Source organism: Paenibacillus xylanivorans, assembly GCF_001280595.1.
Taxonomy (GTDB): Bacteria; Bacillota; Bacilli; order Paenibacillales; family Paenibacillaceae; genus Paenibacillus; species Paenibacillus xylanivorans.
In genome coordinates, this window is the sequence record NZ_LITU01000045.1 from 1 (window position 1) to 57,671 (window position 57,671).

Here is a 57,671-nt window from a genome sequence, read left to right on the forward strand (position 1 = left end):
GGTGTCGCACTTCATATTACAATCCGTCTAAAAAAAAAGGCTAACCAGTATTTATTGGCTAACCTCATAATACGAACCGCATCCTATACTTCGATATTTTTACTATCTATTGCATTAACTTAATAGAAGAACCTTTCCCTCGATGCTCGATTCAGCGGTTGCAATGGCCTGTTTCACATTTGCAAGCTCATATGTTGCCCCAATGTTTGCCATCAATAGTCGGCCTTCCCGAACTAGCTCAATCACTTCATTGAATACCTGTTCCCATCGTTCTTGCGAACATCGCTCTACCCAATGCTTTAGCCAAAAGAGTTTAACGTTAACTTGCGTTCCGTGGGTCATCTCATGCCATAACGGTGAGATACCCGAGAGCAGTCCGACGCTTATTACCGTGCCATGCGGCCTTAAACAACTCACGAGCTGCTCTCCATCTGCCCCTCCGATGCAGTCGACGGCCGCATTAGCGCCACGCCCCTCCGTTAATTCTGCAACTCTCTCCTGTAGCAACTCTTCCATCGTATTCACGACAGAAACTGCCCCAAGGCGATATAACTCAGCAGTATGGCTATCATTTCTTGTGAGCGCAATCATACGAAATCCCAGAATCTTCGATAATTGTGCGAAGATTCGCCCAATTGCGGAACCACCGGCATTGACAATCAAGGTATCGCCGTACGTTAGATGAAGTATATCCGTACAAATCAGCCAAGCTGTTATCGGGTTAATGTAGATCTGACTTGCCGATTGATCATTAATATCATCAGGCACAATGATCGCATTTCGATCCAAAGTTCTCACCATCTCTTGCCACGTGTTCTCGCCTTTCAGCGGCAGGACGCGCCGACCCAACATTTGATTAGATACTCCCGGCCCTACTGCCTCCACTACACCCACTCCCTCGAACCCCGGAACAGCTGGCAGAAGGGTCCGATGCGGATATGCACCTCGAACAGGAATGACATCTGAGGGATTAATAGGCCGAGCGCACATCCTCACCGCTAATTCGCCAGGGCCAGGGGGTACTAACTCCTTCTCTTCTATGCACATCACTTCGTTCGGCTCGCCGAAACGATAATAACGTATAACCTTAGCCTTCATTATTGCATCTCCTAAAATCAATTTTCTTAGATAAAAATATAAATATAGTATGTAATAAAATAGACAATAAACAACGTTGTTTATCCAAATACAGGCATTGAGTCTTAAAAGGGAAATCCTTTTCAGTAGAATTAATAGCTACCCTAACACAACTTCAAAAGGAGATCTCTCAAGAAAAAGATTACCCCATTTACGAACTTAGTGTACATGTTATTACTGAAAAAGAAGTGAAGTAAGTTTTGCAAATGATCGTATATCACAATACAATTGAGTACTTTGTAAAAATATATCACTAGTGTCCCCAATGTTGCGATAGATCAAAGAACCCGACGGGAAAATCCCCGCCAGGCTCTGGTGATCTTGCGATGTATTATAAGGAGTAAATGAGCGCCTCATAAGGACGCAAACGAACGGTGCCGTTTCTAACCTCATCCGAGGTTGAACGATCCAGATTGCCAATAACCAAGCGGGCATTCGTGGTTCGATCTGCGAAAGAAGCAGGCAGACGATAGGACTGCTCCCGGTCCGAATGATTGAGAATGACAAGCCATGTCTCTCCCTCCAGACTGCGGCTATATGCATATACATGCTCTTCCCCTGTCGATTGGTCACGATAATCTCCATAGACCATAACCGCGTGCGTTTTACGCAGGGCAATCAGCTGCTGGTAATATGCAAATATGGAGTCCTGCGCGGCCAAATCCCGCTCCACATTAATCTCTTCATAGTTGGGATTCACCTGCATCCACGGCTGCCCTTCGGTAAACCCGGCATGCTTGCTGCTGTCCCACTGCATTGGTGTGCGGGAATTATCCCGGCTCAGCGGCTGAAGACTGTGGAGGACTTCATCTGGCGCACGGCCTTTACCGATTTCTTCCTTATATTTGTTCTTCATTGCAATATCGTGATATTCATCAATGGAAGAGAACCGGACACCCGTCATGCCGATCTCCTCTCCCTGGAATACATACGGTGTTCCCGGAAGGGTATGAATCATGGTCGCCAGTTGTTTGGCCGATTCCACACGGTATTGTCCATCATTGCCATACCTTGAAACCTGTCGGGTGTGATCGTGATTGTTCAGGAACTGGGAGTTCCAACCTTCATGGCGGAACGCTTCATACCAGCTCTCCTGAATTTCCTTGTACCGTGTCAGATCCCATGTAGGCATGTCATCCGCCACCTGGAAATGGAATAACGTATGCAGCTCTTTCCGATTGTCGCCCACATACAGAAGGCCATCCTCAGGTGTGACAAACGGAATTTCTCCTACGGTCATGATGTCATAATGCTGGAGAACCTCCCGATTCATTTCCTGCAAATATTCATGAATGCCCGGATTATTGCCCAGATAATCAATGTTCTCCGGGTGCTCCGCATCCGGGAAACCTTCCAGCTTGGCGAGCAGATTAATAACATCCATGCGGAAGCCATCAATGCCCTGATCCAGCCAGAAACGCATCATCCGATAAATCTCCTCACGCAGCTCGGGATTTTCCCAATTCAGATCAGGCTGCTCCTTGGCAAAGGAGTGGAAATAATACTCTCCCGTCCGCTCGTCATATGTCCAGGTCGACGGTTCAAAATAGGAGCGCCAGTTGTTCGGCGGGCCATCCGGCTTCCCCGGCTTCCATATATACCAGTCGCGTTTCGGATTATCGACAGATGAACGTGATTCTTCAAACCATGCATGCTGCTCTGATGTATGATTGACCACCAGATCCATAATGAGCTTCATGCCCAGTTCATGGACCTTGTCCAGCAATTGCTTGAACTGCTCCATCGTTCCGGCTTTCGCCATGATGCGATAATAATCCGCTATGTCATATCCGTTATCTTTATCCGGCGATTCATAGATGGGATTAAGCCAGATGACATCAATACCCAGACTTTTGATATAGTCGAGCTTGAGCATCAAGCCCTCCAAATCCCCGATGCCGTCTCCATTCGCATCCAGGAAGCTCCGCCAGTAGACCTGATATACAACGGCTTCTTTCCACCATGTCCGGTTCATGCTGCATCTCCCCTTTTCTGCTTAATGGCTATGCTCCTGCAACGTACGCTCCAGGAATGACAGTGTGAGCTGTTTCGTATCTTTCAGCACTACGTCCGCTCCGGAACCTTTGAGCACAGCTTCTTCACCAATACCCACGGCGATCATGCCTGCGGATTTGATGGCCTCAATACCTGCCTGCGCATCCTCGATGCCGATGCAGGCTTTAACGTCAGCACCTACTTCTTCTGCTCCACGCAGGAACAGATCTGGTGCAGGTTTGCCGTGCGGTACGGAATCTGGATGTACCACATAGCGGAACAGCGAGTCCAACTCCAGCGCCTTCAGAATTTGAGGGGCATTTTTGCTGGCCGAGGCGATAACCGCAGGAATGCCGGAAGCTTGCAGCTCAAGCAGCAATTCCCGAATTCCAGGGTAGGTGTGCTCGGGTGTCAGCGAGTCCAGCAACGAAACATAATGTTCGTTTTTACGCTGTGCGAATTCTTCCTTTTCCTCTGCCGAATACGTATTTTCTTTACCGCCCAGATGCAAAATGCGCTCCAGCGATTCTCCGCGGCTAATTCCCTTTAACTGCTCGTTGAACTCGCGGTCAAACGGGATGTCCAGCTCTTCGCCAAGCTGCTTCCATGCAACATAATGGTACTCTGCCGTATCGGTGATGACACCATCCAAATCAAAAATAACGGCTTGAAGTGCTCCGTTCCCTTTCATTACCCGTTCCTCCCCATGTCATTGCTCTAGTTGAGTTCAACTAAAAGATATTTACACTGGCCACTACGATGACAGAACAACCTTCCGATCGCTGTTATCCCCAGATTTTTTTGATATCCTTTTCAGAAGGGAAAATCTGGGGGTAAAGGCGAGGCTGATGCTTCCGATGCAGCTTTCTTTCAGAAAGCTTTTAACTTCGCTTCTTCAGATTATTTCTGCCCTCTCCGTTATCGTGTAAATTTTTAGTTAAACATTATAGTTGCCATTCAATTCGTTTCTCGTTGCTTTCCCGTCTTTCGCTCTTCCAGTCCAGAACGACCGTCCAGCCCGATTCGTTGGAAATGCTCGCATATCGAATGCCCTTGCGGGATTCAAAATGAATATCGAACGCTGCATCCCCTATCATGAGCTGCTCCAGACTGCACTTTTTGTCAGCCCACGCCTGTGGCAATACAGGTGATATCGTCACCTGACGCTTGTGTGCTTCCGGCTGAACGCCGAAGAAATGTCGTACTATAGGTACAGCCAGTGCATAGATCGTCCACGCCTGGACTACACAGCCGTAGTCCGGGGACATCTCCGAGAATGAACCTGGCACTACACGTGAGAAGCTTTTCCCCATTCGACGCAGTAAATCGAGTGCGTGATCCGGATGCCCGTACGCCGCTTCTGCAACCGCATGTGCTCCAGTAGAGATTGTCATCGTGCCCTGTTGATACATGGCAGCAAGATAAGTACCGTATTCACCGATGAAGTCGCGGTTTCGCATCGCTTCGAGCGCACGCTGTGCTTTGTCCTGATCGGCAATTCCCGCTTCCATCGGCGTGACAATGACCCAGTTTTTGTTCAGCAGCCAGCCACGATCTTTCTGATCGCCTCCCGCATCCGCAAGCAATCCTTCCACGTACTCCCGGTAGTCTGTAATTCCTTGCTTTTCAGCGAGAGAAACCATGTAATCCACCTTGGGCACAATATCGGAAATAGGTGCAACGGCATCCGCATAGAGACTGTCTTTTTCAGACCAATACACATCATTCACCGCGCGTACCGCTTGTTCCGCCAGTTTTTGATAGTCCTGATGCCGCTTCGTTTCACCCAAATAGAGACTCATGTGCTCCAGCGCCTGAAGAGCCTTCGCTGTATATACGGCACTATCAATCAGTTCCATATTCAATCCGGCAATCTCGATGATGCCGTAACCGGAAGGGAACAGGTCTCCGTCCGGGTCCATCTCACCCAGCAGCCAGTCGATTCCCTGAACACAATAGTCATAATGCTCGCGCAGAAGTGCATCATCTCCGGTCCACAGGAACATTTCCCATACAAAGGCGATATAGTGTGCCGTCTCCTGCGTGTTACCACGATTAGACACGGCTCCTATCGTGGTTACTTCATGCACAAAACGTCCATTGCCGTTCGCTTCCTTGGATTTCTCCAGCAACAAATTCAACGTATCCCGCACCAGTTGATGATCTCCCGTAGCAAGCACACCCTGAAGCGCATACGTACTGTCACAGCCGAACCACCACGGATACGTGGGTCCACCTGCCGTCAATCCACGACCAATTCCGTCTACTTGCTGCACCAGCCACTGATTATTGCGCTTCACCCAAGCAAATTGCTCGTTCAGCTCATCTTCGCCTTCAATGCTCAGCACTGCGCGCTGATCCAACTTGTCGTAGAGTTGCCGCTTCTGCTCTTTCAAGCTGACGTGGTCACGTTCGATGACTGAATAAGTCTGCTCACAGGCTTCACGGGAAGACTCCGACCCGGCAACAAATAACCGGAAGCGGAACACATCCTTCTCCTCCAGCGTGCATTCAGTTACAAAAGAAATGCCTGTGCCCTTCCCTGCCGTCAGTTCCGGTCCGTAAATCTCAGGACCAACTGTCATTTCCGTTCCAGGCAGGTCACTTCCAATCATGGCGTACCAGTCTTGGGCATCATCTTTGACGATGACTTTGCGCGGCGAAATGGCTTCTGCCGTTTCACCCGCTCCTGGGATAATTCCGATCTCATCGGAATACCACACTGGACGGAGATCGGTACGTGACAGCAGCTCCAGCTTGAGCCGGGTTGTTCCTTTGCCGTAAGCGCTAATCTCATATTCTGCGACCATACCTTTTTCATAATCGGGGGCAAACTGGCTGCGTTCAATGGATACCGGAATGTGACTCAAACCGTGATCATAATCGAACCGGCTTCCGCCCCAGGATTCGCTTGTGAATCCGTCTGCCCTTGCCCATACCGCAATGTTGCGATCCAGATCCGTTACTTTCAGCCAGAATCCGTCCAGCAGCTTGATCGGATGAAGCCATACACCGCCCATTTCGTTAGCCATATGGTGCCCAAAATCTGGGAAGTATCCGTCCTGGGTACCGCAAATTTTTACGTATTCACCTGCGTTATAATACAAATTAAATGGATGTCTGCTTGTTAATGTGGCCATGGTTGTCCTCCTCTGCGGTTTGGCTCACCGCTCATCTCTTCTATTAATACGGACTATTAGCCCTTGATTGCAGAAGAGATGGAAATGCCTTCAATAAAGTATTTTTGTGCAACAAAGAATACAAGGAGTGGCGGAAGCATAATCAGCATCGTCGCAGCCATCAGCATGTTCCATTCCACGTTATAAAGCCCTTTGAACATAGACAACCCGAGGGCCAACGTGTACTTCTCACTCGAGTTCAAATAAATGAGCGGTCCCTGGAAGTCGTTCCATACACCCATAAAGGTAAAGATAGACACAGCAATCAGTGGCGGCATGGACAGCGGCAGCATGATTTTGGTGAAAATCTGCATTTTGTTGGCTCCGTCCACGAATGCGGACTCATCCAGATCACGCGGAATGCCGCGCATGAATTGGCGCATCAGGAAGATGTTAAATGCTCCGCCCCCGAAGAATGCAGGGATAATGAGTGGTAAAAATGTATCAACCCAGCCGATTTCCTTGAACATGATGAACATCGGGATCATCGTTACCTGCGAAGGCAGCATCATCGTCGCCAGTAGCACCAGGAACAGCGTGCGTTTGCCGCGGAAATTAAACCGGGCGAAACCATACGCACAAAGGGCAGACGAGAGTACGGTACCGACTAATACCGGAATCAGAATAATCAGCGTATTTTTCAAAAATGTAAAAAACGGGATGGCTAAAACGGCATTTTTATAGTTGGACCACATCCATACCGCCGGGAAAAAATCATCTTTGAACACCTCGGCGGGCGTTTTAAGAGACGTTGCAAACGTCCATAATAGCGGGATCAGCACGACGGCTGCACCAGCGAGAAGCATAATCATAGAGAATAATTTCGAGTAGACCGGTTTCCGTGTCGTTGCTTGATTCATCATTTGTCCTCCTCTCAATCCTTTTCGTTATCGCCCTGGTAATAGACCCACATCGAAGAACTGCGGATGACCAGCAACGTAAACGCCAGAATGATGATGAACAATACCCAGGACAATGCCGAAGCATAACCCATTTCAAAATCGGTAAAAGCTTTATTGTACAGATACAAGTTATAGAACAAGGTCGAGTTAAGTGGTCCCCCGTTGGTCATAACAAATGCTTGTGTAAAATACTGGAATCCACCGATGATACCCATAATAACGTTGAAGAACACCGTTGGGGAAATCATAGGTAATGTAATGTTGAAAAACCGTTGAAACGGTCCCGCTCCATCCAGATTGGCAGCTTCATATAGCTCTTCGGGAACTCCCTGCAAGCCGGACAAATAAATGATGATCGTGTTGCCGACGCCCCACAACCCCATGACAATCAGTGCGCCCAGCGCATAGCTCGGATCTTGAAGCCAAGCTGGCCCCTGTACGCCGAAAAAGGCAAGTGCCCGATTCAGAATGCCGTATTCCGGATTGAAAATCATAATCCACATCATCGATGCCGCTACAGCAGGAATGACGGATGGCATGAAATAGATCAATCGGAAAAATTTCATTCCTCTGTTCCGCATATTCAGCAGCAAGGCGATAAGCAGTGACGCCACTTGATATAGCGGTACGGATACCAGCGCGAAAATGAAGGTAACTTTCAACGATTGATAGAAGAGCTCATCATGAAACATCGTTTTGAAGTTATCCAGACCGACCCATTCGATCGATTGAACGCCGGTAATAATATCCCATTTGCTAAAAGCCAGCAGCAGGGAAAATAACATTGGACCAATGGTAAAGAGTAACAAGCCTATAAGCCAGGGTAAAATGAACCAATACCCGGCACGCTCGGATTTAGAATTACGCATAGCTGCCTCCTTGATGAAGAGGGTGAATCGGCATGGCCGCCGACTCACCCGCATGGTTTTTACTTGATTTTGCTGTCAACGTTCTTCGCAGCTTCATCCAGAGCGCCTTTGACATCCTGTTTGCCAAGCAGCACTTTTTCCAGCGCCTTGGTGAATTCTTCAACAAACACAGGTCCGTTTGTAGAACGCATGGTTACCGGTTTTTTAGCATAATCCATCATTTCGATGACCGGTTTGTCTGCTACTTCTTTGGCTTTGACTTCATCCAGTTCTTTCACAGTCGCTGGCAATACTTTGCCGTTCGCAGAGCGAAGCTTCTGTGCATCTGTACCCGAGAGCCATTTTACCAGTTCGTATGCAGCTTCTTTATTTTTACCAGCTGCGTTAATCGCCCAACCTGCACTTGCGATGATGCTTGAACGAGTACCGTCCGTATTTTGCGGAATCAGTGCAGAACCATATTGAACATCGGATTTGTCGAGGTCACCCTTGATCCAACGACCTGTAATCATCATGGCGAGCTTGTCTGTCATGAACATCGATGAATCTCCGCCAAGTGTTTCGGAATCCAATGGCGTCGGGGATACACGGCTGTCTCCTTGAGACCAGGAAACGTATTGATCCATCGCCGCAATCGTTTTGTCACTGTTCATGTAACCTTCGGCAGCCGTTCCATCCTCATTCGCTATATCTGTACCGTAATCCCACAGGTACGTATAGATTGGATATTCCCATTTGCCTGCGTTGAATCCAAATTGCGTATATTTTTTACCATCTTTTTTGGTCAGTTTTTGTGCAGTTGCAATCATGTCATCCCATGTCCACTCATCTGTTGGATAAGGGATTCCCGCTTCGTCAAACATGCGTTTGTTGTACCACAGAGCAAGTGGGTTGAAATCTTTAGGCAAATAATATTGTTTGCCTTCGATTTTCATATTTTCAATGAGATCCTTTTGGAAAATATCCAGATTAAACGCAGTGTCTTTGCTCAAATAATCGTCAAGTGGCTCAATTACACCTTTATCAACGTATTTGTAGTAGTCACCTTCACCAACCAGGAATACGTCTGGTGCTTGACCGGCTGCCAGAGATGTTGTGAGCTTCGTTCCATAACCTTCACTCGGAATTGGCTCAAACTTCACTTCGATATCCGGATGTGCCGCATTAAACTCTTCAGCAAGCTTCACTTCATCCGCACCGGAGTTGACATCTCCCCAAACCGAGAAGGTAAGCTTCACCTTTTCTGCTTTACCTCCTTCTGCACTGTTGCTTCCACCTGAAGAGCAGGCAGACAGTACCAAAACCAAAACAAGCATCATGACCAAACTTGCGGACCCTTTTTTCATTTGAATGACCTCCCACATGAATTTATATTAAACCAAGGTTTGAAACCGTTTGCTGAAAGTAACTTGCTGACCAGACAGAAGGAGAGAAATTTCTTCCTCTGCATCACTCTCGATTAGAATACCCTCCGCCGTGATTGTGATATGCAACAACTGGTTTTGCCAGTAGAGCGGGAATTTCAGACTGCTCCAGGACTCAGGTAGCTTTGGATCGAGATGAAGCTGGCCATCCAACATACGAACTCCGGCAAATCCCATCACAACACATTCCCATATTCCGCCCAGTGAAGCTGAGTGGATGCCTGCATCCGAAGAGTGCATATGCGGTCCCAGATCAATCTCGGACGCTCGACGGAACAGATCGTAAGCGAGCGGACGATTACCGAAGTCACTGGCAAGAATACTGTGCGTCGACAGGGACAATGAGGAATCATGCAACGTTTTTTCCTCGTAGTAATCGTAGTTGGCACGTTTGATATCAGGTTCGAATTTATTCTCAAGCAGGAAGAATAGCATCATGATGTCAGCCTGCTTCGAAATTTGCATTTCACCAACCTGATCCAGGTTGTAGTCATTGAAGATGCTGGCGACTTTCGTCTGATTTTTGTAAGGGGTAAGATCAATGACTTTCTTCTGCAAGTAGGTATCATCTTGTGGAATAAGTCCTTGTTCATTCGGCCCTGGCAGATACATTTGATCCAGCTTGTTCCATGCTTCCCGAGCGGATGTCAGGTCAAGCTTCGCAGACAATGCCTTGAGCAATTCAGGTTTTTCCTGCTGAAGCTTTTCATAATATTGAATGGCCAGTTCCATATTGAAGTGAGCCATATGATTGGTGAATGCATTGTTGTCCACATGCTCCTTATACTCATCCGGTCCAACAACCTCATTGATGTGATAGCGGCCTTTGTTCTCATCCCACTCCAGACGGCTGGCCCAGAATGTGGCTGTATCAAAAATGATCTCGTAGCCATATTGATCCATGAACGCCTCATCGCCTGTAGACTGGACGTAATGCCAAACGGCATAAGCGATGTCAGAGGTAATATGCTGTTCAATGAAGCCGGACCAGATCTTCGTCTGCTCTCCGGTTACGATATCTACATCTCCCCATACCGGTGTAACTTCGCCATCTTCGATCCAGGCTGCTTCCCACGGATACATGGCTCCTTCGAATCCGTTCTCCTTGGCTTTGCTTCTAGCTCCATCCAACCCCTGATATCGATATTCCAGCAAGGATCTTGCGATTTTGGGATTACTGTAGATGAAGAATGGAAGGATGAAGATTTCCGTATCCCAAAAGGAATGTCCCTTGTACCCTTCACCGCTTAATCCTTTCGCCCCGATTCCCATACGATTATCATGAGCAGGTGTCATAATGACGAGGTGATAGATGGCGAAACGGATGGCAAGCTGGTCATATCCACTTGTGCTGTCCACTTCAATGTTGTACGTGGACCAAGTATCCGCCCAGGCGTTAGCGCTTTCACGAAACAGCTGATCATACCCTTTTTGCGACTCTTGCTTCAGCTCCGTCAGCGCCGATTCACGCATTTGCTCCAGTGAATATCCACCGTTGTTGTAAACCAGATCGCGGCTAGTATGCACATTCGAGATTTTTTCCAATGTTACCGATTGTCCGGCTTCCACGGTTACTGTGCCTTCGATCCCTACCTTGCGGCGTCCCATCGTTTGACGCAATTCTGGCTCAACCTTTGCACCATTCAGTTGCCAGTGGTGCACCGTATTGGTTACAAAATCAACAACCGATTGTGTCGTCGTTGACGTCATTTGAATATAAGTCTTTTCAAATATCCGTTTTTCGCCTTCCGTGAAATGCTGCGCACCCGAGTTCGTCCATTGTCCATTAATACCGGATGCAATGTGAACACGCGCTTGACCATCCAGCGGCTTGATGCTTACAGATGAACCAACCAGATGACGGTTACTCAAGGAAACAAAGCGACGGAATTGAAGTTCAAAGCTTTCTCCTGTCGGGCTCTGCCATACCACGTTACGGGTTAGCTCACCGTTCTTGAGATTCAGTTGACGACTGTAGCTGATCGTTCTTCCTTTTTCCAAGCTGAAGGTTTCCCCATTGAGGGTGATTGAAAGTTCTGTAACATCCGCTGCATTAGGGAGTTCTGTTACCTCATGCTCATCAAATTTATTGAAGGTTCCGGCTACGAACCAGTTCCGAACCTGTCCAACATAATTTTCGTCCGTTGCCGAGCGAAGTCCCATGTAGCCGTTTCCAATTGAGAGCACAGCTTCGCCTTTCCCTTGATGAGCCGGATCAAACCCGGTTTCAGTTACCAGCCAGTTACTCCATTCTCCTTGTCCTGCATCATAATTCAGCAATGTGTATTCCCCCTATGTCTATCTTATGTTGTATCCGAAACGTTTTGGATTTGATTGAAAATAATACCGAAACGTTTCGGATTTAATAAAACATTTCGGTTCTCTCTTCATCTCGTTCATTTTGCAATCCCTCGCGAACAATATTCTCAGCTAAACTCAGCGACCTGGTTTGGCTGTCGAGGATCTCAAAACCAATTCATTTTGCAAAATATTAAATTTGGGGCTGTCTTCCGATCTCAGCATGCCCATCAGCAGGTTTGCAGCTTCATGTCCCAACTGATACATGTTCTGTCCGATGGTGGTGAGCGGTGGTTGAAAATAGGCGGCTGTTGGAATGTCGTCAAATCCCACTACAGACAATTCATCTGGTATAGAGATGCCTAGTTCATTCGCAGCCTTCATTACACCCAGAGCCATCATGTCGCTTGCACAGAAGATTGCGGTAATTTCCGGATAAGCCTTCAACAACTCTGAAGCTTGCTGCTGTGCTTCTTCTTCCGTGAAATTCCCATTTACGATCCATTCAGGCTTCAAGCTCAATCCTGCATTTCGCATTGCATCGGAATATCCTTCATAGCGCTCCTTGGATACAAATGCCTCGGGGTACCCGTTCACCATGGCAATCTGCCGATGACCCAAACCAATAAGGTGCTCTACAGCAGTCTGTGCACTTTGTTTGTGATTCGTTGATACAAAACCAACATACTCACTGTGAATGGGTATATCAATCAATACACAAGGGATGTCACTATCCAATACTTCCTGCAAATACGGATCATCCGTCTTCACACCCTGAAGAATGACACCATCCACTTTTCGTTCCCTACACAGCTGTGTGTACGTTTTCATCTTTTGCTTCGCTGTATTTGTGCTGAACAAAATCAGATCATAATCCGAATTGGCAGCGCTATCATTAATACCGCAAAGCACTTCGAATACAAAGTTGTTATCGATGTTTTTGTACGTCATGCCAGATACGAGCAACCCCAGCGTTTTGGTTTCCTTCATGACCAGGCCTCTCGCTAGACCATTTGGACTATAGTTCAGGGTTTCGGCGGCTTCTTTAATCAGTTTGCGCGTACTATCGCTGACGTCCGAGTACCCATTCAGAGCTCTGGATACGGTCGTAATCGAAAATCCCGTCATTTGTGATATGTCTTTGATTGTAGCCAATTGCTTTCCTCCAAAACGTTTCGGATTACTTATAGTTCTGAGTATACGGATTCGAGAGAAAAAATCAAGAACTTTTTTCGACATTATTTTCGCCTTTTTGTATCTCATGCGTCCCTTCCCTTATTCTGCCCGCATTCAGGATGAAAAAAGGGTAAAAAAAAGATCTCCCGACTTTTAAATAAAGTCGGGAGATCCCTACCTATTGCATAAAACTTAATGTGCAACTGTATTGTTCAACATGATCCAGATGGAACCAATAACGATGGTCAACATGATCAACAGACCAAAGATCAAAGCCATTACATTCCAACGTGGCTTCTCCGATTCACGGATATGCATGAAGAAGAAGAGTTGAACTACAAACTGAAGTCCTGCTGTTACCAGAACGACACTCAGCGTTGCTGTTCTGCCCATCATGTCATTCAGAACCACTACCAAAGGGACAATGGTCAGAACAACGGACAGAATGAAGCCGATGACATAGGACTTAAGTGAACCATGCTGTTCGTGGCCATGGGATTCATGTGAGTTATGCTCTGCCATCTACATCACCCCCATCAGATAGACGATCGACAGGAGGAAAATCCAGACGACGTCCAAGAAGTGCCAGTACAAGCTGATTACGTTGATTTTACCGCGAGTGACATCGGTAATTCCACGTTTTTTCAGTTGCAGCATCAATCCAATCATCCAGATCAGACCGAGCGATACGTGAAGTCCGTGAGTACCCACAAGGGTGAAGAATGCACCAGAAGATGCACTCGTTGTATAACTGAACCCTTCATGAATCAACTCAATAAACTCCGTTACTTCCAAGGCGATAAAGCTCGCACCCAGAACAGCTGTAACTGCCAGCCAGCTGATTAATTGCTTCACCTTGCCCTGATTCATGGCAAGGACCGCAAGTCCACTTGTAAATGAACTTGTGAGCAAGATAAATGTCTCGGCAATAACGCCAGGCATTTTGATCAATTCAGACAACACGGGTCCGCCCGCCGAATTGTCACGCAACACAATAAAGGTTGCGAACAATACGGAGAACAGGATAACGTCGGAAATCAGGAAGAACCAGAATCCGAGTATTTTTAATTCTTGCGGGTCATGGTGACCATGGTCATGATCATGTGCATGGTCATGACCGTGCTTCGCGGCTGCTTGAGCCATTTATACCGACCCCCTTAACGACGCTTCGGTACGCTTAATTTCGTCAACCGGAATATAATAATCCGTATCGTATGAGAATGAACGAGCAATCATGCAGATCCCTACGCCAGCGAGTCCAAGAATTGCCATCCACAGCCATCCGAATACAAAGCCGAAACCGGCGATGAACCAGAATATAGACATGATGAACGGAATCGCGGAATTTTTAGGCATATGAATCGGCTCAAGCGGCTGTTCAGGTGGATAGATTCCTTTGGCACGACGTTCTTTCTCTTCCCACCACTCATCAATATCATCTCCGCGCGGTGTAATGGCGAAGTTATATTCAGGAGCAGGTGAAGGAATCGACCACTCGAGCGTACGACCACCCCAAGGATCGCCGGATGCTTTGAGTGATTTGTATTTCCGGACACCGTCTGCGATTTGTGCAACCTGGAACAAGAATCCGACACCCATCAGGAATGCCCCGATTGTGGATACAAAGTTCAGTTCCCACCAGCCGGTATCCCAGCCATAGGTGCTCAGACGACGTGTCATACCCATCAAACCGACAGCGTACTGCGGCATGAAGCAGACATAGAAACCGATATTCCAAGTCCAGAAAGCCCATTTGCCCAGTTTTTCTGGGAGTTGGAATCCGAACATTTTAGGCCACCAGTAGTACAGACCTGCAAAGTATCCGAATACTACGCCACCAATCAATACTTGGTGGAAGTGGGCAATCAGGAAGTAACTGTTGTGGAACTGGAAGTCAGCAGGTGCGACGGACAACATGACTCCCGTCATACCACCGACGATGAAGCATGGTATAAATGCCAATGTCCATAGCATCGGGGTATCCATGCGTATCCTACCCCTGAACATCGTAAACAGCCAGTTAAATATCTTAACCCCTGTTGGTATGGCAATCAACATCGTTGTTATGGCGAAGAATGCATTAACGTCCGCTCCCGAACCCATCGTGAAGAAGTGATGCGCCCATGTAAAGAAGGACAGGAAGCTAATGATCAGCATCGCAAATACCATCGATTTGTAACCAAACAATTTTTTCTTCGAGAATGTACTTACAATCTCGGAGAACACACCGAATGCCGGCAAGACAACGATATATACCTCAGGGTGACCCCACATCCAGATCAAGTTGATATACATCATCGGATTACCGCCCAAATCAAGTGTGAAGAAATGCGCCCCGGCAAACCTGTCGAGGAAGAGCAATGCAAGTGTCACGGTCAAGATTGGGAATGCAAACAGAATGATAATACAAGTGGAGAATACCGACCATGTAAACATCGGCATTTTCATCCATTTCATGCCTGGCGCACGCATTTTAATGATGGTAACCAGGAAGTTGATACCGGTAGCCAGGGAACCGATACCCGAAATCTGAATACCCCATATATAGAAGTTCTGTCCCACCCCCGGGCTATGCGATAGCTCCGATAAAGGCGGATAACTGAGCCAGCCTGCGTCCGGTGAACCACCGATAACGAAGGACAGGTTGAACAGCATTGCTCCCAGGAAGAATAACCAGAAGCTCAATGCATTCAGGAACGGGAACGCAACGTCCCTTGCCCCGATTTGAAGCGGTACAATAACATTAAATAAACCGAACATAAACGGCATCGCCATGAACAGGATCATGATCGTACCATGAGTCGTAAAGACCTGATTATAATGCTCGGGATGTAAGAAATCCATGTTAGGCATAGCTAGCTGAAGACGCATCATCAGTGCATCCACCCCACCACGGAAAAGCATGATGATGGAAGCAATAATATACATAATACCGATCTTTTTGTGATCGACGGTAGTTAACCAGTTACGCCAGAGCCAGCCCCATTTTTTGAAATAAGTCAGCACCGCTACGATGGTAATCATCGTAATTCCGATCGCCACGTCCGCACCATAAATCAGCGGATCACCGGTAACGAAAAACTCCGATGCAAACTCCTTAAGTCTCTCTAACATTGGGGGCCTCCTTTCGAATCTTTAGTTAGCACTCTTGTCCACGTCGTTCGTAGTAATTTCTTTGGTACCTGAAGCTTCATCCGAACTTCCACCGTGCTTGCTGTGAGCACTTTGACCGTCAATAACATACTTGGTCACGATGTCCTGGAACAGCCCTTCAGGGAAGGAAGAATAATAAGCTACATTGCTTGTTCCCGGTTCAGCCAGAGTTTTATATGTCTCTTGCGTCAGCGGTTGGGATTGTTGTTTCACTTCATTCACCCATTTGTCGAAGTCTTCTTCCGAAGTAGCATTGACATCAAAGCGCATTTGGGCGAAGTGTTCCCCGGTAAAGTTGGCACCTGAACCCCAATATTGACCTTCATGATCAGCTTGCAAGTACAAGGTCATCGCCATACCCGACATTGTATAAATTTGTCCACCAAGCTGCGGAATCCAGAACGAGTTCATCGGTGAATCCGCGGTGAGCTCAAATTTTACGGGCCGGTCTGCCGGGATATTCAACGTGTTGACCGTTGCAATACCTTGCTCCGGATACATAAACAACCATTTCCAGTCCAGTGAAGAAACTTGAATGGTAACCGGTGCTTTCTCGGAAGCCAATGGCTTCGAAGGTTCCAGATCATAGGTGTAGCGAATCGTTACAACCGCCAGCAACCCAATAATAATAATCGGAACGGTCCACCAGATAGCCTCCGCTTTTGTGCTATGAGACCAATTAGGCTCATATGCAGATTTATTGTCCGGTTTGTCGCGGTAACGCCATACAATTACAGCAGACAAAATCAATACAGGCACAATAACGACTGCACACAGAATTGTCGAAATGACAATCAAATCTCTCTGCGAAGCGCCAACAGGCCCTTTCGGATCCAGAACAACGTACTGCCCGCCTGCCAGCATTGGCCAGACAATCAATGCAATTGTAACCAACGTCAGGACAACCGGAATGATTATCCGAATTAGCGACCTAGGTTTCTTGTTCATCTTGATCCCCTCTCCTTAAATTCGCTCATACTGAAAAAACAGTATACTACTCTCTTCCTTCTAAAGATATCAGAAATGAGCAACTTTTTTGTTCATGTTAACAAATTTGTCGATTTTACACCTTAAATGTGTGAATTTTTTCTCACAAATCACTTGCACACTTGATATTTCCTCATTGTAATCTTTACACTTCAAGTCACAAAATAAAACCCTTTGCAGTCCCGTTGAACATCATCAACGAATCCGCAAAGGGCTTTATTGACTGGGATTCCGGGTGCTCATCCAGTCTTATTATGAACGAATTAACGCAAGATTATTTAATCGGCGCCTTCGTCTTCCCGGCGTGTATGAACAAGTCCAATCGATTTGGCAATTACATAAATAAATACGCTGCCAACCAAGAAACCGATACCCACCATTAAGCCGAGGTTACGATCATTAAAATCATTCAGGTTGATCAGGCACATGGTCACTCCCGTAATGAGGGCAATCCAAGCCAGAACTGTCATCGTTAACACTGCACGCCGCATATTTTTGTCTTTGCGCTCCAATTGGCTTACCATTGCTGTCTTCGATGCCATAGTAAACACTTCCTTTTCCCTTTTTGTAAGTGCTTTCCTTATACCAATATACCACATCAGTATGATTTTTAGTCAACAAATGTTCAAATTTATTTCGCAATTTGGACACTTTATTTGTATTTTAACTGTTGACAAGGACCAGATCACTTCTTCTTACTTCTTATAACCCAAAAACGCTCTTCTCATAACATGAAAACGTCTAGACCTTATGAAACCTTCATGAACATGTAAGTCTTGGCTGAAATAAAACAACAAAAAAGACGGTGCATCGAATTCCAGATGCCACCGTCTTTTTTCTAATTAAGCATGTATGTCCCTGCATTTAACAATTAAATTACGTTGTTACTTATTTGTGTCAGGTTCGGAACGCTTCTTCCTAAACATTTAGATTAAAGTCTAAATTCGTGTTTCCAACCAATTATTTTTGATCACATTCTGATACCAGTAAAAGCTTTCTTTAGGCGTTCTGACCAGCGAACGGTAATCCACATGCACAAGACCAAAGCGCATACGGTATCCTTCCGCCCACTCAAAGTTATCCATTAGGGACCAAGCCATGTAGCCTTTCAGGTTGATTCCGTCGTTGATAATCCGATGAATTTGGGCCAAATGCTGTTCATAGTAGGCAATCCGGCGATCATCATTGATTTTGCCGTTCTCCAAATCATCATTGATGCAAGCACCATTTTCTGTGATATAGACATCCACATTCCCGTATTTTTGTAAATAGTGCATGAACTCATACAGTCCGCGTGATTCCACAGGCCAACCGATATCGGTCTTTATCAGTCCCATATCGACCTCTTCGGATTGCAGTGCACCCGCCTCGGGATTGAAGCGGTTGATTCCCATCGTGTAGTAGTTAATTCCTAGAAGATCAATAGGCTGCGAAATAATCTCCATATCGCCTTCCTGAATCGGCACTGTGGCGCCTGCCTTTTCAAACCAGTCGACCATAAATTGTGGATAAGATCCTTTGTAGATCGGATCTAGAAACCAATCCGTATTCAGAGCAATCGCGCGATCACAAGCTGCCCGATCCTCAGGAGATTTGCTGTAAGGCTCTGCCCAGCAGACGTTGGGGGCAATACCAATCTGTCCTGTTGTACCCAAGCGACGGAAAGATTGAACAGCTTTACCGTGAGCAACCAACAGTCCGTGAGCAACATTAATGGATGTTTGCAGGTCTTTATTTCCCGGCGCATGAATACCAAGCAGGTTGGACAGAAACGCAATACACCATGGTTCATTGAAAGTCAGCCAGAAATTGATTTTCCCGGAAAACTCCTTGAAGATGACTTCAGCGTATTTGACAAATGCATCCACCGTCCTACGGTTGCCCCAACCTCCAATATCCTCCAGCGTCTGAGGCAGGTCCCAATGATACAGTGTACAGAAAGGCTCGATTCCCGCTTCAAGCAGCTTATCCACGAATCGATGATAGAAGTCCAGACCTTCCCGATTGATCTCACCATCTCCATCCGGAATAATACGCGGCCAGGCAATGGAGAACCGATAGGTATTGATCCCAAGCTTTTTCATCAGCTCGATGTCTTCCTCGTAGCGATGGTAGCTATCACATGCCACATCGCCATTATCTCCATTGAATACTTTACCGGGCGTACGGGCAAACGTATCCCAGATGGATACCCCGCGTCCCCCTTCTTGTGCTGCACCTTCTATTTGATAGGAAGCGGTTGCTGTTCCCCAGCGGAAATCTTGTGGAAATTGAAAAATCGTCATCGTTTGCTCCTCCGTCTCATGATGACACGCGGATCGTTTGTCCTGCGGTCATATTTAAAATAACTACATAATCGCCCTGAGGTGTAAGCTCCGCCTTAACCTGGTCGTTTCCTTCCAAACGCAGTGGATATTCGCTCCGAATGGTTACCGAACCATCATAATCAGCCTTAATTTCCGCGCTTGAGAGTCTGCTATCTGTCCACTCGATTGCCACTGTGTATGAACCACGTGCTCGAAGCCCCTTCACACTGCCACTGGCCCAGTTCTCAGGCAGCGCTGGCAGTAGATGTACTTCACCCAAATGGCTTTGTAACAGCATCTCGGCAATACCGGCAGTGCCACCAAAGTTGCCATCAATCTGGAACGGCGGATGATCATCGAACAGATTTGGATGGGTGGATCGAGCCAGCAGCGTACGGACAAACTGATGTGCCAGCTTACTATCCAGCAGTCTCGCATACAGATTAATCAACCAGGCACAGCTCCAACCTGTATGCCCGCCACCTTGTGAGATACGACGTTCAAGTGACACCCGTGCTGCTTCCACCAGTTCCGGCGTATCCAGTCGATTGATCTGCTCTCCCGGATACACACCATACAGATGGGAGACGTGACGATGCCCCGGTTCGGATTCGGCAAAATCCTTAAACCACTCCTGCAGCTGCCCCTCGCTTCCGATACGGAATGGATAGAGCTTGCTGCGTGCCTCGCTCCACTCATTCGCCAGTTGCTGATCCACATCCAGCTGTTGAGTTGCCTCAATGCATCGATCGAACAACTCACGAATCAATGTCATGTCCATCGTCGAAGCCATGGAGATGCTGCGAGTTTCACCTTCCTCAGTGAGGAATTTGTTCTCAGGCGAGGTTGATGGAGCTGTAACCAGATATCCGTCTGGTCCTTCCACCAGCCAGTCCAGACAGAAAAGTGCCGCTTCCTTCATGATTGGATACGCACGTTCCGCGAGGAATTGCTGATCACGAGTAAACAAATAGTGCTCCCATAGATGGGAAGTCAGCCACACACCGCCCATCGGCCAGAATGCCCAACTCGCGTCTCCCCCTGTAGGCGTTGATGTTCTCCAGATATCCACATTATGATGGGCTGTCCAGCCACGCGCTCCGTACAAAATGCGTGCCGTTCTTCTCCCCGTATGGCTTAAATCCTCTAGCAAGCCAAACAGCGGTTCATGGCATTCACTCAGATTGCATACTTCTGCCGGCCAGTAATTCATCTCGGTATTGATGTTAATCGTGTAATCACTGTGCCAGGGAGGCTCCACCTGTTGGTTCCAGATTCCCTGCAGATTGGCAGGCTGGCTTCCTTCACGTGAACTACCCATTAACAGATATCTGCCATATTGAAAATAGAGTGCCTCCAGGCCGGGATCATTGGCTCCAGCCTGGTAAGCTTGCAGCCGCTCATCTGTAGGCAAATCTTCATTCGCTGATGCGCCGAGATTAATAGATACCCTTGAAAATAAAGCCTCATGATCCATCACATGTCGCTCACGAAGTGCTTTCATGCCATGATCCATCGCTTTGGTGATTACCTTCCTGCACTCCTGATCCAGAAGGACCCCATCCTTAACAGGCGCCACATCATAGCCTTCAAAGGCAGTCGCCGCTGCCAGATAAAAAATAACCTGGTCAGCTCCCTGAATATGAAGTCCCCCGTCCATAACCGCTATTTCGGCATTCTTGCCCGTCGCAGTCGCGGCCAATCGCATAGCATAAGCCGTTCCCCGATCTTCTTCGTAGATGACAGACTCCGGGTGATCCCTGAAATAATTCGATTCAACATGACTCGGACAACGACTGAACAGTGTAAGTGCATGGCCCGAAGTCTCAACGTTATAGGGATGTGGACTGTCCAACGTAACGCTGACGTTTACAGCTCCCTCAAGATCAGCAGTAATGGTACAGACCATAAGGTCATCCGGTGCACTGGCATAGACTTCACGCACATAACGAATCCCTTTATATGAATAATTCGTCGTTGTAACTCCGGTGTGGAGATTAAGTTCCCGCTTAAATTCATCATAGGGAATCTCATCCAATTCAGCGTGCTGCAGCTTCAAGTGACCCATCGGCTGATAAGCTTCCACATCACGTCCCAGCATTTCACGGTTCAGCAATTCTTCAGCTTCACTATATTGCCCGGACATGATCAGTTCACGAGTCTGCTTCAGGTACCGCTGACTGCTGTAATGAATGGTGTCACGTGGAAATCCGGACCACAATGTATCTTCATTTAGCTGGATTTGTTCATCCGCTGCTCCGCCGTACACCATGCCGCCAAGGCGACCATTGCCGACAGGCAGCGCCTCTTCCCAGCGAGTAGCCGGCTGACGATACCACAGACGGTTTTCTTTTGTTCTCTCATTGAATGGGGGCATAAATAACTCCTGTTCATGAATCAGCTATTTTTTTAATCAATTACTAAAACGTTTTCGAGATATTCAAAAAAACAATACATCTTGATTTAATTTGCCTGGACCCTGTTACTGAAATGATCTAAGCGTCGTTTATCTGAAAGTGCTTACAGTAAGAAAATTATATTGGATTTCGAATTTTGCGTCAATGTTAAACATCACATGGTCAGCAAAAAAAGACCCTTGCTCAGGGCCTTTTTTGTATATCCGCCTATTTACTTAAACATGTATTATTTTACGTCTTTACCTGTCCACAGGGAAACACGATCCTTAACCCAAACGGTGTACTGTTTCTCCATTTCGACTGCGCCTGCTTTATCCAACTCGGCGAGGAAATCATCGTATACTTTATCAAAGTTCGCAGTTGTAGTCAGAACTGCTTCAGGAATACGTTTGCGCACGATATCCTGTGTTTTCTGGAACGTTACGCTGTAATCTGTACCTGAAGGTACAGGCATGTTGTAGGCAGCGCCCCAGTCTTTCAGTTGCAAATCATCTTCAGAAGGATAGAAGTCTTTCCATGTTGTAATACCGTAAGCTTTCAATGTTTCCTTCTCTGCGGCAGTGTATCCAGCCTGGATCTGCTCAGGGAAGTTCGTAGTGTAAAAGTTATCCGTGGAATCTTTCACGCCATCACCGTATCTCGCACTAAACACGCTATACATTCCGATTCCTGTTTCTTTGGAGAAGTTAGAGTTGTCATTGGTTTTACGATCCTGGATGTCTTGAGGGATCACCCGTTGACCATCTTCTACATTGTAGTGCTCGCCTTCAATACCCCAGTTTCTTAGCACTTGTCCCTCGTCCGAAGCGAGCCAGTCCATGAATTTAATAATGCGAACCGGATCTTTGGCCGAAGTTGTGATCCCGATGCCATACCCGTCAAATCCGGTTGGCTGGAACGTATGGTCCACAATGTCCTTGTTCAGGGATACAGAGAAGTGAGCATAAGTGCTGTCATCTTTACCCGCTGATTTCAGTGCATTTTCAGCTTCTTGGTAGTTCCACTCTTGGTCAATCAGACCGAGTACACGACCACTTGCAATTTTGGATTTATATTGGTCATCTTTTTGGACAAATGTATCTTTGTCCAGCAATCCTTCATTGTACATATGATTCAACCAGCGGAAATATTCTTTCTCCTCTGGACGTTTGTAATGGAGCGTAGCTTCATACGTCTCAGGATCGATGTAATATTCTCCATCATCCGGTGCTCCTGTTGCCTGGAATGCCGGGTTCGTTACTGTAATCATAATCTTCCAATCATCTGCATTCAGCGTCAATGGAATGGTCGGCTGTCCGTCAATCGTTGGGTGTTTTTTCACATATTCTTTCAATACATTCTCGTAATCCTCAAGCGTTTTCACTTCAGGGTACCCGAGCTCTTTCAATACTTTTTGTTGAATTTCAAATCCGCCTGTTGCGTCAAACGCAACATTATCAACGCCCATATTCGTTGGAATTGTATAAATGGCCTGATCTTCCGAACTGTATTTCAGCCGGTTCATCTGGTCCCCATATATTTTTTTCAGGTTTGGAGCATGCTCCTCAATCAGATCCGTCAGGTCAAGCATCGCGCCTGCATCTACAAGTTTAGACAAGTTACCTTTTGGGAAAACGATATCAGGGTAATCACCACTGGCAGCCATAAGAGCAATTTTCTGGTCGCCACCATTGTTCACATCATACTCAGCTTCAATCGTAACGCCTGTTTGCTTCGTAATCTCTTTACCGACTGCATCCTGCATTTTGTTCCAGGTTGGACTCGCGTCCGCGCCAAAGAACGTGATGGTAACCGGTTCAGTTCCGCTGGACTCGGAGGTTTCTTTGCTTCCCGAATTTCCGCAGCCGGCTGTAACCAGCATTGCACTTGCGAGCATCAACATTGCAAACGTCTTGGGTGTATTGCCTTTCATTTTGCCTCTCATTGTCTAGTCCCCCTATTATTTATGAAGGTTTTATCTGTATAACAGGCTTTAAGCCTGAGGATACCACTGTAAGACACATTTCTGTATGCGCTTACTAAAAAATTAAATTATACTCTTTTTTATTAAAACTTAAACTCATGAAAACTCTCTTCTAACATCCGTAAAACGTTTTCGTAAAATATTATAAAACGCTTACTGAAAGTGCTTACATTAACGATTATATGCTATCCTCCCCCTTTCGTCAACAACAAAAAAGGCCCCTTTTAAGGGACCTTTCTAGCAATGAAAATGATCATATATTATGACTTAATTTCATTATTATTTCACATCTTTACCTGTCCAGAGAGATACACGTTCCTTGATCCAAACGGTATATTGTTTCTCCATGTCTACCGCCCCTGCTTTATCAAGTTCAGCCAGGAGATCATCATACACTTGGTCGAATTTCTCAGGTTTGGCAAGGATGGCTTCAGGAATACGTTTACGGATAATGTCCTGCGTTTTCTGGAACGTTACGTTATAATCCGTATCCGAAGGTACAGGCATGTTATATGCTGCGCCCCAATCTTTCAGCTTCAAGTCGTCTTCAGAAGGATAGAAATCTTTCCACGTTGTAATGCCATAGGCTTTCAATGTTTCCTTCTCTGCCGCAGTATAACCTGCTTGGATCTGCTCAGGGAAGTTCGTTGTGTAGTAGTTACCTGTGGAATCTTTAACACCATCGCCATATCTTGCGCTGAAGATGTTATACATACCGACTCCTGTTTCTTTGGTAAACGCAGAGTTGTCATTGGTCTTGCGGTCCTGTACATCCTCAGGAATGATACGTTGGCCATTTTCCACTTTGTATTGTTCGCCTTCAATCCCCCAGTTTCTCAATACCTGGCCTTCATCGGAAGCGAGCCAATCCATGAATTTGATAATACGTACAGGGTCTTTCGCAGTTTTCGAAATACCGATACCGTATCCATCAAATCCGGTTGGTTGGAACGTATGATCCACAATATCCTTGTTGAGGGATACAGAGAAGTGAGCGTACGTATTCTCGCCATTGTTAACTGATTTCAAAGCATTCTCAGCTTCACTATAGTTCCATTCCTGGTCAATCAGCCCCAGTACCCGACCGCTTGCAATTTTGGATTTGTATTGATCATCTTTCTGCACAAATGTATCTTTGTCCAGAATGCCTTCGTTGTACATTTTGTTCAACCAGCGGAAGTATTCTTTCTCCTCTGGACGTTTATAGTGCAGCACTGCTTCATACGTTTCAGGGTTAATGTAATATTCACCGTCATCCGGTCCACCCGTTGCCTGGAAGGCTGGATTCGTTACCGTAATCATAATCTTCCAGTCATCTGCATTCAGCGTCAGCGGAATGGTCGGCTGTCCGTCAATCGTTGGATGTTTAGCATAATATTCTTTCAGAACTTTCTCATAATCCTCAAGCGTTTTCACTTCTGGATAGCCAAGTTCTTTCAATACCTTTTGCTGAATCTCAAATCCGCCTGTAGCATCAAACGCAACATTATCTACACCCATGTTCGTTGGGATCGTGTAAATGGACTGATCTTCCAAACTGTATTTCAGACGGTTCATCTGGTCCCCATAGATTTTCTTCAGATTTGGTGCGTATTGGTCAATCAGATCTGTCAGGTCAAGCATCGCGTCTGCATCCACAAGCTTAGATAAGTTACCTTTAGGATAGATAATATCAGGGTAATCACCGCTGGCAGCCATCAATGGTATCTTCTGGTCGCCACCATTATTCACATCATACTCGGCTTCAATTGTAACACCTGTTTGTTTCGTAATTTCTTGGCCGACTGCGTCCTTCATGTTATTCCAGTTTGGACTTGCGTCAGCACCAAAGAACGTAAAGGTGATTGGACTGGTTGTATCCCCTGTGTCCGTTGGTGTCTCTGAAGCCGTAGTTCCTCCTCCGCTACCGCTGCATCCTGCTGTAATGGCAAGAGCGCTGGCTAACAGAAGCATTGCGAATGTTTTTGGTGTTTTGCCCTTCATGTGTAATCCCCCTTATGGATAAAATGAAGCTATCTATTGTAGAACAGGCTGACCTGCACATACCGTAATCGGGTGATTCTGATTGTAAAACGTTTGATTTTATAACATAAAAATCGTTTTCTAAATCAAGTGAAAAACACCCACTCTATTCGGTAATTTGAGGGATCAAATCCTTACTTCTTTTGACTGAACATATTCGTGTACATGCTTGATAAATCAGTAATGAAAGCACTTTCATATTTGAATAATAATCCCTCCTAAAGCCCTTGTCAATAGTGAATTCATAATATTGAAAACGTTTTTCGGAAAACGTTTTAGGTATAAAAAAGAACCCAGTTTCCTGGGCCCTTTTTCCGAAAAAATCAGTCTGCTAAAACGCATTATTTGCTCTCTTCACCGCTCCACAATTGAACACGGTTTTGTACCAGCTCGGTGTATTGTTTTTCCATGTCCTCTGCTCCTGCTTTGTTAAGTTCAGCAATCATTCCATCATAGATGGCATCAAATTGCTCAGGAGAACTTAGGATTGCTTCTGGGATCCGTTTACGGATAATATCCTGAGTTTTTTGGAAGATAACATTGTAATCCGAGTCACCTGGAGTCGGCATATTGTACGCTGCTCCCCATGGTTTAACTGGGAACTCATCTTCACTTGGGAACAGATCTTTCCACGTTGTTGCGCCGTATGCTTTGAGTGTTTCTTTCTCCGCATCGGAATACGCAGCTACAATCTGTTCAGGGAAATTCGTTGTGTAATAGTTATCCGTTGTATCTTTGACGCCATCTCCATAGTGACCAGACATATTGGTATAGAGGCCAATACCTGTTTCCTTCTGGAATACAGCAGCATTATTCGTTTTTTGGTCCTGAATATCGGCCGGAATCACACGTTTGCCATCTTTCACTTCGTACTGTTTGCCTTCAATACCCCAGTTCATCAGCACTTGACCTTCCTCAGAAGCCAGGTAATCAAAGAATTTGATTGTACGAACCGGGTCCGGATTCGAAGTTGTAATCCCTACACCCCAACCAGATACAAAACCAGGGTCCTGGAAGGAATGATCCTGAATATCTTTAGACAGTGTTACCGGGAAATGAGAATAGGTAGCTTCGTCTTTACCCGCTGCCTTCAATGCGTTCTCCGCATCGGAATAACCCCAATCCTGGTCAATAACGCCCAGTACACGTCCACTCGCAATTTTGGATTTGTATTGATCCGTCTTCTGCACGAAGCTGTCCTGATCGAGCAGTCCTTCTGCGTACATATGGTTCAACCAACGGAAATACTCTTTCTCTTCCGGACGTTTGTAATGAAGACTTGCCTCATATGTCTCAGGATCAATATAGTACTCGCCGTCATCTGGCGCGCCTGTTGCGAAGAATGCTGGATTCGTCACCGTAATCATGATTCTCCAGTCATCCGCGTCCAATGTTAACGGGATCGTTGGCTGACCGTCAATCGTTGGATGTTTCTCCTTATATGCCTTCAACACATTTTCATAATCCTGGAGCGTACGCACTTCTGGGTATCCCAGCTCTTTCAATACACGCTGCTGAATTCCAAATCCGCCGCCTGCATCAAAATACTTCTGGTCTACCGCATAATACGTAGGCAGTACATAAATCCCTTGATCTTCGTTGCTATATTTCAGCCGGTCCATGTAATTACCATACAGCTTCTTCAGATTGGGAGCATATTGCTCAATCAGATCAGTCAGATCGACCATTGCCCCAGCATCCACGAGCTTGCTTAGCTCTCCTTTGGGTGACACAATATCCGGATAATCTCCACTTGCTGCCATCAAGGATACTTTATCCTGACCACCACTGACGGCAAATTCACCGTTAAGGGTTACTCCTGTTTTCTCTGTAAGGACTTTCCCCACTTCATCCTTCATACCGTTCCAGTTCGGACTGGGATCGACGCTAAAAAAGTCAAAAGTAATCGGGGACGTATCACCGCTTGTGTCCTTAAACGACGTTTCGCCGCTGTTTCCTCCACCACAACCTGCGAGCAAAGACATCGCAAGCACTGGAGCCAGTGCAATCTTCATTTTGTTACTTGCCATAATGGTAATCCTCCCTGATTCATATGTCTGTCTTATCCGGGACTTTATTGTCCCTGTCTATAGCTTCATGAATGCCACTCCGCAGCCCTATACGGTGAAGCGCAGGCCAAATGGCTGCGCTTCGGGCATCCTGATGCTTCTTTTATTATACGGCCACTCTATCTATGTGGCGGCCTGTACAAACTTACTTAAGCTTTTACTGCACCCAGTGTCATACCACCTACAAAATACTTTTGCAGGAATGGATACACAATCAGGATTGGAACCGTAACAACAATGGTAATTGCCATTTTGATGGATTCCGGTGAAATCTGTGTCATCTGTTGTGCCATGTCATTGGCGTTACGTCCGGCTCCCGAGCCCTGCTGTGTACTTTGCAGTACTTTCATCAGCTCGTACTGGAGCGTGGTCAGATGCGCTTTTGAGCCGTTATACAGGTACGTATCGAACCAGGCATTCCACTGGCCTACAGCCAGGAACAAAGCGATGGTTGCAAGTACCGGTTTACAGAGCGGCAAGATGATTTTGTAATAGATCTTAAAGTCATTTGCACCATCCAGCTTGGCAGATTCCTGCAATGCATACGGCAGGCCATCAATGAAGGAACGGATGATGAATACGTTAAACGCACTGATCATACCTGGCAATACATATACCCAGAATGTACCGATCAGGTTCAGGTCACGCATCAGGATGTATACCGGAATCAAACCACCGGAGAAATACATCGTGAGTGCAAGTGTGGTTGAAACAAACTTTCTCAACTTGAAGTCAGGACGACTCAGTGTAAATGCGATCATTGAGGAACTGATCAAGCCGAGCAATGTACCTACAATTGTACGCAGAATGGAAACCTGCAAACCTTGCAGCAATCCTTCGTATTGGAAAATAGTTTTATAGTTCTGCAATGTGAATTCGCGAGGCCACAAGTAAATTCCACCACGTACGGTATCTGTCGAGTTATTGAGCGAGATAGCCAGTACGTTCAGGAATGGATACAGTGTTACAATCAGCACCAGGGTCATCGCGAGGATGTTGAATATATCGAACAGCTTATCGCCCCGAGTAGCATTGAATGCTTTGTTCGCCATAATGTCGTCCCCTCCCTACATGATGCTTTCTTTGGTGAATTTTTTGAACAATCCGTTCGCTGTAAACAGAAGGATGATACTGACAACGGAGTTGAATATGCCTATGGCTGTACCATACGAGAATCGTCCCATATTCAAACCATAATTAAGCGCATATAGATCAAGGACTTCCGAGTAATCGGTGACCAGACTGTTGCCAAGCAAGAACTGCTTCTCGAAACCGATACTGATCAGATGCCCAATCGACATAATGAAAAGTACGGAAATCGTGGTCCGTATGCCAGGCAGCGTAATGTGCCACATTTGTCTCCAACGGTTCGCTCCATCCACACGGGAGGCTTCGTAGAGTTCCTGGTCAATACCCGTAATGGCTGCGAGATAGATAATGGCGTTCCAGCCCGTTTCTTTCCACATATCTGAAGCGGTTACAATGTACCAAAACAGGTTCCCCTTCGCCATGAACTGGATCGGCTGGTCGATAATGTTTAGGTTTACCAAAATGTCATTGATAATCCCTCCATCGGTGGAGAGCATCTTGGTAATAATCCCTGCCACAACGACCCAGGATACAAAGTGAGGCAGATATGATACCGTTTGCACAGCACGCTTGAAGAACATGCCTTTCATCTCATTCAAGAGAATCGCAAAGAAAATCGGCACGATAAAACCGATAACCAGTCCCATCAAGCTCATTGCAAGTGTATTTCGAAGTACCAGATAGAAACGATCGTCACTGAACAACTCTACAAAGTGTTTAAAACCAACCCATTGTTGATCGCCGAACGATCTAGCCGGTTTATAGTTTTGGAAAGCCATTGTCCATCCCCATAGTGGCAGATAGTTAAATACAAAAACCCAAACTACGAATGGCAATGACATGAGATAGAGATACTTTTGCTGTTTCATGCTGTCCCAAATTCTGTTCCGCCGTTTTTGTGTTGGCGGATTGGGGTCACTGCTTTTTTTCGCGGAAGCGGATTTTTCTGTTAGCGTTTCCATCTCCGTTCCCCCTCCTCTGTTTTATAAAATAATCATACCTGATAGAGCGTTTTCAAAATACCAGCTGGATTTTAGAGAAAATCATATAAAAATTAGATATACCCCTAAATAATCCGATATAATATCTATAAAATTAGTGATAATGACGCTGTCTATTATTAGATAATTAAATTAAAAGGGAATTTATTTTGAAAATGGTAATTTACGAAAACGTTTTATAGAAATCGTTTACTTTATGTAAAACTAAAAAGAAAAGGACCTCAAGGGTCCTTTCAATAGACTATAAACTCGAAAACGTTTTATAACTAATCAGGAGAAATACCACACGATAGAAGTGCTTCCCACTGAAATCATGGCCTACTCCCGTTCCGGCTCTCCTGAAGAATCCTTGGACTGTGATCTGGCAAGCTCTCTAGCATGTTTGTATGCTGAAGGCGACTCCCCGACGTACTTCTTGAATTTGCCGTGGAAGTAATCCACGTTGGCATACCCTACTCTCGCGGCGACCTGGTGCACCTTTAGCCCTTCATCTAGCAGTTCCTTCGCCTTCTCCATTCGAACCTTATCCAGAAATGCATTGAAATATTCTCCGGTATGGTTTTTGAACAGCTTACCCAAATAACTGCTATTGTAGTTGAATACCTCCGCGAGTACCTCCAGCTTGAGATTTTCGCCCGGATTCCGACGGATAAATTCAATCATCTGTTTCAGTACCGTATCCTTGCTCCCTCCACCCATGCGCTGAATAAGCCTGTTCAGATGTTCAGCGGCCATCACTTTGAGATCCAGCAACGTTAATTGATGGTAAACCTCCGTAATGAGAACAGAATGCTCCTGCATGATGGATTGCATATGCTGATTGGTTGCCGCAAGTTTGTTAATCGCCAATGAAAACACTTGGGAGAACGACGTCTTAATCGCCTGTTCTGTCTGGTGAAGCGGAATCAGGCGTTCTTCCATCTCAATCAACACACGCATCACTGACTCGGTGCTCCGAATGTCGAGCGCATAATACAGCTTGTCTGCTAACTCTGCTTCATCCGGTTCACCACTTTCTTCCCCAATCGCTACAACTGGCCCCGAAGCACCTTCGCTCTTCTTCTCTTCGTTCCATAACATAACACGTTGTTCCGCGAACAGAAAACGTCTACCTAATACTCCGGTGGCCTGATTATAGGAATGTGCGATGTCTGCTGTGGAATTCACAGGTTGACCTGCTGCGACATACATGTGAATATCCCATTCTTCAAGCATGCCTTTCAATTCAACATATAAATTCTGAGCAGATTGTACGGTCAAAATAGGCTCTTTGCATAACAGTCCCAGTCCGGAATGGAATGAAAACACAATGCCCCGATCTTTCTGGTCAAAAACTTCCGCCAGTCTGCGTTTCACCACACTACCACGCTGTAAATCAGGTTCTGCATGCATCTCCAGCAGCACAACCTGATACTGCAACCAATTCAATCCTAGAGCATTTGCTTCCATCGTTTTTGTACCTTCCATGCTATCAAACAGCAACGCTTCAATCTGATGCTCCCGGTAGGCTGTATCCTCACCAGCATGGCGAGCCAGTGTCTCCCGCTCCCGTGTCAGCATCACAGAAATCCGCTCCAGCTCACTGATAATCTCCTCTTCATCTACCGGCTTGAGCAGATATCCATCCACGCCAAAACTGATGGCTTTCTTGGCATAATCAAAATCGGCGTACCCACTCAGGATCAGAAAGTGCGAACCCGGATGGGTCTGCCGCACTTCTTCAATGACATCCAGTCCGGTCATGCCGGGCATGCGAATATCAATGATCGTCAGGTCCGGTTCCAGCTCTTCGAAGCGGGTGATAGCCTCACGCCCGCTCGCAGCTGTACCAATCACCTGAAATCCGTATTTTTCCCAATCAATGATCGTTGTCAGTCCTTCACGTATGCTCGGTTCATCATCTACCAATAACACTTTATACATGCTGGTCTCCTCCTGCTGGCAAGGTGAAAGAAACCTCTGTTCCTTCCCCGTACACACTCTTAATCTGTAATCCGTATGGCTCACCGTAGGTCAATGTTAAACGTTGATGTACATTACGCATGCCGATCCGGCTCTTCTCCTGTTCTTCCGGTCCACAGATGAACTGCATCACTTCAGCCAGACGCTCCGGCGTAATGCCTGCCCCATCGTCATCGACACGCACCTGGACAACATCCTCCACTAAACGAATATTTATATTCACACGGACTGTGCCCTCTTTATTTTCCAAGCCATGCACAATCGCATTCTCAACCAGAGGTTGAATGATCAAAGGAGGGATGTATATCTTCTCCACCTCCGAATCGATATGGATCTGGAAAGCAAGACGGTCGCCGTAACGGAATTTCTGAATTTCCAGATAAGAACGTACCATCTCCAGTTCAGCTCTGAAAGTCGTTTTGCCGCTACCAATCTCCAGACTTTTGCGCATCAGTTTGCCCAACAGCCTGACGATATTTGCAATCTCCGCTTCCCCTTTGATATGGGCTTTCATGCGGATCGACTCCAGTGCATTAAACAAAAAATGAGGATTGATCTGGCTGGCCATCATTTTCAGTTTAATCTCTTTCTGCGCGATTTCCAATTGATTGTTCTGTTCCGTTGCCTCTACCACTTGAGTCATCAGTTCATTAATACTCTTCACCATGTAATTGAACTGCCTCGACAGTTGCCCGATCTCATCATTCCCATCAATGCGGGAGGTGACATTCAGATCACCCAGCGCGAGCTTGTTCAGATGTTTGCTGAGGCGTAACAATCGGTTCGAAGTAAGAAATGAAATGATATATACAAGCAACAATGCAATGACCAGCACAAGCGTAATGAAAAGCATACCAATCATGCTAATGGTATTGGCATCTTTGACGATATTTTTGGTTGCAAACACCGAAATGATTTTCAGGCTATTCATGCTTGATCCAGGACTGATCTCATCAATGACAATGTTGGATGGCTCCCCTTGAAAATCAGCTTCAATTGTGCCTTTGGCCTGATTTTGCAAATCTACGCCAAAGTCCAGTTCATCCAACGTTTTACCCACCAGATCGGTATTTTTGGCCGCAACCACATAGCCCTGCTCGTCCGTAATCAACGTCTCGAACGGTTCCTGACGTAACAATCCATTCAACTCATCCTGATTGATCACAATCATCAGCACGCCCTCGGTCCGATATTCGGCAAAAGGCACTTTGCGCACCAGACTGAGTTTGTGTACAGGATTGTCTCCCTTGTCTGGGATGTAAAACCAGCCGATACTGGTTGTTCCCAACGCCTTCTGGTACCAATAGCTCTCTTGGGTCTGCTCGTCCACCGGGATAAACTCCAGATTGTTGATCAGCGTCGGATTGGTCGAGTAAAACCGAATGCCCGCAACCTCACGGTACAGACGCTTGTATTCCTGAAAATCTTTATACGCGAGGTAAGCCGAAGTCAGCTCCACAACGCTTTGGTATCGTTTGTTCACAATTTCCTTCAGTTCATTGTTGAACATCAAAATGTTGGAAATATCTGTGGGTACACGCAGCAGTGTGGCGGTCTGACTCTTGACCTTTTCCACGTTGTTGATCGTCTGTCCAATGGCATTGTCCAGCGCCTGCTTGCGAAAGTATCCGGTTACAGCAAGTCCAATGATCAGTACCGGAATCATGACAACAAGTACATAGGATATGAGCAATTTATGCTTTAATTTAAGATTATTGGATGTTCGTATGAGCCTTCTAAACATATCTACACCTTCCGTCGCTTATAAGCGCTTACATATAAAGGTCAGTACATATTACGCCTGCCCTTCCAATTTATCATACCACATAACAGCAAAAGCCCTGCAAGAGGGCTCCGAAAAAAGGCTGTATGCTGAATGATAAAACAAACATGATGCTTATATAGCTCATTCTAATGTAGAAAGGAAAACAGTTTGCTTATCGGCTGCGCGCTGAGCGGAATCCATGCCCTTTGGCACGCAACGCAACAATCAAAGCCACAAGTGTTAGAAGCAGAATAGCCCAGGTGAAGGACGAGGCTCCCCATTGATTCAGAAGCACACCTCCCGCCAATCCACCTATAGCAATAGCGAGATTCCACACGGTCGTATTAATGGGCATAACGATGTCCACCCCCTGCTCCCCGGCAGCTTGGGCAAGTGCAGTCTGCAACAGTGTAGCCGCGCCACCAAATGTCAGACCCCACAGCGCAACAGAACCAAAGACAACGACAGCGTGCTCACTCCAAAGACCCAATACAAGTGAGATCAGTGCAAAGCCCGCAAGACTGATAAGAACCAGCATACGCAACCAGCGATCAATAAGCATACCTGTAATCCAGATGCCCACCAATGCCATCAGGCCAAACACAAGTAACATGAGTCCAACCTTCGATTCCAGACCGACATCAGCGAGGAACGGAGCAATATACGTGTACAAAATATTATGAGCCAACATCCAGGTCAGAACGACAGCCAGAATGGGAATTACGCCTGGGGTCAGCAGCACCTTTGTTGAAGAGATGCGCTGATCAGCAGACTGTCCCGGATAATCGGGCACTTTCCAGAGCACCCAGAAAATCAATACAAACGCCAATAATGACATCAGCCAGAATACGGAGCGCCAGCCCATAAAGGAACCCAGCAGCGTTCCTGCAGGAACACCAAACGATAAGGCAATCGGTGTGCCTATCATCGCGACAGCCATGCCCCTTCCCTTGAGATGGTCAGGCACCATTCGTAGTGCATAACTGCCAATCAGGCCCCAGGAAACACCAGCTGCAACACCGGCAAAAAAACGAGCGACAAGGGTCAGTATATAGTTTGACGAGAGCGCTGTAATGGTGTTGAAGATCAGAAAACCGATAATCGCTAGAAGCAAAAGCGGACGGCGTCGCCAGCCCCTTGTCAGCACGGCCACAGGTATGGCGGCAATCAGCGATCCAACTGCGTAAAATGTGACAAGCTGCCCTGCCCCTGCCTCAGAGACCTGCAGCCCTTCCTTAATTTGCGGCAGCAACCCCGCGGGAAGAGTTTCAGTCATAATAGCTATAAAACCAGCCATAGCCAAGGCCAGCAGCCCCAACCATGGGAAACGTTGAGAAGATTTATCGGACATCTGTGCAGCTCCTTTTTAGATTATATAGGACATACAATCGAATTATGGATCGATCATTCCTTATATTACCCACCCTCTCAAACCTTGTCAATGACTTTTGGATCGATTAGTATATAATTAAGAAAAACAAGGGGGAATCTCTTATGGCAAGAACCGGACGTCCGCGCATTTTCGATCGGGATGAAGCTCTGTTGCAGGCGATGATGCTCTTTTGGGAGCAAGGATTCGAGGCCACCTCATTACTCCAGCTTCGAGCAGCCATGGGGGATATTTCAGCAGCAAGCTTTTATGCAGCCTTTGAGTCCAAAGAAGCTCTGTATAAAGAAGCGGTAGAACGATATATGGGTACGTTTGGACGTGTTACGGAAAGCTTCTCGGATCTTACGCTATCTCCAAGAGAAGCGATTGAAACAACTTTAAGAAGTACCGCCAAAATGCAAACAGACACTGCACATCCATCTGGTTGTTTAATTGTGCTCTCAGCCAGCACATGTTCTTCCAAAAACAATCATATCCGTGACATTGCCGCCGATAAAAGAAAGCTGACTCGCAACCGCCTGCAGGATTGCATCCAGCGTGCTGTGGATATTGGTGAGATTCCTGCTTCCACGAATGTGGCAATGCTGACCACCGTTTTTGATACCTTTATGCAAGGGATTTCTACACAAGCTCGTGACGGCGTTCCTTTTGCAACACTTGATCAGGCTATCACCGAAATGATGGGCATCTGGGACCTTACTCAACATCCAGCCTGACTTGTTTACTAACTGTTTCTTACTGACCGTTGAGGTGTTAAAAAAGCTAAAAAAGGCACTCCCAGGATTGGAAGTGCCTCTTCAGTATAAAATTTACTCTTATGCCATTATGGACGCGGAGTGTCTACCCCATTCAGAATCAGCTTGGGATGAATATCTGCGCTAAGTGAAGCGGAAACTGCACAATACTTCTCTTCAGCCATTTGGATGGCTTTCCATATCCGGTAGTCCGGAATATCGCCGTCCACCTTGAAGATTAGGTCAATGGCAGTAAAACCTTTCGGCATACCTTCACTGCGTGTACCTTGTGCTTCAATCTCAATACCAGTAATTTTGTCTAGGAAAGCGTCCAGAATCATCGTGATATCGATCCCCATACAACCTCCGAGACCTGCCAGTAACAATTCCATGGGTGTAGCACCCTTACTGTCACCACCATAGGCAGCTGTAGCATCCATGCCAACCGCGTAGCCAGAGGGCCCTTCGGAAGTAAACGCGCGTTTGCCTTTCCATACAGTTGTTACATTCATGATGTTTATCCTTCTTTCTTAGAATTCAGTAATTTGCTGCAAGAAACGACGTGTCCGTTCCTGGGTCGGGTGTTCAAAAAAGGCCTGTGGACTTGCTTCTTCCACAATTGATCCATCTGCCATAAAGACGATTTTGTTCGCCACATTCCGGGCAAACTTCAATTCATGCGTGACCACCAGCATCGTCATGCCTTCCTGTGCCAGCTCCTTCATGACAGAGAGCACTTCCCCCACCAGTTCAGGATCAAGGGCTGAGGTAGGCTCGTCAAACAGCATCACTTCAGGCTCCATGGCAAGTGCGCGAGCAATCGCTACACGCTGCTGTTGTCCACCAGACAAACGGGATGGATATGCATCCTGCTTGTCCGATAGCCCGACCCGATCCAGCAGAATCCTGCCGCGTTCGGCCGCTTCGTCCCGCTTGATTTTTTTCACCGTCACGAGACCTTCCATCACATTACCGAGCACCGTCTTGTGCGGATACAGGTTGAACTGCTGGAATACCATGCCGGTCTGCCGACGGATTTCTAACACCCGTGCCCGCTGGATTCGCTGCGAGTCGGCACTGTCCACTACGACTCCATTGACTTCAATCTTCCCGCCAGAGAGCTCTTCCAGACCGTTCAGACAGCGCAGCAACGTACTTTTGCCTGATCCACTGGGGCCCAGCAGAACAACAATATCTTTTGCATCGACATGCAGATCTATATTTGTGAGAACTTCATTTTTCCCAAAACGTTTGGTCAATCCTGTCGTTGTAATCACCGGTTCTCCCCTCCTATCAGTAAGCCCGGGCCAGCCGGCGCTCCACTTGTTCCAGAATGGCCGAGAAGCCGATACTCATGATCCAGTAGATCACACCAATCGCCAGATAAAACGGCATATTCACCGCATATTGTGATACAAGCAATTGTGCTGACCGCAACAACTCGGTAACGCCAATCGCCGCCACAAGTGATGTTTCCTTCAGCATGCCAATAAAGGTGTTACCCATCGGCGGGATGGCAATGCGCACAGCCTGCGGGAAGATAATCCGTCTCATCGCTTGAGCCGGGGTCATTCCCGTTGCGTATGCAGCTTCCGTCTGCCCTTTTGGTACAGCCTGAATGGCTCCGCGGAACGTCTCCGACAGAAACGCACCTGCATTCAGACTCAGTCCCAGACATGCTGCGGTGAGCGATCCCAAGGTCACTCCATAATCGACCAGCCCGTAATAAATAACGAATAATTGCACCAGCAGCGGGGTTCCCCGCATGATGGATACGTAGAAACGGGCGATCATTCGAAGCCACATCGGCCCTTTCAGACGCGCGATAGCGACGAGCACCCCGATGATAAACGCAAAAAACATTGAAATTACAGTCACATACAGCGTATAGTAAGCCCCCTTCAGAAAGAAGGGGATATTCTCAAATACCAGTTCCATGGATCAAATCTTCCCTTCGCCTTGCAGGTTCATTATTGCGCAGGCTCTTCACCAAACCATTTTTTGAAGATGGTATTGTACGTACCATCATCTTTCATGCCTTTGAGAGCATCATTCAGTGCTGCTACGAGTTCTGGATTGTCTTTGCGCACAGCAATTCCTGCCTGGTCACTCTTAATCGGTTCACCTACGGCTTTGATATTTAATCCGTTGGCATCCACAATGGGTTTCAGCGCATACATGTTGTTGATTGTGGCATCAATCCGTCCAGCATTCAGGTCTTTGAGTGAAGAGATAACATCGTCATAGGTTTTAATCGTGAAGTCGCCCACTTTCGGCAGCACTTCATTACGCAGATACGTTTCATCATTTGTACCAAGACCTACGCCAATCGTTTTTCCTTTGAAATCTTCCAACTTGGTAATATCATTGTTATCACTTTTCACAATGATTTTGACTTGGTTCGTAATATACGGATCACTGAAATCCAGTACTTTCTTCCGATCATCGGTAATCGTCATCTGGCTGATGATGGCATCCAGCTTTTTGGCTTGCAGACTTGGTGTCAGGCCGGAGAACTCCTGGGATACAAATTCAACCTCAACCCCAAGACGCTTCGCAACCTCACGTGCGATATCTGCATCGTAGCCGTCCATTTCTTTCTTATCATTCAGGAAGTTGTATGGTGCGTATGTGCCCATCATGCCCACTTTGATGACGCCAGCAGACTTGATCTGCTCCAGTTCATTATTCGCCTGTGCTCCATTACTGCTTCCATTGTCCGTAGCTTTACTGCCACAAGCGCTGAGTACCAGCACGGTCATTAGCAGCAGGGCTGTTAAAGTCCATCCTTTACGGGATTTCATTCCATATGTTTTATTCATGTCATTAACTTCCTCTCATCCATGTAGTCATTTCTTCTTGAAACTTCTGTTTCCTGTCTTCTTAAACCGCAGGTGTACCCATTATTCCCTGCTGCTGGCTTAATCATGTGAATATTTAATCCAGTTGTTGAAAATAAAGCTTCGGGTACAGCACACCTTTTTATGTGCCGAGCAGTCCGTAAAACTCAAAGCTTGCCGCCTCCGCTGCGAGCGTTGTTGCGGTCATCGATGAGAACTCGCTGTGCAACTCCTCCGAGCCAAACAGCCAGCGCATAATCATGCCTTCTATCATGCTAACCAGCAGCGCAGCACGGAGCGGTACATCCATGGAATTGGGCAGCATGCCTAGCTCAATGGCCCGTTGCATGTTGTGACGAAACGCTTGTTCCACCGCACCCCGTGTCTCCTCGACCAGACGACGTACCGACTCTTCCGACACGATGCCTTTGAGCAACAATTCCATAAAGTAACGATTGTCCGCTGCAAAGGAAAATAAATCGGTAAACAGCCGTTCCGAAGCTCTCACCATATCCTCAACCGATCCGGCATCCTTGCGATAGCCTTGTCCGATCGCTTCAAGCAGCTCCTCCCTGCCGGTTAACACAATCTCCGAGGCAATGGCTTCCTTACTTTTGAAGTGCCAGTAAAAGGTGCCTTGCGCAACGCCGGCTTCCCGGACGATATCGGAAATTTTCGTCTGATGGTAGCCCTGTGTCGCAAAACGCTCCATCGCTATGCGTATAATTTGGTCCCGGCGTTCTTCACCGGGTTCCAAATGATTGTTTTTAGACATTTGCTTATCCTCCCGATTGATCAGTCAGTCAGTTAATGTATATCCTATTGGATAACTAGGTTTTTGTCAATATGGTTTTAAACAATTCATTACAAGCATAAGTTGAAGTTGGGCGCATTTGTGATCATAATAGATGATAGCCTTGTTCAAATGAACGGGCATTGTCAAGCAGGACAGCCTGTTTGCTGTCATCTGCATTTCAAGGAGGAAGAGAATTGGACTTTATATCATCGATTATTATGGGCATCATCGAAGGTTTGACTGAGTTTTTGCCCGTGTCCTCGACCGGACACATGATTCTGACCGCCCACTTGCTGGGATTATCGGAGGACAACGAGTCAGTCAAAACGTTTGAGGTGGTTGTGCAACTCGGAGCTGTACTTGCTGTCGTTGTGCTGTACTGGAACAAATTCATTGATATGTTCCGCTTCACCGGAGGCAAACGGAGCTACACCTCCCGTCTGAACCTCATACATATCTTCTTGGCGATGGTTCCTGCCGTGGTCATTGGACTTGTATTCCGGGACTGGATCAAGGCGCATCTGTTTGGTGCACAAACGGTACTGTACAGTCTCGTTATTGGTGGTATTCTGATGATTGTGGCTGAACGTTGGAGCCACCGAAGTGAGCGCATTACAACCCATGATGTAGACGATATTACGTATAAACAAGCATTTGTTGTGGGACTTTTTCAGATTCTCGCATTATGGCCAGGCTTCTCCCGTTCCGGTTCGACGATCTCCGGTGGACTGTTCGCAGGGGTAAGCCGGGTTGCTGCAGCTGAATTTACATTCCTGGTCTCGGTGCCGATTATGATTGGAGCCACAGGATATGATCTGTACAAAAGTATCGATCACCTGAATACCAGCGATTTACCGATCTTCGCGATTGGATTCATTGCCGCTTTTATCGTAGCCATGCTTGCCATCAAGACGTTCCTGTCCATTTTGAAAAAACTGAGTCTGACCGTCTTTGCAGTTTATCGCTTCGTGCTGGCAGCCGTATTCTTTTTCATTTTAATGATGTAAACATATCTTCGAGTCATGTAACAAAAAAACAATGGCGACCTGTTCCCTTCGGAACCTGGTCGCCATTTTTATTTTACGCAACCTCATCAACAACCCGATTTCGCTTCCACTTTAAACATTCCCTTCTCTTTTCCAATAGCAAAAACACCCCTTATCAGCGATAAGAGGCGTTTTGTATGACTACTGCGATCTAAACGAACTGATTCCGTTATACCTTGGACTCCAAAGTCTGCAGGTACTCTGAGATTTGAGTAGGCGTTTTTGCCCATTTGCTATGCAGATGCGCAATTTTCTTGCCGTTCTGGAATACGAGCAGGCTTGGAATGCCGCGTACACCGTTCTCTTCAGCAAACGGCAGGAACTCTTCTGCATCCAGGGCATAGAAGGTTTTATCTGCATGCTGGTCGATAACGTCCCCGATAAAGCGATCCAGGTTTTTGCAATCCGGACACCAGGTTGTATCAAATTTAATGACGGTAAGACCGTCAGAATTGATTGTATCGCGATATTGTTGCTCACTTTGAATTCTTTCCATATGTCTTCTCTCCCTTATTTGATTCTTTATGGTTGACCTTCATTGTACCTTGTATAGTTACAATTGAAAATAGGCTGCTAACGTTTAACGGTGCTGCTTGTACAGATTGGCGGGGCTAGACTCCCGTATTTCGTTAATCTCCGCAGCCGTAAGTGGTGCGGATTCCGATGCTGCGATATTATGCAATAACTGCTCTCTCGAACTGGCACCTGGCACAACAGCAGCAACAGCCGGATGCGCTAGCGCATAACGAATGGCCGTTTGAGCCATGCTGCGATTGTCTGTAACCAAACGGCTCAGTCCTTGGCGTATGGTATGCAACTCCTCAGGTGTATAATCCAGATAACCTTTATCTGCCTTGGCAGCACCAGAATCGGCGAGAACCCCACTTGCCACAGGTCCACGAGCGATAACACTAATGCCCTTTTGCTCCAATAAAGGCAGTACTTCCTCTTCAGCCCGGCGATCCGCTACGCTGTATTGATTCATCACGCCGACAATGGAAGCCCGTTGTACATATTCACGAATTACGTTAGGCCGGATAGAGGATATACCGTAATATCGGATAAGACCTTCCTGCTTCAGTTCCTCAAAGGCTTCGATCGTCTCTTCGATTGGATCATCCATTGTGCCGCCATGCAGCTGATACAGATCAATATAATCCGTCTGAAGCCGTTTCAGGCTGTCTCGTACAGCTTGTTTAATATAGGCTTTGGACGGGTCCCATGACCAGCCTTCTTTTCCCGGTATGCGACGATTTCCAACCTTGGTTGCCACAATGACCTGATCCCGACGTCCCTGAATGGCCTGGCCCACGATTTCCTCGTTTTGTCCTGCATCATACAGGTCAGCGGTATCCAGAAGATTAGCACCACGATCCAAAGCTTCATGAATCAGGGCTACGGCAGGTCTCACTTCGGTTCCAAGCGACATGCAACCTAGCCCAATTTCACCAACCATGAGTTCGGATGAACCCAGACGATTTTTCTTCATATGTTGTACATCCCCTTCCATACGTTCTGCAAGTTTCCATTGTATCATTCTTGCTGGCAAAAATCGCATATGACATATGAGCGCACACAAAAACCCGGGACCTTACCAGCTCCGGGCTTCTCATGCTAATTGACTCCTATACCAAAATCTATTTTAAATCACACGTGAACCTTTTTTGCTTCCATAAGACGGTTTTGAAGATGAACTTGAATTTTTCATCAGTCCTGATACCGTATTGAACAGCTTATCCCTTGCTTCTTTGTTCCTCATCAAGTAAGTTACGCCTGCTCCAATGGCTGTTACAATGATTCCACTTTTCTTAGACATATGTTGTTCCTCCTTCAGGATTAATGTACATCGTGTCTTGCTTGAGATTACCCTGTAGGAGAAAAACGAAACGTCTGATGCGATCGCTAAAATTAAAGAGTGAACCATTATAACGTAAAAAATGGCCGCCTGAATATTCAGGAGCCATCTTCTAACATGCTGTATAAGTTGAACTCATTGTTACTACAGTGAATTGTGCACGGTTAGAACAATTGTCCAATCAATCCGACGGTGGTGCGACATGAGTCATTTCCTCATGTTTGTACGTGGAACCATCCGCAGTCAGGTAAAAGTGACCGATCGGATGTAAGTCTTCATCCAGTTCATAAACCAACGGAATGCCTGTCGGGATATTAAGCGCCATTACGTCCGCTTCGGACATTTGGTCCAGATGCATGACGAGTGAACGGAGCGTATTACCGTGCGCGGAGATCAGTACCCTTTTGCCTGCTGACACAACCGGTTTGATCTCTGCATTCCAATACTCCAGTACCCGCTTCGATGTATCCATCAAATTCTCGGTACGCGGGATGGTGCAGCCAAGCCGTTGATACTTGTCCTGATCCTGAACATAACGATCATCTGTTTCGTCCAGGGCCGGGGGAGATACGCTAACAGAGCGTCTCCACTCCTTCACCTGCTCCTCGCCGTACTTCAGCGCAGTCTGCTGTTTGTTCAGTCCTTGCAGTGCCCCATAGTGACGTTCATTCAGTTTCCACGTCTTGGTGATTGGAATCCACATCCGGTCCATCTCATCGAGTGCAATGTCCAGTGTTCGAATGCAGCGTTTAAGTACCGAAGCATAGGCGTAGTCAAAATCAAAACCCTGTTCCTTCAGGATCTTTCCCGCTTTACGTGCTTCTCCGTATCCATCGGTCGTCAGATCCACATCCGTCCAACCGGTAAAACGGTTCTCCACGTTCCACATACTCTGTCCATGGCGAATCAATACAACTCTGTACATAAGTGTGAATCCTCCTTCCTTGAAATCATTACCCGCAGGGCGAGCCGGATATGCCCATGATATGTGAAATATTAATAGTAAGGTGCCATCATCAGATATACAACTACACCCGTAGAACTAACGTAGAGCCAGATTGGCATCGTCCAGCGAGCAATTTTACGGTGTTTCTTCAATTGATTCGTCCATCCCCATACCAGCGTGAACAGAGCAAGCGGCACAATAATGGCTGCCAGTATGCTGTGTGTAATCAGAATGAAGAAATAAATGGAACGAATGATGCCTTCTCCGCCGTATTTGGACGTTTCAGGAGATAGATAATGAAACGACAAATACGTAACAAGAAATAAAAGAGTCGTTGAGAATGCAGCAAGGATGAACCGTTTATGCAATTTTACATTCCGTTTGATGATTGCAATCAATGCCGCCAACAGAAAGATGAAGGTGAAGCTGTTGAACACGGCGTTAAACCGCGGCAAAATTGTAATGTCAAAGGCCACATCGCCTTTGTATCCGATAGACGGTGCAAAGAACAACAATAAAATAATGACGTTGGCGAGAATGGAAATGGTAATAATGAGACCTGCGAAATTTTTATTACTGGTCGGGGCAATCTGATTGGATTGAATGTTCGGGTCCCCTTTGTCCTGTTTGCCCAATGAAAAATCCTCCTCATATCCTAACTTCTATGTTCTATCTCATTATATCTTGCCATTTCTCGACTGTTAAGTGACAACACTCTGAACAAAAAGCCTCGTTAGGTACCTTTAAAGTGCCCTCTTAAGGCTATTTTCATCAAAAGCTCACCTTGACTAGTTTACCCCATCCTGTATTTGTGGTATAATTAATGCAATTAATCACATACGCGTTGAACTGGAGGAGCCTGTCACCAAGGGCCCTCCTTGTCTTTTTTCAGGCATAAAGCGGCACTCTAAACAAGCGCTGTTTTATGCCTTTTTCTGTTCTTAAAGCTTGGAATGATCCCCCCTTGGACAGGTAATCCTATAAACGCTACTGCTGGAGAGGAGCACACCTATGGAATTTATTTTGGTTCTTGCGCTTATTCTGATTTTCACCAAGTTGGCCGGAGATTTGTCGGTAAGACTTGGTCAACCGTCCGTATTAGGGAAATTAATCGTTGGTGTCATTCTCGGACCTGCTTTGCTCGGTTGGGTTCAACCGAATGATTTCATCCATTATATGGCCGAAATTGGGGTACTGCTGCTCATGTTCATTGCCGGACTTGAGACCGATCTGGAGCAATTGAAGAAAAACTGGAAGGCTGCCTTTGCCGTGGCCGTGGGGGGTATTATTTTACCTTTTATCGGGGGATACGGTTCGGCAATAGCCTTCGGCATGTCGCAGACACACGCTTTGTTCTTTGGACTTTTGTTCTGTGCAACATCCGTAAGTATCTCTGTCCAGACGTTGAAGGACATGGATCAGTTAGGCTCACGTGAAGGCACCACGATTCTGGGTGCAGCTGTTGTAGATGATGTCCTGGTCGTGGTCATTCTCGCTGTCATGATGAGTTTGCTCGGTACTGGTGCAGGAGACACATCAATCCCTCTTCTCATTGGCAAAAAGCTGCTGTTCTTTGTTATTATTATCGCTGCCAGTTGGTTCCTTGTTCCACGCATCATGAAGTGGATGGCACCGCTGAAGGTCACGGAGACCGTCATTACCGCGGGCTTGATTATCTGTTTCGGATTTTCATACTTCGCGGAGTGGATGGGTGTTGCCGGCATTATCGGTGCATTTGCGGCGGGTATCGCCATCTCCCAAACAAACTTCAAACATGAAGTCGAAACCAAATTGGAGCCGATTGCCTACAGCATTTTTGTCCCTGTATTCTTTGTAAGTATTGGCTTGAATGTTACCTTTGAGGGTGTCGGTTCACAAATTTGGTTCATTGTTGTCATCAGTCTCATCGCCATTGTTACCAAGCTTCTTGGCGGAGGAGCAGGTGCGCGTCTAACCGGATTTGACCGCTCATCCTCCCTTGCCATCGGCGCAGGCATGATTTCACGAGGAGAAGTGGCTCTTATTATCGCCTCCACCGGACTCGCTTCCGGATTGCTCGACCCTGAGTATTTCACCAGTGTGGTCATCATGGTTATCGTTACAACGCTAGTTACACCACCTTTGCTCAAAATCACCTTTGCACGCAAAAAAGGGGAAGCCCGTGTTGAGAAAGGTATTGAAGACTCCCATTTAAGTGGGTAACAAAAATTTTATGTATCAGCTCGCCGTAGCAATACACGGTGAGCTTTTTTTATTTTTCAATAGAGTTGATTAATACATAAACAAAAAAAGACCCCTTTACATGCAAAAGGTCTTTATCCTCGCCTGTTATAACAGGCTGTCCCATTTTAAGTTAACACACCCACGTAAAAACCGATCGATATAAAGACCACACACCATATAAACGCCCCAATGCTGGAGACAAGCACGTATCGCCCTATGGCCATGCGGCTGATCCCGGAGAAGCAACACATCAGATGACGAATACCTGGAATGAAGTAGCCCAGTATGATGGACCAGTACCCGTATTTCAAAAACCAGGACTCCACCCTGCCCAGCCGTTTGGCGTTGACCCCGACCCATTTACCATACTTCTCAACCAAGGGCCGACCGGCCTTCTTGCCAATGGTGTAACTTAGAAGTCCTCCAGTAAATGCTCCGCCAAAACTGACAACGATGGATACCGAATAATTCAGCACCGAGATGGAGGCGAGATAACCGACAAAGGTCATCATCACCTCATCCGGAATAGGCATGCCAATCACGCCAAGAGCCAGCAGTCCGTAGATTGCGAAATAACCATATTGACCAATAAATTCTCTTGCAAATTCCATACTGACTCGCTCCTTATTTCGGTTCCACAATATCCTTCTCATGGGGGGCTAGCACTTGTTTTAGAGACGGGAATCGGATTTGGCTAACCATTAGACCGGATAATACGATAATGACAAGATAGGCTACACCATGAGTGAAATAAGGACTCCAGAGCGCGAAAAAGGACATCAGACCGCCTGCAAACGTAATCGGCATGCCAACAAAACCATGGCTTGCTGTCTTCTGGCAATTATAACGGGCGAGACGCAATGCACCACAAACTGGGAATAATGCCGTCAGCGCCATACCCAGCGCATTTACTTCGTTCATGGAGTTCAAATACAGGATCAGCACGGGTGCGGTCCCGAACGAAATGACATCCGCCAGTGAATCCAGCGCTTTGCCGAACTCACCTTCACAATGCAGCTTACGGGCAGCGAACCCGTCAAACAGATCAAAGAACATCGCTACCCAAATCAGCGTCACAGCCAACGCAAACTCGCCATGGATAGCCATTATGACAGCCAGCATGCCTGAAGTTAGGTTGCCCAACGTTAGAATGGATGGTAAAGATTTCATAGACTTGACTCCCCTTCGTACTAAGCATTAGGAAAATTAATATAAAAACGGACTCCATTCGTCGTGTTCTCCACGCCATAACTGCATCCGTGCAAATCAAGAATCTGCTTCGCAATGGCCAGGCCGAGCCCGGTTCCCCCCATTTTGCGATTACGCGAGCGTTCCACACGGTAGAATCTTTCCCAGATGTACTGGCGCTCCGCTTCCGAAATCTGCTCACCCTGATTCTCGATGGAGATTCGAACCTGCCCTTCAGGCCGGCTGATCTCAATCATAATATCGGTCTTGGGAACGGCATGACGTATAGCATTCATCATCATATTGTAGATGACTTGCTCTAACTTGCTGCGGTCTCCCTCAACGGTCTGCTCTGTGGTGGAGACCAATACGACATCCAGTTCCTTTTCCTTCAGTTGCGGACCCAGACGTCCGGCAATATCTTCAATCATATCTCCAAGAGCTACTGCATCAGTGTTGAGCTTAATCGCTTGGGATTCCAGCCGTACCAGATCCAGCATCTCTTCGACCATCGTTTCCATTTTGACCGCTTCATCGGCAATGATCTCGATGTAACGCTCACGTTTGCTCTCACTGACCCCATCTTTCAACCCTTCGGAGTACCCTTTGATGATGCTGATTGGCGTTTTGAGCTCATGGGATGCATCGGCAAAAAATTCCCGTTGACGCTGTTCAATACGCTGCTTCATTTCCATATCAGTACGCATCTGACTGTTCGCCTGCCTGAGCTCTTCCAAGGTCTGACCCAGTGTCGTCGACAGCGCGTTGAGACTATTGGACAGACTGCCAATCTCGTCATTGCGGCGAATTGGCGATTTCACCGTGAAATCAAGGGTGGACATCTTTTTGGCAACATGGTTTAGAGCAAGCAACGGCTTGGTGACAATTCGGGACAGGAGGAGTGAGAGGAACACAATGAGTACGAATGCAGCAATACCAAAATACGCATAGAATAATTGTGTTGCTTCACTCGCCTCCCTCATCTCCTGCAAGGACGTCAGAGAAAAAATGAGCTGCTGCTGGGGTCCTGAGCTGTGCACCGGAGCAATGGTAAGCACATTCCGTACACCACTCCAGCTATCGGTCCATTCCTCATTAATCATTTTTCCATTAGCGAGACTTAGCTGGTCCTCCGTAGATAGAGGGAAGCGGCTATCCAGCGCCTGCACGAGCAGACCCTGTCTCTGGCTCCATGTCCCCAGGTTGGGAAGAACAACTTCCTTGAGTGTTCCCGACCATACTTCTACCGGTTCTGTTAACTCCTGAAAATCTTCTGTTCCTCTGACGACGGAGCTCTGGTCCTGTATCTTGAGTGGATAAACCATAGGATCACTCATGCCACTTGCCGACCCTGTTACAGTCAATTGCTGGCCATATTTCAAGTGTGAAGCAAGCCAACCTGCATTTTCACTGTTGATAAACAACGACAGCGATACATTTACCTGCTTGCCATCCTCTTGCTGAAGCACGATATGGAATGGATCGTTGATCAATTTGCCTGTATTCGTCAGAATGACCAGATGCGACTGATTCTGTCGCATGAACTTTCCGGTTTCCTTCGCCAGCTGCACATCGTTCCAATGTCCAGTCGAGTATTGTTGTTCGAATTTCGTTAATTTTTTCTTAATGCTGCTGATTTTCTGATGTTGGTAAAAGTCCGGGAACCAGACCAGCTGGGCAATCACCGTTGTTCCATATAAAAGAAGTAGAAATCCGGCCATGACCAGAAACAGTTTCATCGTTACACCGTTACGTCTCATGCCTCGGCCTCGAATCGATAACCGGTACCAATAACGGTTCGGATACACTTGGCTTCATCCCCAAGCTTGCTGCGAAGCTTTTTGATATGGGTATCCACCACACGCGAATCTCCCTCAAAATCATATCCCCATACCCGATTAAGAATGGCATCACGGGACAGTACAATTCCCTGATTACGCGTTAAATACAGCAGCAGGTCATATTCTTTGGGAGCAAGCTCCACTTCGACTCCATCTTTCTCAAGCCGTCGTGCCCATGGATCGAGTGTTGTACATCCAAACCGGATCACGCTCTGTTCCTTGCTAACCGCACCCTCTACCCGCTTCATTAATGTCTCTGCACGTGCCACCAGCACACGAGGACTGAATGGCTTCGTCACATAATCATCCACACCGAGCTGAAAGCCATGAATCTTGTCATCATCTTCCGATCGGGCAGTCAGCATTATAATAGGTACGGTCGACTGGGATCGAATATGCCCACAGAGGGTCCATCCATCCATTTCTGGCATCAGCACATCCAGAATGACCAGATCCACTTCATGCCGTGCCAGCAATTCCAGCGCCTCCACCCCATGTTCTGCTTCAATTACGTTCCATTGTTCTTTTATGAAATAATCGGCCACAATCTCACGAATGCGGCTTTCGTCTTCCACCAGAAGCACTGTTCTGACCATGGCCGACTCTCCTTTTAGCATTCTGTTGTTAACATAACGATTCCGTGTGTCGTCCGTGTGTCCAGCCATGTTCTGGAATGAACTCCATCTTATATACGATTAATATATACCAAAAGTTACTAAATTCCATACGTTTTCGCACAAAAAGAAGCCGTCAACGAGCAATCCCCTGCTCATTGACAGCTACTTTCGGCTGAAACCACGCTTTTTCTCCACGATTACACACTACACGTGCGCACCGCTTAGCGTTGATTCTCCAGTCGGTGTGCTACATGCAACGTTGGGCCAACAAAGCGGTTCAGCGGGAATCCGCCGGCAATCGCTTTGGTCACGAAGGCTTTACCTTCACGAACAGCCTCTTTCACGGTAAGACCACGCGCCAAACCTGCGGTAATTGCCGCAGATGTGGTGCAGCCTGCACCGTGTGTATATCCGGAGCCAACAACATCGGCTTCAAACCATTCGTAGTTCGTTCCGTCATAGAGAAGATCCATCGCTTTGCCCGGGTTAATAACGCCTCTGTCCTTGATCAGGACATGTTTCGCCCCATGATCGTGAATGACAGCTGCTGCAGCTTCCATCTGCTCCTTGGAGCGGATCGGTCCGCTTTTCGCCAGCTGCGATGCTTCGAACAGATTCGGGGTAACCAGATCAGCACCCGGCAACAGGAATTCGATCATTGCTTCTGTATTCTCAGGTTGCAGCACTTCATCCGTACCTTTGCAGACCATGACCGGATCGATAACGATCTGTGGCAGTCCGCTCCGGCGGATGTGCTTCGCAACCAATTCAATGATGTCTACAGAACCCAACATTCCCGTCTTCATTGCATCAAAACCGATACCATCCAGAACGGTACGCAATTGAGCCTCGACTACATTTAATTCCACAGGAAAGACCTGGTGATCCCACGTATCAGGCTCCATCGCCACAACGGTAGTCAGCACAGTCATGCCATACACACCAAGCTCCTGAAAAGTTTTCAAATCTGCTTGAATCCCAGCACCGCCGCTCGTATCCGAACCAGCGATTGTTAATGTTTTTGGAATCGTCATGGTAGTTGCATTCTCCTTCGTCCTTCAGTTGACATTATCCTATCCCTTGTACGAGCAGATGTCAATGGCATGTGAAGCCATACGGAGTATGGTTTCCAGAGGAATCAGTTCACATCTTTTGTCTCCAGACGAATCATGGACAGCGAAGCAATCCACAGTCCAATCGCCCCCAGTGTCAGTGGAATCACGATAAGCGTGTTGATGGAGAACGTAGGCCCGTTGAATCCTGAACATACTACAAGTACAAGCAGAATAGATGATACCAGTGTGGTCGTGACTGAATGTTTACGCATCCCGAAGAATAAAGGAATCAGGGCCATGCCTGCAGCGGAGAGGGAACTAACGGTATACTTCAGCAACAGTACCACTGCATCACGCATCGTCAACGTGTCGGGAATGAAGTCATAGAAGTGGTTTGCCACAACTAATAATGCCCCCATCAGCACATCGGTAAACAAAATCATCATGAAAGTAAAAACAAACACAATAATCAATTTGGCAGCAATGATTTTATGCCTTTTGATCGGGTAGGTAAACATGACATTCATCGTTTTATTTCGATACTCACTGATAATCAGTTTCGCTATCAACGCGCCCCCAAAGATGATAAAAACGGCTCTGGCGAACGTATCTATTAACATGAAGGAGACTTGATAATTGGCAAAGGCGTTATCTTCTGCGCCCTGATCGGTGAATCCGATCAGGATAAGAAACAGAATCAGGACAAGATTGGCAATACCTGCCGTTCTGAAGTTCCGGGCAAACCGATGTTTGCGCAATTCCAACTGGATCAGTTTAAGCAACGTCGTCATCCCCTTTCATTAAGTTCATGAAGTGTTCTTCCAACGAATGTGCCCGTTTGAAAATGGATTCGATCTCAATGCCATGCTGGATCAGATTGCCTGTCAATTGCGATGGAGCAATGCCCGGATCATAGATGCGTACCGTATGGTCATCGATCATTTTATAATTTTTCAACCCCAGCTGATGTTCTATCACATAGGTCGCTTTACGCGGATTCAGCGTTTGCAGCTCAATGTACTCGCTGTGGCTCCCACGAATGCTGTCCATTGATACTTCCTCGACCAGACGTCCATTGCGAATAACCCCAACAGTGTCTGCAACCTGTTCAATTTCTCCGAGGATATGGCTGGAGATCAGCAAGGTAATGCGATACTGGGAGCTGAGACGTTTGAACAAATCGCGCATCTCCTTAATTCCTACGGGATCGAGCCCGTTGATCGGTTCATCCAAAATGAGCAGTTCCGGAGTTGTGATAAGCGCGCGAGCGATGCCCAGACGCTGTTTCATCCCCAGAGAGAAGTCATGGACCGGCTTTTTGCCCGTGTCCTTCAGACCTACATTTTCCATCATATTGTCAATGACCTTTTTGTTGTAGAATCCCATATATTCACAATGAAGCTCCAGATTTTCCTTCGCGGACAATTTATCGTAGAAAAAAGGATATTCAATGATGCTGCCCATGCGCTTCAGCAGTTCATAGGACGTAGGCGTGAGCTTTTCCCCGAACAATTCAATCTCCCCTACGGTCGGTTTGACCAGATTGGTGAGCATCTTCATCATTGTTGTTTTCCCCGCTCCATTTGGACCCAGGAACCCGTAAATCTCCCCTTGCTTGATTTTCATATTGACGTTGGATACAACCTCTGTACCTTCATACGTTTTGGTCACACCTATAGTCCGCGCAATATATGTCATGTTCTTATTCTCCTTTACGTTCGTCCCTGACGGGTTCTTATATCTGTATTGTAAAGAGAAAAGTCTTCTTTTTTATTACTCAAATCTTACAAAAACCTTAAGCTTAAATCGAGAGTCTAAAAATGCATTTAACAAGGAATTAGAGCAACCGAGAATATTGTCCGTTCATAAGATACACTATGCAGCTCAATACTTCCGCCCATACGCTCCACCAGCCGCTTCGTAATGGTCAGACCCAGACCACTGCCCTGATAGAGACGGTTGCGGGAATCCTCCAGCGTATACATGCGTTCAAATACACGGCTGTGCTCCTGTTCAGGAATGCCCTTGCCTCGATCCCAGATGCTAAGCGTCACCTGTTCTCCTAATGAATAATCCAGTGAAAGGCCAAGCACCTTGCCATCTGCTCCATATTTCATGGCATTGGTGATTAGATTATCCAACACACGGTCCAGTGCTTCCTCATTGCCTTTCACGAAAACATCATTTTCCGGAATCGACAGCTCCACTTGCAGACCCAGATTCGTTAACATGTCATAAAAAGAGAGCATCTTCAAGCGACACAATTCGCTTACATTGACCCTGGTCAGTGTAAGCTCGGTATCCCCGGACTCCAGTTTCGCCAGGTCAAAAAAGGAGTGAATCAGACGCAGTACCTCCTGCGCCTTATCCTGGATTTTGCCAGTCATAATCACGCGTTCCTGATCTGTTAGGGAGGTGCTGTGCAGCAGTGTTTCACTATAACCAAGCACAACCGTAAGCGGTGTCTTCAGATCATGTGAGATGTTGGAAAGCATATTACGCATTTCCTTTTCCTGATTGGCATAACCTGCCATGGCCCGATGGGCATGATCCAGCAGCTGATTCATGTCCTTAAGTAGCTGGCTGATTTGGGGATCACTGTTAAAGACGAGCAGGCGCTCAAACGTGCCTTTATCTATGATATCGTTCAATTTCTCGTGTATGTATGTTAGATGGGTACTGCGTTTATGTAGCCTTACGCTCAACAGAATGACGACAAGAGCCAATATCCCGGTAGAACAGGCCAAGATCAGCGTCACGCCTGGTCCACCTCCAGCTTATAACCGATGCCCCACAATGTCTTGATATACCGTGGGTTGGATGGGTCAACTTCCAGTTTTTCGCGCAGACGGCGCATATGAACATTAATGATATTCTCATCTCCGTAATAATGATCGTTCCAGACAGAAGCGTAGATTTGAGCCTTGGTAAATACTTTGCCAGGGTGGGTGACAAACATTTTGAGAATGCCAAATTCCTTGGAAGTAAGCTTTACAGGTATACCATCACGCTCAACCTCATACGTTTCCGTATCGACCACAAGTCCGCCAATGTGAATGCGCTGTGCCTTGAGAGCGGCTGAAGGTACAGGCTGTGCGGTATAGTTGGCACGACGAATAGCCGCCTTGATACGTGCGGTCAGCTCGATCAATGAGAAGGGTTTGCTTAAGTAATCATCCGCGCCGAATCCAAGTCCAAGGGCTTTGTCCACCTCTCCATCCTTTGCAGACAGGATGAGCACAGGCACCAGACTGGTGGCACGGATGGTCTGGAGCACTTCCATACCATTTTTGTGTGGCAGCATCAGATCGAGAATGACCAAGTCATAGCCTGATTGTGATTGACTGAATTGACGTTCCGCCTCCAATCCGTCATATGCATAAGAGACGTCATAACCCTCTTTTTCCAAATAAGGACCGACCATTTCACTAATTGAGCGATCATCTTCAACAAGCAGCAAGCGATAACTTGACACCAGATTCCCTCCAACATGAATGTTTTCCTTTATTACCTCACAGTTTGCATCAATTGGCAATGAAATACGAAAAACCCGGCAGGATCGCCACTTCATGTTTCAAAGTGAACCTCCTGTCAGGTCTCATTTACAACCTTATACCGTCTCGCTTCGTATCCAGCACAGTCCGATCGTTCCTGCACCTGCATGAATTCCTACCACAGGGATAAAAGGCATAATTTCTGTTTTTAAACGGGGAAGCAAATCTGCAATCTGCTGTTTGATTGTAACGGCTTCTTCCTGATTATTCGCATGCATAATACAAACATGTTTTACTTTCCCCATATCCACCTTAAGCACATCCAGCATGCGCTGTTTGGCCCGTTTAAACGTACGTATTTTCTCATTCACAACCACTTTGCCCTCTTCAAATCGTAAGAGCAGATGAATTTTCAACAATTGGCTAAGGATAAGCTGGGTCCCCGACACACGACCACTGCGGTGAAGATTCTGGAGACTCGCCGGAATGAGGTAAAAGGACATGTTCTCTATCATCTGTTCGATATGAATTTTGATCTCGGATGCTGAATAGCCTTGCTTCTGCCATTCCAGTCCTTGCAAGATCATCTCCCGCAACGGATATGCACCTGCTCTGGAATCAATGGCGGTAATCGTCACACCTGCGATCTCGGCAGCCTGCATCGATGTATGCAACGTTCCGCTAAGTTCAGTGGAGCAATGAATGGTAATGATCTCATCGTACTGGCCTTTCAACGACTCATACAGTTCAATAAACTCGCCAATCGGCGGCTGTGAACTGCTTGCCCGTGATGCCTCGCCAAGTTTCTCATAGAACAGTTCCGACGAGATGTCCTCCGTCTCCCGGTAACATTCCTCTCCAAATACAATGCGCAGAGGTACGATGTAAACATGATTCTGCTCAGCAAATAGCGGATCGAGTGTGCTCGTACTGTCCGTGACCCATGCAATTTTCCTCATTCCAACCTTCTCTCTTGCCGGATTGTTAAGCTGTATCCTCAATCGTCAGGCACATGCTCGGCGGATTATTTAAAATTTGAATAGTTTATATTGTAAACGTTTGCGTTCTTGCCCCTCAATTATAAAGGAACGGACAAACCGCTGTCTTGTGGCGCATTGTTGAACAGCCTCATTTCTTCCGGTATATGCCAAAAAAATGTCTTGCCTGTGAAGGAATAAATTGGTATGCTGTTGTCCTTCTCTCTTTTTCGCCTTGACTGAAGTGAACGGGACCGCCGTTCAACCAACTTATCGGAGGTGTCACATGCTTTATTTCACTCTGGCTTCCAAAGCCTACTCCCGGAATCTGCAATACCGCGGTGCCCACATGGTACATAACCTGGCAAGCGCCATGTTCGGTTACATGTATGCCTGTCTCTGGATCGGCATCGGGGCCGACCACTCTCTCGGAGAATACGGGACACAGGGGATGGTCAGTTACATTGCCTTTACGCAATCCTCTCTCTGGATCTCGGGTTTTCTCACCAATGGACTGGGTATTCCACTCACGGTAAGGACAGGGCAGATCGCGCTTGATCTCATGAGGCCGGTTCATCTGTTTACCCACCTGATGGCACGTGAATGGGGGCAGGTTGCCTACCAGTTCGTGTACAAAAGCATTCCAATTTACTTGCTCTTCTCCATCGTATTTTCTCTGCAATGGCCCTCAGAAGCTTCAACCCTGCTATTTGCCGCAATTGGTCTTGCCGGCGCATCCTATTTATCCATCTGTATGAATTACATTATTGGCGCCACCGCGATGTGGACTACGGAGTCCTCCTGGCTGCATTGGGGCAATCACGCCATGATGAATCTGCTCGCTGGTTTCTTCATTCCGCTGGAATGGCTGCCAGACTGGCTTGAACGAATTGCCTGGTTATCTCCCTATCCTTTCCTGCTCTATGTCCCGACCCGAATCTATCTGGGTTATGAAAATGGCTCCTTGTTATGGGGAACCTTGATTTGGTGCGTCCTCATGACATTCGTCTGTCTGGCGATAACCCAGGTACTACGCCGTAAAGTGGAGGTGCAGGGCGGATGAAAACAACTTCCTGGTTCTCTTTATATAAAATGCTCATTCGAACAAGCATCCGCAGTCGGATGCAATACAAGTTCAATTTCATCATGGGCTCCGTTCTGGCCGCATTGATTCAAATCTCCGAGTTTCTGATGGTTGCTCTGGTGCTGCACAAATTCGGAGCCATTAAAGGCTGGTCTCTTCATGAAATTGGTTACCTCTTCGCGATCATGACCCTATCCAAGACACTATATCGAACGTTTGGCAACGAAGTGCATCATCTGGAAAAATATTTAGTCGGCGGCGAACTCGATCAACTGTTAACCCGACCCATGCCCGTATTGCTGGCATTACTGCCACAAAACTTCCGCATCATGGCTGGTGAAGTGTTACAAGGCGGGTTTATTCTCTGTTGGTCTCTGGCAGGCATCATGCATAGCGGACAGATCGGCTGGACTGTCATCCCCTTCTCTCTGCTCGTCATCCTGACCGGAGCCATTATTCTTTTTTCGATTGGGCTTGCCACGGCAACGCTTGGATTCTGGACCACACGTATTGAGGAGCTGCAGACCATCACTGAGGATGCAGCGCGTACGGCTGCTCAATATCCCCTGACGTTGTATCCCAAATGGATGTCTGGCATTCTGCTGACCGTAATCCCGGTAGGTTTCGTCAACTATGTTCCGTCACTCTATCTGCTTCGCGGCGAACTAGGTGCATGGGTTCTTGTTGCCATTGTCGTTGTGGCCGTCCTGAGTCTGGCCGCAAGTCTGCGTTTCTGGAAATTCGGTTTAACCAAATATCAAAGTACAGGTAGCTAAGGAGGAGAGTATCGTCATGACTATGATTATAGCGCGGCATCTGCAAAAGGAGTTCAAAACACCTGTGGTACGCGAGGGCCGGTTCTCCGGGCTTCGCACCTTGTTTTCACGTGAATATCTGTCCAAAGAAGCGGTTCGAGACATTAGCTTTGATATTGGCAAAGGAGAGTTTGTTGGATATATCGGCCCCAATGGGGCTGGCAAATCCACCACGATCAAAATGCTGACGGGTATCCTTCATCCGACCTCGGGTGAGGTATTGCTCGATGGCATGAATCCACACCAGGAAAGACGCCGCACGGTTGGACGCCTCGGTGTCGTGTTCGGACAGCGCAGCCAGCTCTGGTGGGATCTGCCCGTGAAGGATTCGTATGATATTTTGGCCGAGATGTACGGAGTCCGTGCCGAGGACAAAACGAAACGATTAGCCCAGTTCGCCGAGCTGCTGGATCTTGAATCATTCTGGGCCACACCTGTCCGCAAGCTCTCGCTTGGACAGCGGATGCGTGCTGATCTGGCAGCTTCCATGCTGCATGACCCGGAACTTCTTTTTCTCGATGAACCGACGATTGGACTGGATGTGAACGCGAAGCGGAACATTCGTCAATTTCTTCGTACATTAAATGAGGAGTTTGGCAAAACGATTTTGCTGACCACCCATGACATGGACGACATTGAGCAGTTATGCAGTCGCGTGATGGTAATCAACCACGGTCAGCTTACGTATGACGGATCGATCCCTTCCCTGCGGGATGCCATCGGTCTGCCAACGCTTATCCGGGTGACATACCGCGGTTCGTTTCATATCCCGGATGCCATATCATCCGCCATTCAAATTACAAGGGCAGAGGGCCAGATCGTCACTGTCGAGGTGAACCGAAAAGAGTGGAGCACGATGGACATTCTGAAGCAGCTCGAGCAATGGGGCGAGATTGAAGATGTTGAGATGAAAGAACCGGATTTCGAGGATATTATTCATCGGGCATATTGACTGGCCTATTTTATTCAGATCTGGATGAGGGCCTGTTCGAATGCCGTTACATGCGGGAGGGACATGACGTAATGTAATAACGGAGGTGAAGTGTCATGCTTGTG

The 57,671-nt window shown here is 46.8% G+C and carries 51 protein-coding genes (1 of these 51 running past the window's edge); 7 read left to right on the forward strand and 44 right to left on the reverse strand.

Annotated features, from left to right (window positions below):
• Positions 1–114: 114 nt before the first annotated feature.
• From AMS66_RS07010 to AMS66_RS07125, 24 genes are all read right to left on the reverse strand, one after another.
• On the reverse strand, positions 115–1,098 hold the full coding sequence (locus AMS66_RS07010; RefSeq protein ID WP_053780119.1) for a zinc-dependent alcohol dehydrogenase family protein: 984 nt from the start codon (positions 1,096–1,098) through the stop codon (positions 115–117).
• 370 nt (positions 1,099–1,468) lie between these two features.
• Positions 1,469–3,112 carry a glycoside hydrolase family 13 protein gene (locus AMS66_RS07015; RefSeq protein ID WP_053780120.1) on the reverse strand — a complete coding sequence of 548 codons (1,644 nt, stop codon included), beginning with the start codon at positions 3,110–3,112 and terminating at the stop codon, positions 1,469–1,471.
• A gap of 21 nt (positions 3,113–3,133) precedes the next feature.
• Positions 3,134–3,823, reverse strand: coding sequence for a beta-phosphoglucomutase (pgmB, locus tag AMS66_RS07020; protein ID WP_053780121.1), 690 nt, complete (start codon positions 3,821–3,823; stop codon positions 3,134–3,136).
• A gap of 253 nt (positions 3,824–4,076) precedes the next feature.
• Positions 4,077–6,272 carry an alpha-L-rhamnosidase-related protein gene (locus AMS66_RS07025; protein WP_053780122.1) on the reverse strand — a complete coding sequence of 732 codons (2,196 nt, stop codon included), beginning with the start codon at positions 6,270–6,272 and terminating at the stop codon, positions 4,077–4,079.
• A gap of 56 nt (positions 6,273–6,328) precedes the next feature.
• Positions 6,329–7,171 (reverse strand): carbohydrate ABC transporter permease, encoded by an 843-nt coding sequence (locus AMS66_RS07030; protein ID WP_053780123.1) that lies wholly within the window; start codon positions 7,169–7,171, stop codon positions 6,329–6,331.
• 14 nt (positions 7,172–7,185) lie between these two features.
• The gene (locus AMS66_RS07035; RefSeq protein ID WP_053780124.1) at positions 7,186–8,082 is read right to left on the reverse strand and encodes a carbohydrate ABC transporter permease; all 897 of its coding nucleotides are present in this window, start codon (positions 8,080–8,082) and stop codon (positions 7,186–7,188) included.
• A 59-nt stretch (positions 8,083–8,141) separates the two neighbouring features.
• The gene (locus tag AMS66_RS07040) at positions 8,142–9,428 is read right to left on the reverse strand and encodes an ABC transporter substrate-binding protein (RefSeq protein ID WP_053780125.1); all 1,287 of its coding nucleotides are present in this window, start codon (positions 9,426–9,428) and stop codon (positions 8,142–8,144) included.
• 27 nt (positions 9,429–9,455) lie between these two features.
• Positions 9,456–11,786: a glycoside hydrolase family 65 protein gene (locus AMS66_RS07045; protein WP_053780126.1), complete on the reverse strand. Its 2,331-nt coding sequence runs from the start codon at positions 11,784–11,786 to the stop codon at positions 9,456–9,458.
• Positions 11,787–11,942: 156 nt separating this feature from the next.
• On the reverse strand, positions 11,943–12,959 hold the full coding sequence (locus AMS66_RS07050) for a LacI family DNA-binding transcriptional regulator (protein ID WP_053780127.1): 1,017 nt from the start codon (positions 12,957–12,959) through the stop codon (positions 11,943–11,945).
• A gap of 213 nt (positions 12,960–13,172) precedes the next feature.
• Entirely contained in the window at positions 13,173–13,502 is a 330-nt protein-coding gene (gene cyoD / locus AMS66_RS07055; protein ID WP_053780128.1) for a cytochrome o ubiquinol oxidase subunit IV, read from the reverse strand.
• Positions 13,503–14,123 (reverse strand): cytochrome o ubiquinol oxidase subunit III, encoded by a 621-nt coding sequence (gene cyoC / locus AMS66_RS07060; RefSeq protein ID WP_053780129.1) that lies wholly within the window; start codon positions 14,121–14,123, stop codon positions 13,503–13,505.
• On the reverse strand, positions 14,124–16,094 hold the full coding sequence (locus tag AMS66_RS07065; RefSeq protein ID WP_024631412.1) for a cbb3-type cytochrome c oxidase subunit I: 1,971 nt from the start codon (positions 16,092–16,094) through the stop codon (positions 14,124–14,126).
• 21 nt (positions 16,095–16,115) lie between these two features.
• Positions 16,116–17,081: a ubiquinol oxidase subunit II gene (cyoA, locus tag AMS66_RS07070; RefSeq protein WP_053780130.1), complete on the reverse strand. Its 966-nt coding sequence runs from the start codon at positions 17,079–17,081 to the stop codon at positions 16,116–16,118.
• A gap of 317 nt (positions 17,082–17,398) precedes the next feature.
• Positions 17,399–17,662: a hypothetical protein gene (locus AMS66_RS07075; protein ID WP_053780131.1), complete on the reverse strand. Its 264-nt coding sequence runs from the start codon at positions 17,660–17,662 to the stop codon at positions 17,399–17,401.
• 396 nt (positions 17,663–18,058) lie between these two features.
• A complete protein-coding gene (locus AMS66_RS07080) occupies positions 18,059–19,405 on the reverse strand; it encodes a GH1 family beta-glucosidase (protein WP_053780132.1) in 1,347 nt (448 codons plus the stop codon).
• A 16-nt stretch (positions 19,406–19,421) separates the two neighbouring features.
• Positions 19,422–21,803: a glycoside hydrolase family 95 protein gene (locus AMS66_RS07085; protein WP_053780133.1), complete on the reverse strand. Its 2,382-nt coding sequence runs from the start codon at positions 21,801–21,803 to the stop codon at positions 19,422–19,424.
• A 266-nt stretch (positions 21,804–22,069) separates the two neighbouring features.
• Positions 22,070–23,767: an ABC transporter substrate-binding protein gene (locus AMS66_RS07090; protein WP_407944527.1), complete on the reverse strand. Its 1,698-nt coding sequence runs from the start codon at positions 23,765–23,767 to the stop codon at positions 22,070–22,072.
• A gap of 318 nt (positions 23,768–24,085) precedes the next feature.
• A complete protein-coding gene (locus AMS66_RS07095) occupies positions 24,086–25,789 on the reverse strand; it encodes an ABC transporter substrate-binding protein (protein ID WP_053780134.1) in 1,704 nt (567 codons plus the stop codon).
• Positions 25,790–26,169: 380 nt separating this feature from the next.
• On the reverse strand, positions 26,170–27,858 hold the full coding sequence (locus AMS66_RS07100; RefSeq protein WP_053780135.1) for an ABC transporter substrate-binding protein: 1,689 nt from the start codon (positions 27,856–27,858) through the stop codon (positions 26,170–26,172).
• Positions 27,859–28,046: 188 nt separating this feature from the next.
• Positions 28,047–28,949 (reverse strand): carbohydrate ABC transporter permease, encoded by a 903-nt coding sequence (locus tag AMS66_RS07105; protein ID WP_053780136.1) that lies wholly within the window; start codon positions 28,947–28,949, stop codon positions 28,047–28,049.
• 15 nt (positions 28,950–28,964) lie between these two features.
• Complete coding sequence (locus AMS66_RS07110) at positions 28,965–29,948, reverse strand: ABC transporter permease (RefSeq protein ID WP_053780137.1); 984 nt, start codon at positions 29,946–29,948, stop codon at positions 28,965–28,967.
• 357 nt (positions 29,949–30,305) lie between these two features.
• A complete protein-coding gene (locus tag AMS66_RS07115) occupies positions 30,306–31,910 on the reverse strand; it encodes a response regulator transcription factor (RefSeq protein ID WP_053780138.1) in 1,605 nt (534 codons plus the stop codon).
• Positions 31,903–33,693, reverse strand: a complete 1,791-nt coding sequence (locus AMS66_RS07120; RefSeq protein ID WP_053780139.1) for a sensor histidine kinase — start codon at positions 33,691–33,693, stop codon at positions 31,903–31,905. The genes AMS66_RS07115 and AMS66_RS07120 overlap by 8 nt, the downstream gene beginning before the upstream one ends.
• Before the next feature lie 193 nt (positions 33,694–33,886).
• A complete protein-coding gene (locus AMS66_RS07125; protein ID WP_053780140.1) occupies positions 33,887–35,065 on the reverse strand; it encodes an MFS transporter in 1,179 nt (392 codons plus the stop codon).
• Positions 35,066–35,208: 143 nt separating this feature from the next.
• On the opposite strand from AMS66_RS07125, the gene AMS66_RS07130 reads away from it, so the two are divergent.
• Positions 35,209–35,820: a TetR/AcrR family transcriptional regulator gene (locus AMS66_RS07130; RefSeq protein WP_053780141.1), complete on the forward strand. Its 612-nt coding sequence runs from the start codon at positions 35,209–35,211 to the stop codon at positions 35,818–35,820.
• Between the two features lie 107 nt (positions 35,821–35,927).
• Here AMS66_RS07130 and AMS66_RS07135 read toward each other — a convergent pair whose 3' ends face one another.
• The 5 genes from AMS66_RS07135 to AMS66_RS07155 form a co-directional block, all read right to left on the reverse strand.
• The gene (locus AMS66_RS07135) at positions 35,928–36,350 is read right to left on the reverse strand and encodes an OsmC family protein (protein WP_053780142.1); all 423 of its coding nucleotides are present in this window, start codon (positions 36,348–36,350) and stop codon (positions 35,928–35,930) included.
• Positions 36,351–36,368: 18 nt separating this feature from the next.
• The gene (locus tag AMS66_RS07140; RefSeq protein WP_024631427.1) at positions 36,369–37,115 is read right to left on the reverse strand and encodes an amino acid ABC transporter ATP-binding protein; all 747 of its coding nucleotides are present in this window, start codon (positions 37,113–37,115) and stop codon (positions 36,369–36,371) included.
• Between the two features lie 16 nt (positions 37,116–37,131).
• Entirely contained in the window at positions 37,132–37,776 is a 645-nt protein-coding gene (locus tag AMS66_RS07145; protein ID WP_024631428.1) for an amino acid ABC transporter permease, read from the reverse strand.
• Positions 37,777–37,808: 32 nt separating this feature from the next.
• Positions 37,809–38,642, reverse strand: a complete 834-nt coding sequence (locus AMS66_RS07150) for a substrate-binding periplasmic protein (RefSeq protein ID WP_053780211.1) — start codon at positions 38,640–38,642, stop codon at positions 37,809–37,811.
• A 178-nt stretch (positions 38,643–38,820) separates the two neighbouring features.
• Positions 38,821–39,453: a TetR/AcrR family transcriptional regulator gene (locus AMS66_RS07155; protein ID WP_082350601.1), complete on the reverse strand. Its 633-nt coding sequence runs from the start codon at positions 39,451–39,453 to the stop codon at positions 38,821–38,823.
• Between the two features lie 239 nt (positions 39,454–39,692).
• On the opposite strand from AMS66_RS07155, the gene AMS66_RS07160 reads away from it, so the two are divergent.
• Positions 39,693–40,481, forward strand: a complete 789-nt coding sequence (locus AMS66_RS07160) for an undecaprenyl-diphosphate phosphatase (RefSeq protein ID WP_053780212.1) — start codon at positions 39,693–39,695, stop codon at positions 40,479–40,481.
• A 208-nt stretch (positions 40,482–40,689) separates the two neighbouring features.
• On the opposite strand, the gene AMS66_RS07165 is transcribed toward AMS66_RS07160, so the two are convergent.
• The 5 genes from AMS66_RS07165 to AMS66_RS07180 form a co-directional block, all read right to left on the reverse strand.
• Complete coding sequence (locus AMS66_RS07165) at positions 40,690–41,016, reverse strand: thioredoxin family protein (RefSeq protein WP_053780144.1); 327 nt, start codon at positions 41,014–41,016, stop codon at positions 40,690–40,692.
• Between the two features lie 84 nt (positions 41,017–41,100).
• Positions 41,101–42,009: an aldo/keto reductase gene (locus AMS66_RS07170; protein ID WP_053780145.1), complete on the reverse strand. Its 909-nt coding sequence runs from the start codon at positions 42,007–42,009 to the stop codon at positions 41,101–41,103.
• A gap of 153 nt (positions 42,010–42,162) precedes the next feature.
• Positions 42,163–42,336, reverse strand: a complete 174-nt coding sequence (locus AMS66_RS32955; protein WP_181014096.1) for a hypothetical protein — start codon at positions 42,334–42,336, stop codon at positions 42,163–42,165.
• Between the two features lie 220 nt (positions 42,337–42,556).
• On the reverse strand, positions 42,557–43,300 hold the full coding sequence (gpmA, locus tag AMS66_RS07175; protein WP_053780146.1) for a 2,3-diphosphoglycerate-dependent phosphoglycerate mutase: 744 nt from the start codon (positions 43,298–43,300) through the stop codon (positions 42,557–42,559).
• A gap of 71 nt (positions 43,301–43,371) precedes the next feature.
• On the reverse strand, positions 43,372–43,956 hold the full coding sequence (locus tag AMS66_RS07180; protein WP_181014097.1) for a DUF420 domain-containing protein: 585 nt from the start codon (positions 43,954–43,956) through the stop codon (positions 43,372–43,374).
• Positions 43,957–44,332: 376 nt separating this feature from the next.
• On the opposite strand from AMS66_RS07180, the gene AMS66_RS07185 reads away from it, so the two are divergent.
• On the forward strand, positions 44,333–45,523 hold the full coding sequence (locus tag AMS66_RS07185) for a cation:proton antiporter (protein ID WP_053780147.1): 1,191 nt from the start codon (positions 44,333–44,335) through the stop codon (positions 45,521–45,523).
• 146 nt (positions 45,524–45,669) lie between these two features.
• Here AMS66_RS07185 and AMS66_RS07190 read toward each other — a convergent pair whose 3' ends face one another.
• The 10 genes from AMS66_RS07190 to AMS66_RS07235 form a co-directional block, all read right to left on the reverse strand.
• Complete coding sequence (locus AMS66_RS07190) at positions 45,670–46,155, reverse strand: DedA family protein (protein ID WP_053780148.1); 486 nt, start codon at positions 46,153–46,155, stop codon at positions 45,670–45,672.
• Positions 46,156–46,168: 13 nt separating this feature from the next.
• Positions 46,169–46,714 (reverse strand): CDP-diacylglycerol--serine O-phosphatidyltransferase, encoded by a 546-nt coding sequence (gene pssA / locus AMS66_RS07195; protein WP_053780149.1) that lies wholly within the window; start codon positions 46,712–46,714, stop codon positions 46,169–46,171.
• Between the two features lie 20 nt (positions 46,715–46,734).
• Positions 46,735–48,540, reverse strand: coding sequence for a sensor histidine kinase (locus AMS66_RS07200; RefSeq protein ID WP_160319673.1), 1,806 nt, complete (start codon positions 48,538–48,540; stop codon positions 46,735–46,737).
• Positions 48,489–49,169 (reverse strand): response regulator transcription factor, encoded by a 681-nt coding sequence (locus tag AMS66_RS07205; protein ID WP_053780151.1) that lies wholly within the window; start codon positions 49,167–49,169, stop codon positions 48,489–48,491. The genes AMS66_RS07200 and AMS66_RS07205 overlap by 52 nt, the downstream gene beginning before the upstream one ends.
• A gap of 242 nt (positions 49,170–49,411) precedes the next feature.
• A complete protein-coding gene (gene thiD / locus AMS66_RS07210; RefSeq protein ID WP_053780152.1) occupies positions 49,412–50,224 on the reverse strand; it encodes a bifunctional hydroxymethylpyrimidine kinase/phosphomethylpyrimidine kinase in 813 nt (270 codons plus the stop codon).
• Positions 50,225–50,328: 104 nt separating this feature from the next.
• Positions 50,329–51,027: an ABC transporter permease gene (locus AMS66_RS07215; protein ID WP_053780153.1), complete on the reverse strand. Its 699-nt coding sequence runs from the start codon at positions 51,025–51,027 to the stop codon at positions 50,329–50,331.
• A complete protein-coding gene (locus AMS66_RS07220) occupies positions 51,020–51,943 on the reverse strand; it encodes an ABC transporter ATP-binding protein (protein ID WP_053780154.1) in 924 nt (307 codons plus the stop codon). Before AMS66_RS07220 ends, AMS66_RS07215 begins: the two co-directional genes overlap by 8 nt.
• 128 nt (positions 51,944–52,071) lie before the next feature.
• A complete protein-coding gene (locus tag AMS66_RS07225) occupies positions 52,072–52,998 on the reverse strand; it encodes a sensor histidine kinase (protein WP_144424436.1) in 927 nt (308 codons plus the stop codon).
• Between the two features lie 2 nt (positions 52,999–53,000).
• The gene (locus AMS66_RS07230; protein ID WP_330219297.1) at positions 53,001–53,720 is read right to left on the reverse strand and encodes a response regulator transcription factor; all 720 of its coding nucleotides are present in this window, start codon (positions 53,718–53,720) and stop codon (positions 53,001–53,003) included.
• Positions 53,721–53,855: 135 nt separating this feature from the next.
• Positions 53,856–54,698, reverse strand: coding sequence for a DegV family protein (locus AMS66_RS07235; protein WP_053780156.1), 843 nt, complete (start codon positions 54,696–54,698; stop codon positions 53,856–53,858).
• Between the two features lie 304 nt (positions 54,699–55,002).
• Here AMS66_RS07235 and AMS66_RS07240 point away from each other — a divergent pair, with 304 nt between their 5' ends.
• The 4 genes from AMS66_RS07240 to AMS66_RS07255 form a co-directional block, all read left to right on the forward strand.
• Entirely contained in the window at positions 55,003–55,779 is a 777-nt protein-coding gene (locus tag AMS66_RS07240; protein WP_053780157.1) for an ABC transporter permease, read from the forward strand.
• Entirely contained in the window at positions 55,776–56,576 is an 801-nt protein-coding gene (locus AMS66_RS07245) for an ABC transporter permease (RefSeq protein WP_053780158.1), read from the forward strand. The genes AMS66_RS07240 and AMS66_RS07245 overlap by 4 nt, the downstream gene beginning before the upstream one ends.
• A gap of 22 nt (positions 56,577–56,598) precedes the next feature.
• Entirely contained in the window at positions 56,599–57,567 is a 969-nt protein-coding gene (locus AMS66_RS07250) for an ABC transporter ATP-binding protein (RefSeq protein WP_053780215.1), read from the forward strand.
• A gap of 95 nt (positions 57,568–57,662) precedes the next feature.
• Positions 57,663–57,671: the start of a M14 family metallopeptidase gene (locus AMS66_RS07255; protein ID WP_053780159.1), read on the forward strand. It continues 669 nt past the right edge of the window; only the first 9 of its 678 coding nucleotides appear in the window; the start codon lies at positions 57,663–57,665; its stop codon lies beyond the right edge, outside the window.

Bases quoted from the DNA above. Each gene is read 5' to 3' on its own strand.
- AMS66_RS07095 (WP_053780134.1), bottom strand. From the start codon at position 25,789: ATGAAGGGCAAAACACCAAAAACATTCGCAATGCTTCTGTTAGCCAGC.
- AMS66_RS07090 (WP_407944527.1), bottom strand. From the start codon at position 23,767: ATGAGAGGCAAAATGAAAGGCAATACACCCAAGACGTTTGCAATGTTG.
- AMS66_RS07115 (WP_053780138.1), bottom strand. From the start codon at position 31,910: ATGTATAAAGTGTTATTGGTAGATGATGAACCGAGCATACGTGAAGGA.
- AMS66_RS07205 (WP_053780151.1), bottom strand. From the start codon at position 49,169: ATGGTCAGAACAGTGCTTCTGGTGGAAGACGAAAGCCGCATTCGTGAG.
- AMS66_RS07150 (WP_053780211.1), bottom strand. From the start codon at position 38,642: ATGAAATCCCGTAAAGGATGGACTTTAACAGCCCTGCTGCTAATGACC.
- AMS66_RS07110 (WP_053780137.1), bottom strand. From the start codon at position 29,948: ATGGAAACGCTAACAGAAAAATCCGCTTCCGCGAAAAAAAGCAGTGAC.
- AMS66_RS07235 (WP_053780156.1), bottom strand. From the start codon at position 54,698: ATGAGGAAAATTGCATGGGTCACGGACAGTACGAGCACACTCGATCCG.
- AMS66_RS07080 (WP_053780132.1), bottom strand. From the start codon at position 19,405: ATGACGATTTTTCAATTTCCACAAGATTTCCGCTGGGGAACAGCAACC.
- AMS66_RS07040 (WP_053780125.1), bottom strand. From the start codon at position 9,428: ATGAAAAAAGGGTCCGCAAGTTTGGTCATGATGCTTGTTTTGGTTTTG.
- AMS66_RS07240 (WP_053780157.1), top strand. From the start codon at position 55,003: ATGCTTTATTTCACTCTGGCTTCCAAAGCCTACTCCCGGAATCTGCAA.
- AMS66_RS07100 (WP_053780135.1), bottom strand. From the start codon at position 27,858: ATGGCAAGTAACAAAATGAAGATTGCACTGGCTCCAGTGCTTGCGATG.
- AMS66_RS07025 (WP_053780122.1), bottom strand. From the start codon at position 6,272: ATGGCCACATTAACAAGCAGACATCCATTTAATTTGTATTATAACGCA.
- AMS66_RS07010 (WP_053780119.1), bottom strand. From the start codon at position 1,098: ATGAAGGCTAAGGTTATACGTTATTATCGTTTCGGCGAGCCGAACGAA.
- thiD (WP_053780152.1), bottom strand. From the start codon at position 50,224: ATGACGATTCCAAAAACATTAACAATCGCTGGTTCGGATACGAGCGGC.
- AMS66_RS07135 (WP_053780142.1), bottom strand. From the start codon at position 36,350: ATGAATGTAACAACTGTATGGAAAGGCAAACGCGCGTTTACTTCCGAA.
- AMS66_RS07120 (WP_053780139.1), bottom strand. From the start codon at position 33,693: ATGTTTAGAAGGCTCATACGAACATCCAATAATCTTAAATTAAAGCAT.
- AMS66_RS07075 (WP_053780131.1), bottom strand. From the start codon at position 17,662: ATGGCATCGAAGACAGCAATGGTAAGCCAATTGGAGCGCAAAGACAAA.
- cyoA (WP_053780130.1), bottom strand. From the start codon at position 17,081: ATGAACAAGAAACCTAGGTCGCTAATTCGGATAATCATTCCGGTTGTC.
- AMS66_RS07125 (WP_053780140.1), bottom strand. From the start codon at position 35,065: ATGTCCGATAAATCTTCTCAACGTTTCCCATGGTTGGGGCTGCTGGCC.
- cyoC (WP_053780129.1), bottom strand. From the start codon at position 14,123: ATGGCTCAAGCAGCCGCGAAGCACGGTCATGACCATGCACATGATCAT.
- AMS66_RS07160 (WP_053780212.1), top strand. From the start codon at position 39,693: ATGGGCATCATCGAAGGTTTGACTGAGTTTTTGCCCGTGTCCTCGACC.
- cyoD (WP_053780128.1), bottom strand. From the start codon at position 13,502: ATGGCAGAGCATAACTCACATGAATCCCATGGCCACGAACAGCATGGT.
- AMS66_RS32955 (WP_181014096.1), bottom strand. From the start codon at position 42,336: ATGTCTAAGAAAAGTGGAATCATTGTAACAGCCATTGGAGCAGGCGTA.
- AMS66_RS07130 (WP_053780141.1), top strand. From the start codon at position 35,209: ATGGCAAGAACCGGACGTCCGCGCATTTTCGATCGGGATGAAGCTCTG.
- AMS66_RS07170 (WP_053780145.1), bottom strand. From the start codon at position 42,009: ATGAAGAAAAATCGTCTGGGTTCATCCGAACTCATGGTTGGTGAAATT.
- AMS66_RS07190 (WP_053780148.1), bottom strand. From the start codon at position 46,155: ATGGAATTTGCAAGAGAATTTATTGGTCAATATGGTTATTTCGCAATC.
- AMS66_RS07245 (WP_053780158.1), top strand. From the start codon at position 55,776: ATGAAAACAACTTCCTGGTTCTCTTTATATAAAATGCTCATTCGAACA.
- AMS66_RS07065 (WP_024631412.1), bottom strand. From the start codon at position 16,094: ATGTTAGAGAGACTTAAGGAGTTTGCATCGGAGTTTTTCGTTACCGGT.
- AMS66_RS07105 (WP_053780136.1), bottom strand. From the start codon at position 28,949: ATGGCGAACAAAGCATTCAATGCTACTCGGGGCGATAAGCTGTTCGAT.
- pssA (WP_053780149.1), bottom strand. From the start codon at position 46,714: ATGAAATCTTTACCATCCATTCTAACGTTGGGCAACCTAACTTCAGGC.
- gpmA (WP_053780146.1), bottom strand. From the start codon at position 43,300: ATGTACAGAGTTGTATTGATTCGCCATGGACAGAGTATGTGGAACGTG.
- AMS66_RS07145 (WP_024631428.1), bottom strand. From the start codon at position 37,776: ATGGAACTGGTATTTGAGAATATCCCCTTCTTTCTGAAGGGGGCTTAC.
- AMS66_RS07220 (WP_053780154.1), bottom strand. From the start codon at position 51,943: ATGACATATATTGCGCGGACTATAGGTGTGACCAAAACGTATGAAGGT.
- AMS66_RS07035 (WP_053780124.1), bottom strand. From the start codon at position 8,082: ATGCGTAATTCTAAATCCGAGCGTGCCGGGTATTGGTTCATTTTACCC.
- pgmB (WP_053780121.1), bottom strand. From the start codon at position 3,823: ATGAAAGGGAACGGAGCACTTCAAGCCGTTATTTTTGATTTGGATGGT.
- AMS66_RS07085 (WP_053780133.1), bottom strand. From the start codon at position 21,803: ATGCCCCCATTCAATGAGAGAACAAAAGAAAACCGTCTGTGGTATCGT.
- AMS66_RS07185 (WP_053780147.1), top strand. From the start codon at position 44,333: ATGGAATTTATTTTGGTTCTTGCGCTTATTCTGATTTTCACCAAGTTG.
- AMS66_RS07165 (WP_053780144.1), bottom strand. From the start codon at position 41,016: ATGGAAAGAATTCAAAGTGAGCAACAATATCGCGATACAATCAATTCT.
- AMS66_RS07250 (WP_053780215.1), top strand. From the start codon at position 56,599: ATGATTATAGCGCGGCATCTGCAAAAGGAGTTCAAAACACCTGTGGTA.
- AMS66_RS07015 (WP_053780120.1), bottom strand. From the start codon at position 3,112: ATGAACCGGACATGGTGGAAAGAAGCCGTTGTATATCAGGTCTACTGG.
- AMS66_RS07030 (WP_053780123.1), bottom strand. From the start codon at position 7,171: ATGAATCAAGCAACGACACGGAAACCGGTCTACTCGAAATTATTCTCT.
- AMS66_RS07155 (WP_082350601.1), bottom strand. From the start codon at position 39,453: ATGTCTAAAAACAATCATTTGGAACCCGGTGAAGAACGCCGGGACCAA.